This window comes from Phaeovulum vinaykumarii (genome assembly GCF_900156695.1).
Lineage (GTDB): Bacteria > Pseudomonadota > Alphaproteobacteria > Rhodobacterales > Rhodobacteraceae > Bieblia_A > Bieblia_A vinaykumarii.
Genome location: NZ_FTOM01000002.1, coordinates 502,242 through 558,071 on the forward strand (window position 1 = coordinate 502,242; position 55,830 = coordinate 558,071).

Sequence of the window (55,830 nt, forward strand, 5' to 3'; positions counted from 1 at the left end):
GCCTTCCGCCCCGGGGATTGATCCGCCGGACGGGCCGCGGTTGTCGGCCGGGCGGGGCGCTTCCGGCGGCCGGTCGGGCATCGGTCCGCGCATCTGCCGGGCGTCCGGGACGGCGCCTGGGAGGGCGGCCACGCGCATCCTGCCAAGGGCGGCCTGCGCACCTGCGGGCGGCGGTGCCGGTCTCGATTCCGCGTAACCTGGGCCCCTGTGCCTTTGGGCCCGTTTGCCCTTTGGGCCCATGTGCTTCCTGAGGCTCGTTTGTTCCCTGAGGCCCGCGTGTCTTCTGGGCTCGTGTGTCTGCGGCGATCCGCTGGGCCGCCCTGTCGCGCTGCAAAGGTCTGGGGGGGCGCTGTGGTGAATAGGCTGGGCGGGGCGGCCTCGCCTTCGTGTGCCCCGCTCTTGCCCCCGAACCTCTTGCCCCCTGAACGGGGCACGCGGCGGGCTGACACGCGACGGTGAACCGGCGCCGGGCTGTCGGCGGCCTGCGCGCGATTGCATCCCCGCGTCCGCTGGTCCATCTATCGCAGGAAGGGTCGCGGCGACAGGAGGGCTTGGCCAATGCTCAAGGTGGCAATCCAGATGGACCCGATCGGGCCCGTCGACATCGACGCGGACAGCACGTTCCGGATCGCGCTCGAGGCGCAGGCGCGCGGGCATGCGCTGTTCTATTACACCCCCGACCGGCTTTTCTTCCGCGAGGGGCGCGTGCTGGCGCGCGGCTGGCCGCTGGAATTGCGCCGCCAGCGGGGCGATCACTTCACCCTGGGCGCCGAGGCCGAGGTCGATCTGTCCACCTTCGACGTGGTCTGGCTGCGCCAGGATCCGCCCTTCGACATGGCCTATATCACCACGACCCACCTGCTTGAGCGCATCCACCCCGCGACGCTGGTCGTCAACGACCCGGCCTGGGTGCGCAACGCCCCCGAGAAGCTGTCGGTGCTGGACTTCCCCGACCTGACCCCGCCGACGCTGGTCGCGCGCGATCTCGACACGATCCGCGCCTTCCGGGCCGAACATGGCGACATCATCCTCAAGCCGCTTTACGGCAACGGCGGCGCGGGCGTGTTCCGCCTGTCGGCCACCGACCGCAACCTGGCCTCGCTGCATGAATTGTTCACCGGCTTCAGCCGCGAGCCGCTGATCGCGCAGAAGTTCATTCCGGCCGTCGAGGCCGGCGACAAGCGCATCATCTTGATCGACGGCGAACCGATCGGGGCGATCAACCGCGTTCCCGCGGCGGGCGAGACGCGCTCGAATCTGCATGTGGGCGGGCGCGCCGAGCGGGTTGACCTGACCCCGCGCGACCGCGCGATCTGCGCGGCCATCGGGCCGATGCTGCGCGATCGCGGGCTGATCTTCGTGGGCATCGACGTGATCGGCGACTGGCTGACCGAGATCAACGTGACCTCGCCCACCGGCATCCAGGAGCTGGAGCGCTTCGACGGCATCAACGTCGCCGCCCGCATCTGGGAGGTGATCGAGGCCCGCCGCGCCTGACGCGTGCCCGGCCGCACCGGTTGCACAGGCTGCGCGCCGGACCTCGTCGCTCAGATCCCGCGCTGGAAGGGGATGCGGTAGCCGATCGCCTCGGCCAGATGCGGGCGGCGCACGTCTTCCGCGCCGTCCAGATCCGCGATCGTGCGCGCCACCCGCAGGATGCGGTGATAGCCGCGCGCGCTGAGCCCGAATCGCGCATGGACCTTTTCCAGCAGCGCCGCGCCCTCGGCATCGGGGGTGGCCACGCGCTCGAGCAGCGTGCCCGCGGCCTCGGCATTGGTGCGCACGCCGGGGGCGTCGGCGTAGCGGGTGCGCTGGATCTCGCGGGCGCGCGCCACGCGGGCGGCGACCGGGGCGCTGGCCTCGCCGCGCGGCGCCTGGGCCAGGTCGGCATAGGCGACGGGCGGCACCTCGATGCGCAGATCGAACCGGTCCATCAGCGGCCCCGAGATGCGGCCCAGATAGTCCTCGCCGCAGCGGGGCGCGCGGGCGCAGGCGCGCGCGGCATCGCCCAGATGCCCGCAGCGGCAGGGGTTGGCCGCGGCCACCAGCAGGAACCGGCAGGGATAGCGCATCCGGGCGCGGGCGCGCGCCAGCACGATCTCGCCGGTCTCGAGCGGCTGGCGCAGCGCCTCGAGAACCTGCGGCGCGAATTCCGGCAATTCGTCGAGGAACAGCACCCCGTTATGCGCCAGGCTGATCTCGCCCGGCAGCGCGCCGCTGCCGCCCCCGGTCAGCGCCGCGCGCGAGGCGCTGTGGTGGGGCTGGCAGAACGGGCGCTGGCGGCTGATCGCGCCGCTCAGGCGGCCGGCGCGCGAATGCACCATCGCGGTTTCCAGCGCCTCGGCGGGGTCGAGCGGCGGCAGAAGGCCGGGCAGGCTGCGCGCCAGCATCGTCTTGCCCGCGCCGGGCGTGCCGACCAGGAACAGGTGATGGCGCCCGGCTGCGGCCACCTCGAGCGCGCGGCGCGCCCGTTCCTGGCCGCGGATCTCGGTCAGGTCGGGGTGCTCGGCCTGCGCTTCCGCCGCGCCGGGGCGGGCGGGCTCCAGCGGCCTGCGGCCGGTCAGATGCGCGATGGCCTGCGCCAGCGTCGCGGCGCCGAAGACAGCGGCCGCGCCGCTCCAGGCGGCCTCGGTCGCCGCGGCGGGGGCGCAGAGAAGCGGGCGGTCCTCGGCGGCGGCGGCCAGCGCGGCGGGCAGGGCGCCCGGCACCGGCAGGATGCGCCCGTCGAGCGACAATTCCCCCAGCGCCACCAGATCGGCCACCTGATCGGGCGGCACCAGCCCCAGCGTCGCCAGCAGCGCCAGCGCGATCGGCAGGTCGAATTGCGCGCCTTCCTTGGGCAGATCGGCCGGCGCCAGGTTCATGGTGATGCGCTGGGCCGGCAGCGCGATCGACATCGCCGCCAGCGCCGCGCGCACGCGCTCGCGGGCTTCGGACACCGCCTTGTCGGGCAGACCGACGATGGAAAAGGCCGGCAGCCCCCCGCCCAGCGCACATTGCACCTCGACCAGGCGGGCCTCGATCCCCTCGAAGGTCACGCCGCGCGTGGTGACCTGTGCGCCGTTCTCGCCCGGCATGTCCGTTCCGCCCTTGCTCGCCCTATGCGTGCAGAGTGCGGGGCAAGTGCGCCGGGCGTCAAGCCGGTGTTGCCGGGGGCGGGGAAGGGGCGCTCAGCCCTCGGGCCAGGGCCGGGTCGGCCAGTCGCGGGCATAGGCGGGCTGGTCGGGCCCCTCGGCCAGGCCGGCGCGGCGCCACGCGACGAAGGCGGGGTCGGTGATCTGGGTGCGGACATAGGCCGCCGCCTCGGGGCCGACGGGCAGCGCATGGCCCGCGATTCGCGCCGCCACCGGCGCGAAGAACGCATCCGCCGCCGACCAGCGCCCGAAGAGCCAGGGCCCCCCGGCGCCGAAATCGCGCCGCGCCAGCGCCCAGAGGCTTTCGATCCGCGCCAGATCCTTCAGCACCCCTTCGGGCGGCGCGCAATCGGCATAGGCCACGCGCAGGTTCATCGCACAATGCCCGCGCAGCGCGCCGAAGCCCGCGTGCATCTCGGCCGCCAGCCAGCGCGCCACGGCGCGGGCTTCGGGGTCGGCGGGCCAGATCCCGGCCTCGGGGTGGCGCTCGGCCAGGGTCTCGGCGATGGCCAGGGTCTCGGCGATCACCCGCCCCGAGGGCAGGCGCAGCGCAGGCACCAGCCCCGCGGGGGCGAAATCCTCCAGAAGTCTTTGGAATTCAGGGCCATACATCCGCCCCATGCGCACCGATACGGGCAGGCCCGTCTTGGTAAACAGCAGCCAGCCGCGCAGCGACCAGCTGGAATACGCGCGATCCCCGATCGCCAGGTCGTAACCCATCCGTGAACTCCTCGGGCAACTTTACGTGATCCGGCAGACAAGCCCGACCGTATCGGTCATACTATCGGAACTGAGCGCCGAAACCAGTGGGTGGGAGACCCGGGAGACTGACCATGGCACTCGATCACATGAGTGACGACAGGCTCGCCCGTCAGGCGATGCGAGCCGAACTTCTCGATGCGGAAACCGAGATCGAACTGGCGCGGGCCTGGCGCGACAGGCGCGACGAGGCGGCGTTGCACCGGCTGGTGACGGCCTACATGCGGCTGGCCATCTCGATGGCGTCCAAGTATCGCCGCTATGGCGCGCCGATGAACGACCTGATCCAGGAGGCGGGGCTGGGCCTGATGAAGGCCGCCGACCGCTTCGACCCCGACCGCGGGGTGCGGTTCTCGACCTATGCGGTGTGGTGGATCAAGGCCAGCGTGCAGGAATTCGTGATGCGCAACTGGTCGATGGTGCGCACCGGTTCGACCTCGGGGCAGAAGTCGCTGTTCTTCAACATGCGCCGCGTCCAGGCTCAACTGGAGCGCGAGGCCGCCGCCGCCGGAACCCCGCTCGACGGCCATCAGTTGCGCCAGGCGATCGCGCTCGAACTGGGCGTGACGCTGGCCGAGGTCGAGATGATGGAGGGGCGGCTGTCGGGGTCGGACCTGTCGCTGCACGCGCCGCAATCGGGCGGGGCCGAACCCGGCCGCGACTGGATCGAGACGATCGAGGACGAGGGCCCCGCCACCGCCCAGATCGTCGAGGAGGCCCATGACGCGGCCCGCCTGCGCGGCTGGCTGGGCACCGCCATGGAGGCGCTGTCCGAGCGCGAACGCTTCATCGTCTCGGAACGCAAGCTGCGCGATGTGCCCCGCACGCTCGAGGATCTGGGCGCCGAGCTGGGCCTCTCCAAGGAGCGCATCCGCCAGCTCGAGGCACAGGCCTTCGGAAAGATGCGCCGCGCCCTTGAAGACCAGAGCGACGAGGTCCATCTCCTCCTGCAATGACGCATGCTCTCGCTGTTCTCGCCCTGCTTCCGGGCCTTCTTCTCGCCGGCCCCCTCGGGGCGGGCGAGATCGGCGCGTCGGGGCTCGATGCCCCGCAAGCCGATCCCCCCTCCGCCCTGACCACGGCCCAGGTTCTCCCCCACGATCCGGGGCCGGCCGCCATCCTCGCGGCGCTGGACGGGGCCGATATCGCCATTCTGGGCGAGATCCACGACAACCCCGACCACCACGCCTTCCAGGCCGAGATGGTCGCCGCGCTCAAACCGCGCGCGCTGGTCTTCGAGATGCTGACCCCCGAACAGGCCGCCGCCGCCGATGGTCTGTCGCGCGGGGATGCCGCCGCTCTTGCCGCGGCCTTCGGCTGGGAAGACAGCGGCTGGCCCGATTTCGCGCTCTATGCGCCCATCTTCGCCGCCGCGCCCGAAGCGCGTCTCTATGGCGCTGCGCTGCCGCGCGCGGTGGTGCGCCGCGCCATGTCGGAAGACCCCGCCCAGGTTCTGGCCGAGGCGCTGCCCGGCCGCCCCGATGCCGTGGATCTGGGGCTCGACCGGCCGCTTTCGCATGGCGAATGGGAAACCCGCCTGGCCGAACAGGCTGCGGCGCATTGCGACGCGCTGCCCGACGAGATGGTGCCCGGCATGGTCAACGCCCAGCGCCTGCGCGACGCGGCCTTTGCCCGCAGCGCGCTGACTGCGCTGGATCAGACCGGGGGGCCGGTCGTCGTCATCACCGGCTCGGGCCATGCGCGCCGCGATCAGGGCATGCCCGCGGCGCTGGCCGTCTTTGCCGAAACCGTGCCCCATCCGCCGCGTGTCGTGTCGCTGGGGCAGCTCGAGCTGCCCGTGTCGGGGCCGCAGCCCTTCGACATCTGGCGCGCCACTCCGGCCACCCCGCGCCCCGACCCCTGCGCCGCCTTCAACTGACCCCGCGTCCCTGCCAAGCCCCCTTCCAGGCCCCCTGCCAAGCCTTGCCCCGCCCCGTCCCGCTTCGTAAGGATGGGCAACGGGAACGGGCGGGGGGTGCGGATGCTCGCAGGCAAGAAGATCCTTCTGGTGATTTGCGGCGGGATCGCCGCATACAAGACGCTCGAACTGATCCGCCGTCTGCGCGAGGCGGGCGCGTCCGTCACCCCGGTCATGACCCGCGCCGCGGCGCAATTCGTCACGCCGCTGTCGGTCACGGCGCTGGCCGGCACGCCCTGCCGGCAGGAGCTGTTCGACCTGGGCGACGAGGCCGAGATGGGCCATATCCAGCTCTCGCGCGCGGCCGATCTGGTGGTGGTGGCGCCGGCGACGGCCGATTTCATGGCGCGCATGGCCCATGGTCATGCCGATGACCTGCCCTCGACCCTGATGCTGGCCACCGACAAGCCGGTGCTGATCGCGCCGGCGATGAACGTGCGCATGTGGGGCCACCCCGCGACCCGACGCAACCTGGCCTGCCTGCGCGGCGACGGGATCATGGTGGTCGGCCCCGACGAAGGGGCGATGGCCTGCGGCGAATACGGGCCCGGCCGCATGGCCGAACCGGCGGCGATCCTTGCGGCCATTGCCGCCGCGCTGGGGCCCAAGCCGCTGTCGGGGCGCCATGTCATCGTGACCTCGGGGCCGACGCATGAGCCCATCGACCCGGTGCGCTATATCGCCAACCGCTCCTCGGGGGCGCAGGGCACGGCGATCGCGGCGGCGCTGGTCGATCTGGGCGCCTCGGTCAGTTTCGTCACCGGCCCGGCCAGCGTGCCGCCGCCGCCGGGCGTGCGCGTCCTGCCCGTCGAGACCGCCGCCCAGATGCGCGCGGCCGTGATGGAGGCCCTGCCCGCCGATGCCGCGGTGATGGCGGCGGCCGTGGCCGATTGGCGGGTCGAGAATGCCGCCGCGCAGAAGATGAAGAAGGACGGATCGGGCCGCGCCCCCGCGCTGAGCTTTGCCCAGAACCCCGACATCCTGGCCGAGGTCGCAGGCCTTGGCGCGGACCGCCCGCGCCTGGTCGTGGGCTTTGCCGCCGAGACCGAGAAGGTCGAGGAACACGCCCGCGACAAGCGCGCCCGCAAGGGCTGTGACTGGATCGTGGCCAATGACGTGAGTCCGGCCACCGGCATCATGGGCGGCGCCGAGAACGCCGTGATCGTGATCGACGCGGACGGCGCCGAGACCTGGCCGCGTCTGCCCAAGGACGAGGTTGCCCGCCGCCTGGCGCAGCGCATCGCGCGCGCCCTTGCCTGGAAGGAAGACGCATGATCCCCGACATCCGTGTCCTGCGCGAACCCTGGGCCGATCCGGCCATCCCGCTGCCCGCCTACGAGACGCCGGGGTCGGCCGGGGCGGATGTGCGTGCCAACCTGGCCCCCGAGGACCGCGAATGGGGCTTCACCCTCGATCCGATGCGGCGCGCGGTGGTGCCAACCGGGATCTGTGTCGAGATCCCGCCGGGCTACGAGATCCAGGTGCGGCCGCGCTCGGGGCTGGCGCTTCAGCACGGGCTGACGCTGCCCAACACGCCCGGCACCATCGACAGCGACTATCGCGGCCCGCTGGGGATCTTGATGATCAATCTCGGCCCGCATCCCTACACCATCCACCACGGCGACCGCATCGCACAGCTGATCGTGGCGCCGGTGGTGCAGGCCGCCTTCTCCGAGACCGACGCCCTGTCGGCCACGGGCCGGGGCGCGGGCGGGTTCGGCTCGACCGGGCGGGGCTGAATGCTCTGGGGGCTGGTCGCGGGGCTGGTGCTGCTGGGGATCGGGCTGCGGCTGCCCTGGCGCGGGATCGTGGGGCTGATCGCGCTGGTGTGGCTGGGGGGGATGATCGCCCATCTCAGCCTGCCGCGTGGACATGGCCTTCTGCGCGCGCTGGGGGGCGACGCGCAGATCTGGGCCATCGCGGGGTGCGTGGGCGCGCTGGGGCTGGGCTATGCGGGGCTTGTGCGGATGGCGCGCGCGCGGGCCCGTGCGCGGGCACGGCCTGCGCGCAGGGCGCCCGCGGGGGCGTTCACCGACGCCGAGCTCGAGCGCTATTCCCGCCACATCCTTCTGCGCGAGATCGGCGGGCCGGGGCAGGGCCGTCTGGCCGCGGCCAATGTGCTGGTGGTGGGCGCGGGCGGTCTGGGCGCGCCGGTGCTTCTCTATCTGGCGGCGGCCGGGGTGGGCCGGATTGCCGTCGTCGATGGCGATAAGGTCGAGAATTCCAACCTCCAGCGGCAGGTGATCCACCCCGACGCGGCGCTGGGCAGCCCCAAGGCGCTGTCGGCGGCGCGCGCGATGGTTGCGCAGAACCCCTTTGTCCGCCCCGAACCCCATGTCACGCGGCTGGAGCCCGCGAATGCCGCCGATCTGATCGCGGGGCGGGATCTGGTGCTTGATTGCACCGACAGCTACGCCACCCGCGATCTGATCAACCGGACGGCGGCGGGTTTGGGGGTGCCGGTGATCTGGGGCGGCCTCTCGCCCTGGGAGGGGATGGTGGCGCTGTCCGATCCGGCGCGCGGCGCGCCCTGCTTTGCCTGCGCCTTTCCCGAACCGCCCGCGCCGGGGCTTGCGCCCGATTGCGCCGCGGTGGGGGTGTTCTCGGCGCTGCCCGGCGTGATCGGCACGCAGATGGCCGCGGCGGCGCTGCGCCATCTGACCGGCGCCGGGGACAGCCTGGCCGGCCGGCTGATCCTGCATGACGGGCTGTCGGGCCGCACGCGCGAGATGCGCCTTGCGCGCCGCACCGGATGTCCGGTCTGCGCCGCCACGGCCCGGCCATCCGAGTAGCGCGGCGCCGGCCTGATCCGGCCGACGCCATCGGCAGGGGGCGCTATCGGGGGCGCGCCTCAGATCACGATCGGATGCAGCACCTCGGGTTCGATCACCTGCACGCCGGGCAGGCCCTGGGCCAGCGCCTCGGCCGATTGCTCGAGCAGCGGGAAGGTCCGGTAATGGCAGGGGATCACGGTCTTGAAATCGAAATACTTGCGCGCGGCAAAGGCGGCGCGGTCCATGTCCATGGTGAAATGCCCGCCCGCGGCCAGGATGCCGATATCGGGGCGGTGATATTCGCCCATCCAGGCCATGTCGGCCATGATGTCGGTATCGCCCGAGAAATAGATCGTGTGGCCCTCGCCCGCGATCATGAAGCCCGATTCGGTGCCGGCATAGACCGGGCGCCCCTCTTCCCAGAAGCACGACGAATGCGAGGCCGCCACCATCGTCACCCGCGCCCCGTTCAGATCGACCGTGCCGCCCTTGTTGAAGCCGACGACATCAAGGCCCTCGTGTTCCTGCCAATAGGTCATCAGGTCATAGATGCCCACGCAGGGGATGCCCAGCTCGCGCGTGATCGCCACCGCATCGGCCGAATGATCGCCGTGCCCGTGGCTGATGAGCACATGCGTGGCACCCGCCAGCGCCTCGGCACGGCGGGTCTCGGGGAAGGCGGGGTTGCCGCTCAGCCAGGGGTCGATGAGGAGGACCGCCCCCTCGATCTCGATGCGAAAGCCGGAATGTCCGAGCCAGGTGATCTTCATGCCTGTTCTCCTGCTTGGGCCCGCGCCGGGCGCGGGGTCACATGCGCCTATCCGGGCGCGGGGTCATGTGCGCCCCTCCGGGCGCTGGCTCACGTGCGCCCCTCCGGGCGCGGGGGGGGGGATCTCATGCGCCGACTTTAGCGTGGCCCGCGCGCAAGGAAATCCCGCAAAATCCCGCGCGCGATCTGCCGCGCAGGGGTGGCGGCGCTTGCGGGGCGCGCGGGGGGGCGCTAAACCCCCTGCCAAAGCCCCAACCCACGGGAGACAGCCCCATGTCGATCGACATCGAGACGGCCCGCAAGGTCGCGCATCTGGCGCGGATTGCCGTGCCGGACGCGCATCTGCCCGATCTCGCGCGCGAGCTTTCCGGGATCCTCACCTTCATGGAACAGCTCAATGAAGTGGATGTGACGGGGGTCGAGCCGATGACCTCGGTCACGCCGATGCGCCTCAAGCGCCGCGAGGATGTCGTCACCGACGGCGGCTATCCCGAGAAGGTGCTGTCGAATGCCCCCGATGCCCGCGAGGGCTTCTTTGCCGTGCCGAAGGTGGTGGAATGAGCCTGAACGAACTGACCATTGCCGAGGCCCGCGACGCGCTGCGCAAGGGCGACACGACCGCGGCCGAACTGACCGGGGCGTGCCTGTCGGCCATCGAGAAGGCCGGCGCGCTCAATGCCTTTGTCCATCACACGCCCGAGATCGCGCAGGAGCAGGCCGCCGCGGCCGATCAGCGCCTGAAGGCGGGCGACGCGCCCGCGCTCTGCGGCATCCCGCTGGGCATCAAGGATCTGTTCTGCACCCGCGGCGTGCCCTCGCAGGCGGCCTCGGGCATCCTTGAAGGGTTCCGCCCGGAATACGAATCCACCGTGACGCGCCAGCTGTTTGCGTCGGGTGCGGTCATGCTGGGCAAGCTCAACATGGACGAATTCGCCATGGGCTCGTCGAACGAGACCTCGGTCTATGGCAATGCCGTCAACCCCTGGAAGGTGGACGACCGGCTGCTGACGCCGGGGGGCTCGTCGGGGGGCTCGGCGGCGGCGGTGGCGGGCGATCTGTGCCTGGGCGCCACCGGCACCGACACCGGCGGCTCGATCCGCCAGCCCGCGGCCTTCACCGGCATCGTGGGGATCAAGCCGACCTACGGGCGCTGCTCGCGCTGGGGGATCGTGGCCTTTGCCTCGTCGCTCGATCAGGCCGGGCCGATGACCAAGACCGTGCGCGACGCGGCGATCATGCTTCAGGCGATGGCCGGGCATGACCCGATGGATTCGACCTCGGCCGATATTCCGGTGCCCGATTTCGAGGCCGCGCTGACCGGCGATATCCGTGGCAAGAAGATCGGCATCCCGCGCGAATACCGCATGGAGGGGATGCCCGCCGAGATCGAGAAGCTCTGGGCCGATGGCGCGGCGATGCTGCGCGATGCCGGCGCCGAGATCGTGGACATCAGCCTGCCGCACACGAAATACGCCCTGCCGGCCTATTACGTGGTGGCGCCGGCCGAGGCGTCCTCGAACCTCGCGCGCTATGACGGGGTGCGCTATGGCCACCGCGCCGCGCTGGGCAAGGGCGACGGCATCGTCGAGATGTATGAAAAGACCCGCGCCGAGGGCTTCGGCAAAGAGGTCCAGCGCCGGGTGATGATCGGCACCTATGTGCTGTCGGCGGGCTTCTATGACGCCTATTACAACCGCGCCCGCAAGGTCCGCGCCCTCATCAAGCGCGACTTCGACGAGGTCTTCGCCGCCGGGGTCGACGCGATCCTGACGCCGGCGACGCCGTCCTCGGCCTTCGGGCTGGGCGAGATGGCCTCGGCCGATCCGGTCCAGATGTATCTCAACGACGTCTTCACCGTGACGGTCAACCTGGCCGGTCTTCCGGGCATCTCGGTGCCGGCGGGGCTGGACCAGAAGGGGCTGCCGCTGGGCCTCCAGCTGATCGGCCGTCCCTGGGCCGAGGGCGACCTTCTCAACCACGCCTATGTTCTGGAACAGGCGGCGGGCTTTGCCGCCCGTCCCGCCAAATGGTGGCTGGAGGGCTGATCCGATGCGGCGTCGGGGCGGTGTGGCGGCGGGGCTCATCGGGGCGATGGCGCTGGCCGGCTGCATGACGGATGGCGGCCCGCCCGATCGGGCCGGCGGCGTGGGCTTTGGCGATTACCAGGATTACCTGGCCCGGCGCGAGGCCGCCTTGCAGGGCGGGGCCGCCGCCCCCATGCCGATGGCGCCCGACGGCACGCAACCTGCGCCGCCGGCCGCGCTGGACAGCCCGGCCTCGGGCGTGATCCCCGAGGCGGGCGAAGGCTGGGGCCAGCTGGCCACGGGCGATGATCTGAACCGGGCGGGCCGGTCCGAGGCTGCCGAGATCGGCGCTGAAACCCTCAGCGTTCTGGGGGCCGCCCCCGTTACGCCCTCCGCTGCGGCGCCTGCTCCCGCCCCTGCGCCTGCGCCCGCTGCGGCGGTGCCCAGCCACCCCGAGGCCGGGCCGAACCTGGCCGCCTATGCGCTGGCCGCGCCCAACCGTCTGGGGGAACCCGCCTACCGGCGCGGCGGCCTCAAGCTGATGAGCCACGAACGTTCCTGCGCGCGCTATGCCTCCTCGGATCAGGCGCAGCGCGATTTCCTTGAACGCGGCGGGCCTGCGCGCGATCCGCGCAACCTTGACCCCGACGGCGACGGCTTTGCCTGCGCCTGGGATCCGACGCCGTTCCAGTCGGTGCGGAACTGAGCCCGTGTTTCCCTCGCCCAATTTCACCGGGCGGCGGGGGGGGCTTGGCCCGCGTCTGATCGTTCTGCATTACACCGCGATGGCCGATGCGGCCGCAGCGCGCGCGCGGCTGTGCGACCCCGCGGCCGAGGTCTCGGCGCATTGGCTGATCGGCGCCGATGGCACGGCCGAACAACTGGTGGCCGAGGACATGCGCGCCTGGCATGCGGGGGCGGGGGCCTGGCGCGGCTGTGCGGATGTCAATTCGGCCTCGATCGGGATCGAGCTCGACAACCCCGGCGACCGCCCCTTTGCCGAGGCGCAGATGCGCGCGCTCGAGACGCTTCTGGCGGCGGTGATGGCGCGCTGGGGGATCGGCCCCGAGGGCGTGATCGGGCATTCCGACATGGCGCCGGGGCGCAAGACCGACCCCGGCCCGCGCTTCGACTGGCGCCGGCTGGCGGTGCAGGGGCTGGCGCTGTGGCCGCGGCCGGGCGCGGCCGCGATGACCGATCCGCCGCCGCTTGCGGGCAGTCTGGATGCGATCGGCTATCCGCAGGTGGCGCCCGATCTGCGGCTGGCGGCCTTTCGCGCGCGCTTTCATCCCGGCGCCCAAGGGCCCGAGACCGCGCAGGACCGCGCCCTGGCCGCCGATCTGGCCGCGCAGATGGCGCGCGCAGCCCCCATTGACCCGCGCCCCGCCGACGCGTAAGGGACGCGCGCGCAGACGGCTGGATGGCCGCGTGGGGGCCTGCCCCCCGCGAGGAAAGTCCGGACTCCATGAAGCAACGGTGCCGGGTAACGCCCGGCGGGGGCGACCCCAGGGAAAGCGCCACAGAAAACAGACCGCCCTGCATGCAGGGTAAGGGTGAAACGGTGGGGTAAGAGCCCACCGCGGGCCTGGCAACAGGACCGGCACGGCAAGCCCCACCGGGAGCAATGCCGAATAGGGACCTCGCGCGGGGCAGGTCGGGCAACCGGGACCGCCGCAGGGATGCTTCGACCCGAGAGGTCCGGGTTGGCAGCTTGATCCCGCAGGTAACTGCGGGGCCAGAGGAATGGTCATCCAGGGGGGCCTCGGTCCCCCGGACAGAATCCGGCTTACAGGCCGTCTGCGCAGATCTCCCCCTGTCTGGCTCTCGTGTGTTTGGCTCGCGTGTGTCTGGCTCTCGGGCCGGCCGTCTCGGCTGTTGCATGGATGTGCGGGGCGGGGTCTATACTTGCCCCCAAGCTGTATGGGGAGGTGAATCGCATGTCTTTCATGAAAACGCTGGCCACCGTCGCCGTGGGGTTCGCCGCGGCCAAGGGCGCGCAGAAGTTCAAGGAAATGGGCGGGATCGAGGGCATGAAGACCGCCCTGGCCGGCATGGGCGAAAAGGGGGGCCTGGCCGATCAGATGGGCGCCATGGCCGAGAAGATGGGGGTGCCGGGCGGGGCCGATGCGATGCGCAACCTCATGGCGGGCTTCGGGCAGCAGGCCGCCGGCGCGACCGAGGGCGCGCAGTCGCAGATGGAAGGGCTGATGGCGAAGATGACCGGCGCCACCGCCGCCGGTGCCGGCGGGGTCGCGGCGCTTCTGGCCGCGATGTCGGAAGGCACGCCCGTCGCCCAGACCGGCGAGGAAACCGCCAAGCTGATGATCCGCGCCATGATCCAGGCCGCGCGTGCCGATGGCGTGATCGACGCGCAGGAACGCGCCACGCTGATCGAGCGGCTGAAGGATGCCGAGCCCGAGGAGATGGCCTTTGTCGAGGCGCAGCTGGTCGCCCCGGTCGATCCGGCCGCGCTGGCTGCCGACACGCCGCCCGCCGCGGCCGCCCAGGTCTATGCCTCGGCGCTGATGGCGGTGCGCGTGGACAGCGACGCCGAGCGCGCCTTCCTGCACGCGCTGGCCACGGGGCTGAACCTCGATGCGACCACGCTGGCGATGCTGCACGCCACCCATGGCGTGCCCACGGCCTGATCCGGGCGGATCCGGGCGACAGGCGCGGTTTTTCCGGCGCGCGCGTGGCTTTGGCTGTTGACTCTGCCCCGCGCGCGTCTAAAAGGCAGGCTTCAAGGATTTCCGTGGGCGAGCGTTCGCCCGCCTGAGGGAGAACGACGATGGCGAAGCCGACGACGATCAAGATCCGCCTGAACTCGACGGCGGGAACCGGCCACTTCTATGTGACCAAGAAAAACGCGCGCACGATGACCGAAAAGATGACCGTCAACAAGTACGATCCGGTCGCGCGCAAGCACGTCGAATACAAGGAAGGCAAGATCAAGTAAGATCTGGCCTTTGGCCCCCTTGCGGGGCTGACTTGCGAACAGGGGCTGCGGCGCAGGCTGCGGCCCCTTTCCCATTTCTGTCTCTCCTTTCTGCCCCCCGCCCGCCGCGACAGATGCGCGCGCAGGATGCCTTGATCTGAATCATGGCGTCGCAGGCGGTTGAGCAGGATTGTTGCGCGGCTTCTGCAAGCCTCGGGAGAACTGAGATGCAAGGACCGAAGACCCTCAATTGCCACGCTGCCCTCGTCAACCGGATGGGGCGGACGCTGGGGATCGACATGTCGGACCAGATCCGCAGCGGGCGGCTGACGCCGGATCAATGGTGCGGGGTGGTGCTGCGCTGCACCGAATGCTCCGATCCCAAGGATTGCGCGTCCTGGCTGGCGCAGAACGAGGGTCAGGAACTGGCCGCTCCGCCCGAATATTGCACCAACCGCAACCTGATGATGCGACTGCACGACGAGGTCGTCGAGGCCCGCGCCCTCAAGGATGACGCAGCATGATCATGGGCTTCAGTCAGGATGCCGATCTGCCATATTGGATCGCCCGCGGCATGGCGCGCCGGATGGGCGTCAACCTGACCGAGGCGCTGCGCGACGGCGTGATCAGCCGCGATGACCTGGCCGCCATGGTCGGGCATTGCCGGGAATGTCCGCGCATGCGCCAATGCATCGGTTTCCTGTCCGAGACGCAGGGCGAGGTCCAGCCCGCGGGCTGCCGCAACGCCCCGCTGCTGCGCGCGCTCTACGCGGTTCACTGACGCCACCAAACGTGGCGTCGCGCGGGAAAGGCCGCCATGCAGCCGGTCTTTGATGGACATAACGACCTTCTGCTGCATCTGTGGCAGGCCAATCAGGCCGCGGGCGAGGGCTTCTTTGCGGGTCGCCCGGCCGGGCAGATCGACCTGGACCGCGCGCGTCAGGGCGGCTTTGCCGGGGGGCTGTTTGCCTGTTTCGTGCCGAACCCGCCCGGCACCCACCCCGACCCGCAGGCGATCCACCGCGCCTTTGACCCGATCGACCCGGACATGGCCGCGCAGGCCGTGCGCGCGCAACTGGGCATTGCGCGGGCCATGGCCGCGGCCCGGCCGCAGGATTTCGCGCTGTGTCAGGATGTGGCCGCGGTAACGGCGGCACAGGCGCGCGGCGCGGTGGCGGCGGTCCTGCATGTCGAGGGCGCCGAAGGGATCGGCCCCGATCTGGCCGAGCTGCACCATTGGCACGCGCTGGGGCTGCGCAGCCTGGGGCCCACCTGGTCGCGGCCCAACATCTTCGGCCATGGGGTGCCGTTTGCCTTTCCATCCTCTCCCGATCTGGGGCCGGGGCTGACCGATGCCGGGCGGCGGCTGGTGCGGGCCTGCGATGCGCTGGGGATCGCGCTTGATGTCAGCCACCTCAACGAGGCGGGGTTCTGGGATCTGATGGCGGCCAGCACGCGCCCCGTGATGGCGTCGCATGCCGCATCGCATGCCATGGTGCCGGCCTCGCGCAACCTGACCGACCGGCAGCTGGCCGCGCTGGCCGAACGCGGCGGCATCGTCGGGCTGAACTTCAGCGTCAACACGCTGCGTGCCGACGGGCTGCGCAACCCGGCGCTGGAGGTCGAGGTTCTGGCCCGCCATCTCGAGCACCTGCTGGGGGTCATGGGCGAGGGCGGCGTGGGCTTCGGGTCGGATTTCGACGGGACGGTGACGCCGTGGTTCCTGCGCTCGGTGGCGGATCTGCCGCAGCTTCTCGGGGCGCTGGCGCGGCTGGGCTTTGGGCGGGCGCTGATCGCCCGCATCGCCTGGCAGAACTGGCTGGCCTATCTGGGCCGTGTCCTGCCCGCGCCCGCGCTCCAGACGCGCGTTGAGAGCGGCGCCTAACGGGCCGAGCGGCGCGACTTGCCGTCCACCCCCGAGACCTTGAGGTCGGGCATCATCCAGCGCCACAGCTTCTGGTCGGGCAGCGGCAGCACCATGAACCAATGTTCCAGCAGCGCCAGCAGCGTCAGCGCCGCCAGCAGCGCAAAGCCCACCTCGCGGCCGGGGGTGTCGGCGCTGACCACGCGTTCAAGCCAGCACGACCCGGCAAAGGTCAGCGCCGTGATCGAGATGGGAAAGAGCGCATTCATCGAGGCATGCCGGAAATGGCTGGGCAGGTGTTCCAGCGGGCGGGGGATGAATTCGGTGTTGATCTTGGGCACGCCGAAAAACAGGTTCAGCTTGGCCGAGATGCGCGCGAAGAACAGAACGGCATAGGTCCAGAAGCCGAAGATGTTCTCGTCGCCGCGGGTGGTCAGGAACAGCGCGCCAAGCCCGATCAGAAGCGCGATCTCGTGCCAGGCGATGGTGCCCACGGCACGCACGAAACGTTGCGCCATGGGCGTCCAGGCGGGGCAGGGGGCACGGTTGGGCCCGGTGATGACGCCCGACAGGAACGCCAGCTCGATCCAGGCCCAGATCGCCAGCGCCGACAGGAAGGCCCCATAGGCGCCGGTCACGCTCATGTCGTCGGCGGTGATGTGGATACCGATGATCCCGGTGAACAGGAGCGGCAGCGCATAGAGCACCGAAAACAGATGGTGATGCGCCCCCGAATTATCCGCATGCCGCACCCGCCACAGCAGGATGCCGGTGGAAAACCACCAGAAGAACAGGGCAATCAGTGCGGCAACCCAGGGGTTATGCATTACCGGGCCTCGGGACGTGGACGCGGGGCGCGTGACCGCCCGCGCGCGAATGTTCTGGGGCCCGGCCCGCCGATGTCGCCATCAGTAGCAAGGTTCAAGCCGCACCTTCTGGGGAAGCGTATTGCGCTTCACGGGGATCGTGTAAAGCGAAACGAACGCCAAAGCGGCCGCGCCGCCCGCAAGACCGCGTGAGATCATCCCGCCCAGGCCCGTCTTCTGCCGCGCGGCATCCATCGCCACGAAGGCGCGGTTCATCGCATCGAGGCCCCGGCGCCAGCGCGGGTGGTCGATGTCCAGCTCGATCGGGAAGACCTGCCGCGCGATATGGGAGGTCTTGCGGAACACCTCCATGTCATAGGCGTCGATCTCGACCCCCAGCGCCTCGTGGAAGGCCGGGCGGGCATGGTCGCGCACCCACATCGTGGAATAGACTGCCGTCAGGAAGAAGCGGATCCACAGCACATTCAGCCCCGAGACCAGCTTGGGATCGGCCCGCATGATCAGCGCGAAGGCTTCGCCGTGGCGGAACTCGTCGTTGCACCATTCGCGGAACCACTTGAAGATCGGGTGGAAGCGGTGCTCGGGATGCGCCTCGAGATGGCGGAAGATGGTGATATAGCGCGCGTAGCCGATCTTTTCCGACAGGTAGGTGGCGTAATAGATGAACTTGGGCCGGAAGTAGGTGTAATGCTTGGTCTTCGTCAGAAAGCCCAGGTTCACCCCCACGCCGGCCTCGCGCAGCGCATCGTTGATGAAGCCGGCATGGCGGGCCTCGTCACGGCTCATGTAGGAAAAGAGCGCGCAGATCTCGGGGTTGGTGCCGCGGCGCTTCATCTCCTTGTAAAGCACGCAGCCCGAGAATTCCGCGGTGCAGGACGACACCAGGAAGTCGATGAATTCCGCCCGCAGCACCGGGTCCATGCCGGCCCAGTCGATGTGCTCCCATTCCTCGGTCTTGCGGAAATGGCCGCGGTTGGGGTCGGCTTTCATCTCGGCCAGCAGCGCGTCCCATTCGTCGCGCACGCGGTCCACGTCCACGCGGTCCAGCACCTCGAAATCGGTGGTGTAGAAGCGCGGATTGAGGATGTGGCTTTCCGTCGCCATCGCCGTGGTGTCGGGCACGTCGGACGGAGCGGAAGCAGGGGGGGGGGGAAGGGGCGTCTCGGGGCCTTCGGCGGCACGCGCGTCGAAGGTCATGGCCGGACCGCGTCGGAGAAGGAAAATTCACACAATTCCATCGCGCCCAGATCGCCGGTGGCGCGCGTCCAGGCCCGTTTCAGCGCCGAGGCCCGGCGGATGGTGGCCTGCCGGCTTTCGGTGACCACCTTGCCGAAGGGCGCCGAGACCGGGGCGCCGGCGACGATCACCTCGTCGCCCGGATGGATGATGGCGCCATTGTCGAAGCGCAGATGCGCATGCAGGCTCTCGAAGCGGTGCGAGACCTCTATGGTGCAGGGCACCGTCTCGCTTGAGCTGGTGAATAGACCCATCCCGTATCTCCCTGGTAGGATGTCATTCCGGCAGCAACCTCTCGAACGTGTTCTTGTTCTCCCCAAAGGACGTCAGTTCCACGCTCCAGCCGGTTTCGGGGTCGCGCACCACAAGCCGGCCATTCCCGTAACGCTCCAGACGGATCGGCAGATCCATCGGCAGACGCGCGACATGGCGAACCTGTGAAAGCCCCGAATAGATCACGGCGATGAAACCGCCGTTCTCCATTTCCGCGATGAGGTCTCCCTTCTCATCGCGGAGCGTGACAGCCCTGCCGTCGGGGCTGTCCACGCTGAGCATCCGTGACGCCACCACATTCGAGGGCGCAGGCTGCGCCATCGGCTCGCGGTCGGTCACCACGGCATAGCTGGTGATGGCCAGGGCCGAAAGGACCAGCGCGCCCATCGCATAAAGCAGCTTGGGCGGGATCAGGTCGACTTCCTTGCCGTGGCGGAACTTGGGGTTATTGCTTTGATCGGACATAATGCCCCCCGGAGGTCTGTCGGTCAGATAGGTGAGACGGCCGCCCCGGCAAGAGGCGGGCACGCGTCTGTTACTGCGCCGGAACGGAGGTTCCGGACGCATCGGCGTCGTCGCGCCGGGTCACCTCGGGGCGGCTGAGGCGGCTCTCGGCGGCCTGGGCCAGGATCTGGGAAATCTTCTGCGCCTCCGGGATGCAGCGCAGCGCGGGCTGCGGATGCTTCATGAACCAGGGGCGGCAATGCGGCCACAGGACCAGATAGGCCAGCCGCGTGTTGCCCTTGAGCTCGAGCGCGATCGTGCCGACGCCGGACTTGCGCAGCCCCAGCGTGGCATTCTCGATCTGCTTGAAGGGCAGGTTCAGCGTCACCGGAAGGGCGGCGCCGATGCGCATCACCACGCGGGCGGTGGTGATGGTGTAGACCGTGGTGCGGGCCTGGGCATAGGCAATGCCCAGGATCACCGCGGCCCCGATCAGACCGAGCCCCGCATAGAGGACACCGGTCGCCACGACCGCCCCGACCTGCTGTCCGGGTTCGGCCGCGGTCCATGCCACCGACATGCGCCAGATGACGACGAAGGCGAAATAGACCGCGAACCACCCCAGAGCATAGGCCTCACGCGCGAGCGCCCAGAGTTGCGGGCGCCCCTGCCACAGCAGGGTTTCACCTTTGGGCGGCTGTTCGGGGAGCCCCGGAACCGGCTCGAAGGCGAAATCGTCGTGATCGGACATCGTGCTTGCCTCTTGTTGCGTCAGACCAGTTTCGGACGCTTGTCGGCGCAGTAGAGCGTCCCGCCCGCGTAGTAGGCGCTGACCTTCTCTTCTTCAAGCATGGTGATTTCCGAATCGGACTTGATGGCCGGGACGCCCTTGAAGGCTTCCGACGACAGCGACTGGATGATCACGGCATGTTTGCGCACCAGAGCCATCGGCATCGGCGCGAGCACCTTCTGACCCGACTCGAGTTGGATTTCGAGATAGCGGATCATGTGTTCGGCGTTGTCGATCCACAGATCGACGACCTTGCCGACGGTGGTCATGTCGCAGGCGATGACCGGCAGACCGCGCGGATCGGTGCCCGCCGAAACGAAGAACGTGTCGGCTTTCGAGATCGGGACGATCTTCGGCGCGCCGTGGCCGTTCAGTTCCGGGATGTCACGACGCGGCGCCCACGAGGCCGGACCGACGCCATCGGCCATCGGGTTGCCGGTCGGCGCATGCGGGAAGCCGTCCGAGACCGCGGTGCGGGCCAGGGCCACGTCGCGGGCTTCCTTGGCCATGTTCGGCACGGTCACTTCGCCACGGCCGAAGGGCAGCTTGAAGGTCTTGGGCGACGGCACCGGGAACGGACCCTGGTTGGCCGCCGGCTCACCGTCCTCGGTTTCGAGCGGATAGCCTTCGCGCATGTTTTCGGTCTGCAGATAATACACGAGATAGGCGAAGAAGAGCCAGAAGCTCCAGATCGCGAGGCTCGCGAGATCGAAGTCTCCGAAGAAGTTGACGCCAACCATTTAAGTGTCCTCCGTGGTTAGGCAGGGTCAGGTGGGAAAGTCGGCGATGCCGATCTTGCGAGGCCCACCCTGGGGTTCAGAAGGAAGAATCGCGGTCCGCACCAGCGGGCCGAGAGCGACGAGCGTTGCAAAGAGCAGCGCGATTTCGAGCTGGTAAACGACCGAATAGCCGAAGGCGGGGGTTTCGAAGGCAACCCCGCCCGCGCCGGACATGGCCCAGCCACCGGCCAGATCACGCAGACCGCCCCCCAGCGCCACCGACAGGCCCTGGGCGGTCGCCTGTGCCGCGCCCCAGGCGCCCAGCACAAGTCCCCGACCGGCGATGCCCTTGCCCGGCATCGCCATGGCCGATGTCAGCGTGGCCACCGAGAACAGCCCGCCGCCAAGCCCGATCCCGAAGGCGCCCGCAAAGAACAGCACCGTCGAGCCGGTGGGCGCGGAAAACACCACGGCCGTGAAGGCCGCGATCCCCAGAAGGATGCCGCGCGCCGCCATCCGCCAGGGGTCGATGCCACGCGCCAGCCAGCGCGCGGACAAGGCAAAACCGATCAGCGCGCCGGTGGCCCACATCGCCGTCAGCGAGGTGGTGGCCGCGACCGAAAGGTTCAGGATCTGGCCGCCGTAAGGTTCCAGCAGCACATCCTGCATGTTGAAGCCGAAGGTGCCCAGCACCACCACCGCCATCAGTCGCACGATCGGCCCCGAGGCCTTCATGTCGGCCCAGGCTTCGGCGAAACGGGGGCGGGGGGCGTTGAGCTCCGCATCCGACGGGGTGCGGATCCCTTCCTGTTTCCAAAGCGCGATCAGGTTCAGCACCACGGTGGCCGAGGCGCAGCCCTGGATCACGCGGATCAGGCGTTCGGGCGTGAAATTTTCCAGCAGGGCGCCCACGATCAGCGCCGACACCCCCATGCCGATCAGGAAGGCGACATAGAGCAGCGCCACGACGCGCGGGCGGGTTTCCTCGGACGCGCGGTCCGAGGCCAGCGCCAGCCCCGCGGTCTGGGTCATGTGGATGCCAAGGCCCGTCATCAGGAAGGCCAGCGCCGCCAGCGCCTCGCCGGCCCATTCGGGCCCGATGGCCTGTTCGCCCGACAGCACGATCAGCGCAAAGGGCATGATCGCCAGACCGCCCATCTGCCACAGCGAGCCGAACCACAGGTAGGGCACCCGTTTCCAGCCCAGCGACGAGCGGTGCGTGTCCGACCGGAAGCCCAGAAGCGCGCGGAAGGGGGCGATCAGCACCGGCAGCGCGATCATCGCCGCGACCACCGCCGCCGCGACCCCCAGCTCCACGATCATGACGCGGTTGAGCGTGCCGACGAGAAGCGTGGTCGCCATCCCCACCGACACCTGGAACAGCGACAGCCGCAGAAGCTGGCCCATGGGCAAGCCTTCCGAGGCCGCATCCGCGAAGGGCAGCATCGAGGGACTGAACCGCATGGGCCGGCGTTCGCTCATGGCCGAAGCTCCAGCGCAAGACTGATATAGAAGCCGCGGCGAATCTCCGCGACCTCGGTCAGGGTCGGCGTCATCCCCGCAGCCTCAAGCGCAGCCAGGATATCCGCCCGCGAATGCGGGATGATCTCGGGGCTACGATCGGAACGCGGAAAGAGTTTGCCGACCATGTGCATGACTTGCAGCATGGGCGTTTTTGGCGCCAGCGTGAAGATGACAGCGTGCCGCGTCCGCGCGGCCAGTTTCACCAGCGCCGCGGCAATGTCGGGGGCGGTGTAATGGATCAGGCTGTCCATCGACATGACGTAGTCGAATTCGCCCAGGTCAGGCGACAGCATGTCCCCGGCGATGAAGGTCACGCGCGCGGCATGTTCGGGCGACAGCCGCTTCTTCGCCACCTCCAGAAGCTGGGGCGAGATATCGATCGCCACCACCTCGGCGCCGCGCGCCGCCAGTTCCTGCGTCATCGGTCCCGCGCCGCAGCCGGCATCCAGCACGCGCAGCCCGGTCATGTCCTCGGGCAGGCGCGCCATCATCGAGGCCCGCATCTTGTCGCGGCCCTCGCGCACGGTCTGGCGAATCCCCGAAACCGGCGCATCCGAGGTCAGCCGTTCCCAGGTCCGGGCGGCGGTGCGGTCGAAGTAATGCTCCAGGCGCTCGCGCGTCCGGTCGTAGCTGTTCATCAGTCAAATCCCAGAAGTTCGAAGATCTCGCGGTCGACCAGGGGTTCGGGGTTCAGCGGCTCGATCCCGTCCCACAGGCTTTGCGCCAGGCGCAGATATTCCGCGCGCGCATGCAGAACGTCTTCCTCCTCGGGCATCTCGAAGAGGGTCTTCTTCTTGAGCCGCGAGCGGCGAATCGCGTCGAGGTCGGGCATATGCGCCAGGCGCTTGAAGCCCGCGCGCTCGCAGTAGCGGTCCACCTCGTCGGTCGCGCGCGAACGGTTGGCGACGCAGCCCGCCAGGCGCACCTTGTAGTTCTTGGACTTGGCCTGCACCGCGGCAATGATCCGGTTCATCGCGTAGATCGAATCGAAATCGTTGGCCGTCACGACCACGGCGCGGTCGGCATGCTGGAGGGGGGCGGCGAAGCCACCGCAGACCACATCGCCCAGCACGTCGAAGATCACCACGTCGGTGTCATCCAGAAGATGGTGCTGCTTGAGCAGCTTGACCGTCTGGCCCACGACATAGCCGCCGCAGCCCGTGCCCGCGGGCGGGCCGCCGGCCTCGACGCAGCGCACGCCGTTGAAGCCGTCGAACACGAAATCCTCGGGGCGCAGCTCCTCGGCGTGGAAGTTCACGTCCTTGAGGATGTCGATGACGGTGGGCACCAGGCTGCCCGTCAGGGTGAAGGTCGAATCATGCTTGGGGTCGCAGCCGATCTGGAGCACGCGCTTGCCCAGCATCGAGAAGGCGGCCGACAGGTTCGACGAGGTCGTCGACTTGCCGATCCCGCCCTTGCCGTAGACCGCAAAGACCTTGGCGCCCGTGATCTGATCGGTTTCGTCCAGGTGCACCTGCACCGAACCTTCGCCATCGAGGCCCATGTCGTCGGGGGTGTCGTCTCTTGGGCTCATCGGCAGGGTCTTTCCTCGCTAGTCGTCACTTCAATGACCGGGCGTGCCGGCGCTCACGGCCAAGGGCCCGTGCGGAGGAACCGCCGGGCCGTCGGCCTCATCATAGCCGCGGCACTGCCGATTTGGCGTGGGCATAAGCGCGCAGGGGCGCCGTGTTTTCCCAGCCTCGGCAGGGGCTTGCCCGGCCCCGCCCGGCGCGCTTGCGCAAGCGGCGGGGCCGGGCGGTGGTTCATTCCGCCGCGATCCCCTCGAGCCGGTCTTCCAGCTCGTCGGCGGCCCCTTGCAGGGCGGCCAGCGTCTCGGCATCGGGCTGCCAGTATTCGCGCTCGGACGCCTCGATCAGGCGCCCGGCCAGACGGGCGCTGGCCTCGGGGTTCAGTTCCGACAGGCGCTTGCGCATCTCGGGGTCCAGCACGAAGGTCTCGGTCAGGCGCTGATAGACCCAAGGGTCCACCGCCTGCGTCGTGGCCGACCAGCCCAGCGTGTTGGTCACCGCGGCCTCGATCTGACGCACGCCTTCGGCGCCGTGCTTGAGCATCCCCTCATAGTATTTGGGGTTGAGATTGCGCGAGCGCGTCTCGAGCGCGATCTGGTCCTTGAGCGTGCGCACCTTGCCCGCGCCGCGGGTCTGGTCGCCGATGTAGACCGGGGTTTCCTGACCGCCGCGGGCGCGTTTGACCGCGCGCGCGATGCCGCCCAGCGTGTCGAAGTAATGGTCGACCGTGGTCACGCCCAGCTCGACCGATTCGAGGTTCTGATAGGCCAGATCGACGTTCTTGAGCGACTTTTGCAGCAGCGCCGCGTTCTGCACCGGCTTGCCGGTGCGGCCATAGGCAAAGGACTTGCGGGCCTCGTAGGCGTCGGCCAGCTCGTCCTCGTCGCCGAAGGCCGAACTGTCGACCAGCGCGTTCACGTTCGAGCCATAGGCGCCTTCGGCATTCGAGAAGACGCGCAGCGAGGCGGTCTCCATGTCCACGTTCATCTGCTCGGCATAGGCCAGGGCATTGGCGCGCACGAAGTTCTGCGACAGCGGTTCGTCTTCGGCAGTGGCGGCCAGCCAGGCGGCCTCGGCCAGCATCCGGGTCTGGAGCGGCAGCAGATCGCGGAAGATGCCCGACAGCGTCATCACCACGTCGATGCGCGGACGGCCCAGTTCCGACAGCGGGATCAGCGCAGCCCCGCAGAGCCGGCCATAGCTGTCGAAGCGCGGCCGCGCGCCCATCAGCGCCAGCGCCTGGCCGATGGGGCCGCCGTCGGACTTGATGTTGTCCGACCCCCACAGGACCAGCGCCACCGACCGCGGCACGGTGTCATGCGCCTCGATCAGCCGCGTGGCCTGCGCCGCCCCTTCGCGCAGGGCGAATTCGGTCGGCATGCGGAACGGGTCGAAGGCGTGGATGTTGCGGCCCGTGGGCAGGATCTCGGGGGCGCGGATCAGGTCGCCGCCCGGCACCGGCGCGATATAGCGCCCGCCCAGCGCCCGCAGCAGCGCGGGGATCTCGGTTTCCTCGGCCAGAAGTTTCTCGACCCGGGCGCGGGTCTCGTCGTCGGCCAGCTCCATCATGCCCAGATATTCCTGACGCTGGGCGTCGGACATCGGGCGCCCGACGACATGCAGACCGTCGGGGATCAGCGCATCTTCGGTTTCCAGAAGCTTCAGCCACAGCTGGTCGGGCGTGGCGCCGGCCAGATCGACCGCCTCGGCCTGCTGGGCGATCAGCAGTTCCAGCTCCTCGCGCTCGGGGGCGTCGGGGGCGGTGTTGCGCCAGCGGGTCAGGCTGTCCTTCAGCTCCTGCAAACCCTTGTAGAGCCCCGATTGCGCCAGCGGCGGCGTCAGGTGCGTGACCGTGATCGCATTGGCGCGGCGCTTGGCCAGCGTCGCCTCGGAGGGGTTGTTGGCGGCATAGAGATAGACATTGGGCAGGTTGCCGATCAGCCGATCCGGCCAGCAATTGCCCGACACGCCCGCCTGCTTGCCCGGCATGAATTCCAGCGCGCCATGCATGCCGAAATGCAACAGGACATCGGCGCGGAAATCCTCGCGCAGCCAGCGATAGAAGGTCGAGAAGGCATGCGTGGGGGCAAAGCCGCGCTCGAAGAGAAGGCGCATCGGGTCGCCCTCGTAGCCGAAGACCGGCTGGATGCCCACGAAGACCTTGCCGAAGTGACGCCCCAGGATGAAGACGCCGCGGCCATCCGATTGCTGGCGGCCCGGCGCCGGGCCCCAGGCCTGTTCCACGTCCTTGAGCCAGGGCGTGTCCGACACGATGCGGTCGGCGGGCACATGGGCCGCGACATGCGCCGACTGGCCCATGGAATTGTCCAGAACCATCTTGCGCAGATCCTCGACGCTGTCGGGAACCTCGATGTCATAGCCTTCGGCCTTCATCGCGTTCATGGTGTTGAACAGGCTTTCGAAGACCGACAGATAGGCGGCGGTGCCGACGGCGCCGGCATTGGGCGGGAAGCCATAGAGCACGACGCCCACGCGCCGTTCGGCCACCTGCGAGCGGCGCAGGAGCGCCAGGCGCACGATCTTGTCGGCCAGCACCGTCACCCGCTCCGAGCAGGGCACCATCGACTTGCCCTCGGTCTTGGGCCGGCACGAACGGCCGCAGCCGTCGCAGCCTTCGAGCGAATGGCGGCCGGCAAAGACGGTGGGGTTGGTGGCGCCGTCGATCTCGGGCAGCGCGATCAGCATCGTGGTCTCGACCGGGCTCAGCCCGCCATTGGCCGCGGCCCATTGGCCCAGCGTCTGGAATTCGAGCGGATGCGCCGCGACATAGGGCACGTCAAGCTTCTGAAGGGCCTCGACCGCGGCGGCGCTGTCGTTGTAGGCCGGCCCGCCGACCAGCGAGAAGCCGGTCAGCGACACCATCGCGTCGATGCGCGGGCCATGCGGGCCGTGGAAGAAGCCGTCGATCGCCGGGCGCCCGTCGAGCCCGCCGGCAAAGGCCGGGATCACGGCGATGCCCTGGCTTTCCAGTTCCTCGATGACCGCGTCGTAATGGGCGGTGTCCGAGGCCAGGATATACGAGCGCAGGAGCAGCACGCCGACGGTCGCACGCGCGTTTTCCGGGCGCGGCAGATCCGCCAGATCGGTGGTGATGTGATGGCCGGGAAGGCGCGGGTGATAGAGGCCGACCTCCGGATAGTCGATCGGGGCCCTGGATTCGGTGCCGCGCCATTCGCGGTGGCTGGCGTAATTCGAGATCAGATAGCGGATCATCTGCTCGATGTTGTCATCCGAGCCGCCCAGCCAGTATTGCATGCACAGGAACCAGCCGCGCAGATCCTGGGCCTTGCCGGGGATGAACTTCAGGATCTTGGGCAGGCGGCGCAGCATCGACATCTGCTTTTCGCCGGCATTGGCCTGCGCGCCCGACTTGTTGCCGCGCAGCTTCTTCATGATCGCCATCATGCCCGAGGCGGGCTTGGACATGTCCAGATCGCCCATCTTCGTGAGATTGACGATCTGGGGATCGGCGATCATGCCGACGAAGGCATCGACCCGGTCGCGGGCGGCGCGCAGGTTGGGCAGCACCGCCTGGATGTGCTCGTCGATGAAGAGCAGGTTGCAGATCAGGATATGCGCGTCGTCGATGGCGGCGCGGGCGCGGGCCAGCGCCTGCGGGTTCTCGGCCCATTCGGCGGCGGCATGAACGGTGACGTTCATGCCCGGGAAATCGGCGTGCAGCCGCGGCGAGATGCGCGCCGCAGGGCCTGCGGCGTGCTGATCGAGCGTGACGATCACTACATTGTAGCGGGTGTCTTGGGAGAGGGGATCAGCGCGCATAATGAGCCTTGGCCTCGTAGAGTGTTTCGATGCTGATCTGGGTCAGGCCCTTTTCAGCGGCGAATTTCTCGGTATTCCGGCGCGCCTTGCCGCGCACGAAGAAGGGGATCTTCTTCAGCTCGTTCTCGGCATCCGACAGCCACACGACCGCCCCGGGGTCGGCGCGGGTCGCGGCGGGGGCCACGCTGTCCGGGGAGCCCCCCTGCGCTGCACCGGCGGGAGCGGTCTCGGCGGGCATCGAACCCGCCTCGGCCGCGCCGGCCTGCGCCGGGGTGCCCATCTCGGGCCGCGCAACCGCTGCCCCGCCGTGATGCGAGGCGCCGGCGGCGTCGTGGAACTCGAAATCCTCCCGGAACATATGCAGGAGGTGTTCCTCGAGCCCCATCACAAGCGGGTGAACCCATGCGTCAAAGATGACATTCGCCCCTTCGAAGCCCATCTGGGGCGAGAAACGGGCAGGGAAGTCCTGAACGTGGACGGGCGCCGAGATCACCGCGCAGGGGATGCCCAGGCGCTTGCCGATATGGCGTTCCATCTGCGTGCCGAGAATCAGCTCGGGCGCGAGGTTCGAGATGGCCTCCTCGACCTCGAGGTAATCGTCGGTGATCAGCGCCTCGAGGCCCATCTCGCGCGCCAGCGCCCGCATCGGCCGGGCGAATTCGCGGTTGTAGCAGCCGATGCCCACGACCTCGAAGCCGACTTCCTCGCGGGCGATGCGGGCGGCGGCCATGGCGTGGGTGGCGTCGCCGAAGATGAAGACGCGCTTGCCGGTCAGATAGGTCGAATCGACCGAGGCCGACCACCAGGGCAGGTTCAGCCGGCTTTCATCGACCTGGGCCGGCACGCCGGCCAGCCTGGCCACCTCGGCGATGAAGTCGCGCGTGGCGCCGACGCCGATCGGCACGGTGCGGGTATAGGGCTGCTTGAGCACCCGTTCGAGATGCCGCGCCGCCGATTCGCCGGTTTCGGGATAGAGCAGCACGTTGAAATGCGCCGCCCCCATGCGGGTGATGTCGACCGGCGTCGCGCCCATCGGGGCGACCACGTTCACCTTCACGCCCATCTCGGTCAGAAGGCGGGTGATCTCGATCACGTCGTCGCGGTGACGGAAGCCCAGCGCCGTGGGCCCCAGGATGTTGCAGCTGACCTCGGCGGTGCGCTCGCAGGGTTTGGCCAACCCCTTGACCAGCTGGAAGAAGGTCTCGTCGGCGCCGAAATTCTCCTTGCGCTGATAGGAGGGCAGCTCCAGCGGAATGACCGGGATCGACAGCCCCATCGAGGCGGCAAGACCGCCCGGATCGTCCTGGATCAGCTCGGCCGTGCACGAGGCGCCGACGATCATCGCCTGGGGCTTGAACCGTTCGGCCGCGGCCGTGCAGGCATCCTTGAACAGCGTCGCCGTGTCCGAGCCCAGATCGCGCGCCTGGAAGGTGGTGTAGGTGACCGGCGGGCGGGCATTGCGCCGCTCGATCATCGTGAACAGCAGGTCGGCATAGGTGTCGCCCTGGGGCGCATGCAGCACGTAATGCAGCCCCTTCATCCCGGTGGCGACGCGCATCGCGCCGACATGGGGCGGCCCCTCATAGGTCCACAGCGTCAGTTTCATGCCGTCACCCCCCGGTCTTCGGCCCGTGCACCGCCCCCGGTGCCACGCCCCGTCGTTCGTCTCATTCCGCGGCCTCCAGCTTCAGAAGCCGCTTGCGGTTCAGCGGCCGCGCGAACAGCGATGCCAGATCGCCGGCCTGTTCGTAGAAATGCACCGGGCTGAAGACCAGCTCGATCGCCCATTTGGTGGTCAGCCCCTCGGCCTCGAGCGGGTTGGCCAGCCCCAGCCCGCAGACCGTCAGGTCCGGGCGCGCCGCGCGCACGCGGTCGAGCTGGCGGTCCACGTCCTGGCCCTCGGACAGGACCGGCCCTTCGGCCAGAAGGTCCAGATCGGGGCCCATGATCCCGCGGTGCAGGAAGGGCGTGCCCACCTCGACCGCGGTCATGCCGCATTCGCGGGTCAGGAACCGCGCCAGCGCCGGTTCGAGCTGGCTGTCGGGCAGGAAGAAGATCGACTTGCCGCGCAGATCCTCGGCATGGGCGGCCACGGCCTTGCGGGCGCGGGCGCGCGGCGCGGCGGTGACCTTCTCGAACAGGTCGTCCGGAACGCCGAATTCATCGGCGATGGCGCGCAGCCAGCGGGTCGTGCCTTCCTCGCCGAAGGGGAAGGGCGCCGCGATATGGCGCGCCCCGCGGCGGATCAGCTGGCCATGCGTCTCGCCCAGGAAGGGCTGGGTCAGCGCAAAGACCGTGTTCGGCCCGATCGCGGGCATGTCCTCGAGACGCCGGGCCGGCAACGAACGCACCGGGCCGATCCCCATCGCGTTCAGCAGCGCCAGCGCCTGATCCTCGACCACGTCGGGCAGCGCACCCACCAGCACCAGCTCGCGCGCGTCGGTCTTGTCCAGCTCGGGCACGAGGGCGGCCAGACAGGTGTCCTCGCCCTGGGTGAAGGTGGTGTCGGTGCCCGCCCCGGTATAGGAGGCCACGCGCACCTTGGGCGCATGGCGCGTGTTCAGCCGCTCGGCCGCGCGTTCGAGGTCCAGCTTGATGACTTCGGACGGGCACGAGCCCACCAGGAACAGCTGCCGGATGTCGGGCCGGCGCGCAAGCAGGCGATCGACCTCGCGGTCCAGCTCGGCATTGGCGTCGGCAAGACCCGCCAGATCCTTTTCCTCAAGCAGCGCGGTGCCGAAGCGCGGCTCGGCGAAGATCATCACCCCGGCGGCCGATTGCAGCAGATGCGCACAGGTGCGCGAGCCCACCACCAGGAAGAAGGCATCCTGCATCTTGCGGTGCAGCCAGATGATCCCGGTCAGGCCGCAGAACACCTCGCGCTGGCCGAATTCGCGCAGCACCGGTGCCTCGCGGCAGCCTTTGACGGGGGGCGGGGGCAGGTCGGTCATGCCGCAACCTCATCTTTCGTCGCTGCGGCCAGCTTCTCGTCCAGACGGGCCATGCGCAGCTTCCACAGGAACTGGACGGCATTCACCACATAGGTGGCATAGGCCGCCAGCGCGATCAGCATCTGTCCCTGCGGCGATACGTCGCCCGAGAGAAGCGCATAGACATACCAGGTGTGCAGCGCGATCACCCCGAAGGAGAAGACATCCTCCCAGAAGAAGGCGGGCGCAAAGAGATACTGGCCGAAGACGATCTTCTCCCAGATCGCGCCGGTCACCATGATCGTATAGAGGATCGCGGTCTTGATCAGGATCGAGACCGTGGCCGCGGTATAGCCGTCGCCGGTGACGAGATAACGCAGCACCAGCACCAGCGAGATGGCGAACACCAGGAACTGGAGGGGGGCGAGAATCGCCTGAACCGTCGTCCAGTAGGTCGAGTCGCGGCGGGCGCGCTGTTCGTCCGTATAAAGCCGACGGTTGGGCCGATTTTCGGGAGAGGCTTGCGACATAAGAGAATTTCCCGATCAGGGGCGAGCGGCCGGAGCGTAGACCTGCCCGCCAGAAAGTGTCAATTCAAACTTACAGGCCGTGGCAGGTCTGTCCAGTCCCCGGCACAGCCGCGACGATTTGTGCCGCCCTGCTGAAAAGCCTTGTTTTTGCGTGGGAATTTCTTGCAATTCGGGGGCGCCCTTTGCAGGCTTGCGACAAGGTGTCAATTTTCTTTGACATTCAAGGGGTCGTGAACAACTATTTCCCGAGGGGCTGTGGCCCCCGATATCGAGACGACAGAGGCCAGCCCGGACTGGCCGGAGGACGGATGACGCGCCCGGAGCAATCAGCGCCCGCGCCCGGCGGGGCGGGGCAGGAGGTCGATCAGGTTGCGGCGCAGGTCGTGGCCCTGCTGTCGCTGCGCGTGGCGCGCTTCGAGGGGCGCCCGCGCGAGGATCTGGTCGCGCGCCTGATCGAGGCGGTGCTGGCCCCGGATCTGGCGCCGCTGGCCCGGTTTCTCGACGCGCTGCGCGCCGAACGCATCCCGGCCGCGGCGCTGGCCGATCTCTATATCCCCGAGGCCGCGCGGCGGATGGGGCATGGCTGGGACGATGACACCTTGTCCTTTGTCGATGTCACCGTGGGGGTGGCCCGGCTCCAGGCGCTCCTGCGCGAGATCGGATCGGCCTGGGAGGCCGAACAGATCCGCGAGGGCGTGCGCGGCACGGTGCTGATGCTGGTGCCGCAGGAGGAACAGCACACGCTGGGCGCGCTGGTCGCGGCCAACCAGTTGCGGCGCATGGGCGTGTCGGTCTGCGTGCGGCTGGGCGAGGATACCGCCAGCCTGCGCGCGCTGATCGCCGAGCGGGGTTTTGACGCGATCATGATCTCGGCCGGCGCGCGCGAGCGGGTGCGCTTCCTGCGCGATCTCGTGGCGGCGCTGCGTGCGGTGGCCGCGCCGGGCACGCGCTTTCTGCTGGGCGGGCCGATCGCGGGCATGGAGGCCGAGATCTTGGACCGGATCGGCGCCGATTTCGTGACCGGCAACATGTTCGAGGCGTTGGATTTCTGCGGCCTGAGCGCCGAACCCGCCGCGCGGCGCCCGACATGAGCGCCGCGCGGCATACCCGTCGCGCCCTTGGCGCGCCCGCCCTGTTTTGTCGCGCAAAGGGGGCGCCTGCCTTGCTGTATTGCGCCGGGGGCGTGCCCGCCCTGCCGGGGCCCGTGGCCTCTGCGGTGCGTCCCGCCCGCCGGGGCTGGCCCGCGCGTCCGACCGCTTGCGCGCGTCTCGCCCCCTTTCCTGCGGCCCGCCGCCGCCCCGCCCGCCCGTTCCGCGACGGTTTGCCCGCCGCCCCCGCAAGACCGTGAGCGCCGTGAACACCGATACGCCCAAGCCCCTGCACGAAGGGTCCGTGCCCCTGATCTCGTCCGATCTGCTGGCCGAGATCCTGGTCACGGCGTCGGATTTCGCGCTGATCCTGTCGGCCGAGGACCGGATCCTGTCGGTGCTGGTCAACCCCCATCACCGGACCTTCGGGCGGCTGAAGCATTGGGAACGCCAGCATGTGCATGACGTGCTGACCTCGGAAAGCCGGCCCAAGCTGGATCGCCGGCTCGAGGCCTTGCGCGAGACGGGCGTGTCGCAATCGGTCGAGCTGAGCCACGCCGAACAGGCGATCTGGGATTTCCCGGTGCGCTATTCGCTGCATCGTCTGTCGCCCGACAATACTGCGCTGATGCTGGGGCGGGATCTGCGGCCCATCGCCGAGATGCAGCAGAAGCTGGTTCAGGCGCAGATGGCGCTTGAGCGCGACTATGAAAGCCAGCGCGAGTTCGACACGCGTTATCGCGTCCTGATGGAGACCACCAGCGATCCGATCGTGCTGATCTCGCTGACCACGGGGCGAATCGTCGATCTGAACGCGACGGCGGCGCAGGTGATGGGGGCCGGGCGCGGCGAGATCGCGGGCGCGCCGCTGGCGCAGGAATTCGACGCGCGCCGCCGGGGGGCGGTGGCCGAGGCGCTGGATACCGAGGCCGCCGCCGAGACGCCCGCGCCGGTCGAGATGACCTTGCGGCGCAGCGGGGCGCGCGTGCGCCTGCATCTGGTGCCGTTCCGGGCGGCGGGCGAACGTCTGGTGATGTGCCGGCTGGAAAACGGCGCCCATCCCGGCGCCGTGCTGGCCGGGGTGCCGGTGCTGGCGGGGGTCATCGACGATCTGGGCGAGAGCCTGGGTCGGCTGTTCCACGACGGGGCGGATGCGATTGCCTTCTGCGATGCCGACGGGGTCATTCGCTGTGTCAACGAATCGTTCCTGAACATGACCGATGCGGCGTCGGCGGCGGCGGTGCGGGGCCGGTCGATGGCCGATTTCCTGATGCGCGGGTCGGTCGATCTGCGCGTGCTGCTGGAAAACGCGCGCCGCACCGGGCAGATGCGGCTTTATCCGACGCGCCTGCTGACCGCCTATGACGGCCAGGTGTCGGTCGATATCGCGGCCAGCTGGCTTGATGCGCGGGCCAATCCGACGCTGGCGCTGGTGATCCGCGACACCTCGCGCACCGAAAGCCTGCGGCGCAGCCCGGCCACCACCAATCACCTGGCCAATGGCGCGGCCAGCGTCATGGATCTGGTGGGCACGGCTACCTTGCGCGACATCGTGTCGGAAACGACCGAGGTCGTCGAGAAGATGTGCATCGAGACGGCGGTGGAGCTGACGCGCAACAATCGCGTGGCCGCGGCCGAGATGCTGGGGCTGTCGCGCCAGTCGCTCTACGTCAAGCTGCGCAAATACGGCCTGGTCAACAAGGACGAGGACAAGGACAAGGACGACGACGGCTGAGGTTGGCCGAGGGGCGCCGCGATCGGGGCGCCCTTGGCCGCCGGTCGTGCCTGGTCCTGTCTTCCTGCCTGTCTCTCTTTTCATATGCGGCACGGTCGAGAACGGGGGGGCGGAGCCACGCGGGCATCGAGCCCGCCGTGTCTCCGGCGCCGCGCGCCCCCTCGATGGGGGCGCGCGGCGCTCCTCTCCCGTCCCATCGGCGGCGCCATATGGCCAGGGGGGCTTTGCGCCGGTGGCCGGTGGCGCCGCCGCCCCCCTTCCTCACCCGCAGGCCAGGGCGCCCCGCTCACGCGGCTCTCACGCCAATGTGACGGCCCATGATTCCCGCGCCGCGTCCGCCTGTGGCCCCGCCTTTCCCGCGACGGATGGCCGAAAATCCTGCGGCTTTTCCTAAGGATTGCTGATTTCACCTTGTTTGACAGGCCCTTGTGTGGCGCGTTGACGCGCGGCGGAAGCGCGACCCTATGGACCGTGCACGCCCCCGCGAGGCTTGATATGTGTCAAGGTGAGTTGACGAAAGCTATGTCAGGGAACGCTGACACGACAGGAGGCCCACTTATGCGTATCGTCTTCGTACATCCCAATTACCACTCCGGCGGGGCCGAGATCGCCGGCAACTGGCCGCCGGCCTGGGTTGCCTATCTGGCTGGCGCGCTGAAGACCGCGGGCTTCACCGATGTTCATTTCATCGATGCGATGACCCATCACATCGACCACGAACAGCTGCGCGCGCGGCTGATCGAGCTGAAACCCGATGTGGTCGCCACAACCGCCATCACCCCGGCCATCTACACCGCCGAGGAGACCCTCAAGGTCGCCGAGGAAGCCGTGCCGAATGCGCTGCGCGTCCTGGGCGGCATCCACGCCACCTTCATGTATCGTCAGGTTCTCTCCGAGGCGCCGTGGGTCGACGTCATCGTCCGGGGCGAGGGCGAGGAAATCATGGTGGCGCTGATGGAATGCCTGCGCGACGGCAAATGGCCGAGCGCGCGCGACAAGGTGAAGGGCATCGCCTATACCGAGGGCACCGAGATCGTCGCCACCCCGGCCGCGCCCACCATCAAGGATCTTGATGCGATCGAACCCGACTGGTCGATCCTCGAGTGGGAAAAATACATCTACGAACCGCTGAACTGCCGTGTGGCCATTCCGAACATGGCGCGGGGCTGCCCGTTCACCTGTTCGTTCTGTTCGCAGTGGAAGTTCTGGCGCGACTACCGCGTCCGCGACCCCAAGAAGGTGGTCGACGAGATCGAGAAGCTGGTGATCGAGCACGGCGTGGAATTCTTCATCCTGGCCGACGAGGAACCGACCATCAACAAGCGGAAGTTCGTCGAATTCTGCCAGGAGATGATCGACCGCGGCCTGAACGAGAAGGTCAAGTGGGGCATCAACACCCGCGTGACCGACATCTACCGCGACCGCGACCTGCTGGGCTTCTACCGCAAGGCCGGCCTCGTGCACATCTCGCTGGGCACCGAAGCTGCCGCGCAGCTCAAGCTTGACGTCTTCAACAAGGAGACGACGGTCGCGCAGAACAAGGAAGCCATCAAGCTTCTGCGCGATGCCGACATCTTCACCGAAGCGCAGTTCATCGTGGGTCTCGACAACGAGACCAAGGAAACGCTGGAAGAAACCTATCGCATGGCGTGGGACTGGCAGCCGGACCTGGCGAACTGGGCCATGTATACGCCCTGGCCGTTCACGCCGCTCTTCCAGGAGTTGCGCGACAAGGTCGAGGTCTTCGACTTCTCGAAATACAACTTCGTGACCCCGATCATGAAGCCCGAGGCGCTGACCCGCGGCGAGCTTCTGGACGGCGTGATGAAGAACTATCGCCGCTTCTACATGCAAAAGGCGCTGTTCCACTATCCGTGGCGCGGCACCGGCTTCCGCCGCCGCTATCTGCTGGGCTGCCTCAAGGCGTTCCTCAAGGCGGGTGTGGGGCGAACCTTCTACGACCTCGGCAAGGCCGGTTACTGGGGCCCGCAGTCGAAGAACAAGGTGGACTTCCACTTCGACGACAGCCGCAAGATCGCCGATGCGCAGATGGCCGACTGGGAGGCTTCGGCCGACCGCGCCAAGCGGGCGTCCGAGCGCCGCGAGGCCGTGAAGGCGCAGGTCAAGGCCCGTGCCGAGGAGCGCGCCGCGCAGAAACCCGAAGCGCCGAACCTGCCCGACGACGATCCCTTCGGGCTGGCGCCGATGTCGTCCGAGGAAGAAGCCGCCCGCGCGATGGCCTGTGGCGGTGGCACCAAGCAGATGACCGACGCGGCGGAATAAGACCATGTCCGATCATGGTGCAACGGATGCGGGCGGCGATGTCGCCCGCATTGGTCCGAATGCCATCCTGCAACTGATCCCGGTCCTGGACGATGTCCTGGGCCGGGCCGGGCGCGATGCCCTTTTCGCGGCGGCCGATGTGCCCGTGCCGGGGCCGGATTCGGGGATGCTGCCGCAGGACCAGATTGCGCGCCTGCACGTTCAGGTGCGCCGCGATCATCCCGCGCAGGCCCCCGAGATGATGCGCCGCGCGGGCCTGGCCACGGGCGATTATATCCTGGCCAACCGCATTCCCGGCTTCGCCCAGACGATCATCAAGCTTTTGCCGCCTGCGCTGGGCGCGCGGGTGCTGTCGGCGGCCATCGCCAAGCATTCGTGGACCTTCGCCGGCTCGGGCGTCTTCACGATCGTCGCGCGCGCGCCGCTGACCTTCTCCATCGCCGCCAATCCGGTGGTGGCCCTCGACCGCGCCGCGGCACCGATCTGCGACTGGCATGCCGCGGTGTTCGAGTGTCTCTTCACCACGCTGGTGTGGCGCCAGGGCGTCGAGGTGACCGAAACCGCCTGTTGCGCGGCCGGTGCCCCGGCCTGCATCTTCGAACTGCGGCCCCGCGCCGCAACCCGCCCACAGGGCTGAGCCCGCCCTTGTCCGTCAATGCAACGTGGTGTGTAGTCCAGCAATGTCCGTGAGCCCCAGCCTGCCCCAGTCCCGCCTGCCTCAGCCCCGCGCCATGCTGGAGCTGATCAAACCCGTCACCTGGTTCCCGCCGATGTGGGCCTATCTCTGCGGGGTCGTCTCGGCAGGGGTGCCGCTCTCGGGCCATTACTTCGTGGTGGCGCTGGGCGTCGTCCTGGCCGGCCCGATCGTCTGCGGCATGAGCCAGGCGGCCAACGACTGGTGCGACCGCCATGTCGACGCGATCAACGAACCCTATCGCCCGATCCCCTCGGGGCGCATTCCCGGCCGCTGGGGGCTCTATATCGCCCTGGTGATGAGCGCGCTTGCGCTCCTTGTCGGCTGGCAGCTGGGCCCCTGGGGCTTTGGCGCCACCGTCATCGGCGTGCTGGCGGCCTGGGCCTATTCGGCCGAGCCGGTGCGGCTCAAGAAATCGGGCTGGTGGGGGCCGGGTCTGGTGGGCCTGTCCTACGAGGGCCTGCCCTGGTTCACCGGCGCGGCCGTCCTGTCGGCCGGTGCGCCGCGCATCGAGATCACCATGGTCGCCGTGCTCTATGCGCTGGGTGCCCACGGGATCATGACGCTCAATGATTTCAAGGCGCTCGAGGGTGACCGCCAGACCGGGGTGCGCTCGCTTCCCGTGGTGCTGGGCCCCGAGGTCGCGGCCAAGCTGGCCTGCATCGTCATGTCGCTGCCGCAGGCGCTGGTCATCACGCTGCTGGTGATCTGGGGCAAGCCGATCCATGCCGGCATCATCACCGTGTCGCTGCTGGCGCAATTCTGGGCGATGAGCGTCCTTCTGACCGACCCCAAGGGTCGCGCGCCCTGGTACAACGGCACCGGCGTCACGCTCTATGTGCTGGGCATGATGGTGGCCGCGCACGCGCTGCGCTCGCTCGGGACGTTCTGACATGTCCGCGGGCACCCTGTCCTGGCTGTCGATCGTCCGGCTTGGCCTCGTGCAGATGTGCCTGGGCTCGATCGTGGTGCTGACGACCTCGACGCTGAACCGGCTGATGGTGGTCGAGCTGGCGCTGGCCGCTGCCATTCCCGGCGCGCTGGTGGCGCTGCATTACGCCATCCAGATGATGCGCCCGAAATGGGGCTATACCTCGGACACCGGGGGCAAGCGCACGCGCTGGATCATCGGCGGCATGGCGATCCTGGCAACGGGGGCGCTGATGGCGGCCTCGGCGGTGGTGCTGATGCACACGACCTTCTGGCCGGGGATGATCCTGTCGGTGCTGGCCTATGCCGTGATCGGCGTGGGCGTGGGCGCGGCGGGCACGTCGCTTCTGGCGCTGCTGGCCTCGGCCACCGCGCCCGAGCGGCGCGCCGCGGCGGCCACGATCACCTGGCTGATGATGATCGCCGGGATCGCGGTGACCGCCTCGACCGTGGGGATCTTTCTCGACCCCTATTCCAGCACGCGCCTGATGCAGGTGGTGGCCATCGTCACCGGCGGCGCCGTGGCGCTGACCGCGCTGGCCGTGGCCGGCATCGAGAAGCGCGCCCATACCGCGCATCGCGCCGAGACCGACGCCGCCCCCTTCTGGGAGGGGCTGAAGGAGGTCTGGTCCGAGAAACGCGCCCGCGTCTTCACCATCTTCGTCTTCCTGTCGATGGTGTCCTATTTCATGCAGGAGCTGATCCTCGAACCCTATGCCGGCATGGTCTTCGGGTTCACGCCGGGCCAGTCCACCGGGCTTTCGGGCGCGCAGCACATGGGCGTCTTTGCCGGCATGATCACCGTGGGCATCGCCTCGACCGGACTTGGCATCGGCTCGCTTCGGACTTGGGTCGTGGCCGGCTGCATCGGCTCGGCCGCCAGCCTTGCCGCCGTGGCGGCCCTGGGCCAGGTCGGGCAATGGCTGACCCCGGCCGTGGTGGCGATGGGCTATTTCAACGGCATGTTCGCCGTGGCCACGATCGGCGCCATGATGATGCTGGCCGGCGAGGGCCGCAAGGACCGCGAGGGCACGCGCGTCGGCCTGTGGGGCGCGTCCCAGGCGATCGCGGCGGGCTTTGGCGGGCTGACCGGCGCGGCCGCGGCCGACCTCATGCGGATCTCGCTTCCCGTTCCCGAAGCCTTCGGCACGGTCTTCTTGGCCGAGGCCGTCCTTTTCATCATTTCGGCGGCGATGGCCTTCGTCATCCTTGACCGGGGCCGTCCGGTCCCGGCCGCCGGCTTCGTCGCAGGAGAATGAACATGAGCTATGATGTCGTTGTGGTGGGCGGCGGCCCGGCAGGGGGCACCGCGGCCTGGGATCTGGCGAAAGCCGGGCACAAGGTGGCGCTTCTGGACCGTGCGGGGCGCATCAAACCCTGTGGCGGCGCGATCCCGCCGCGCATGATCCGCGATTTCGATATCCCGGATGAGCAGATCGTGGCCAAGATCACCACCGCGCGGATGATCTCGCCCACGGGCCGCAAGGTCGACATTCCCGTCGGCAATGGCTTTGTCGGCATGGTCGACCGCGAGCATTTCGACGAATTCCTGCGCGTGCGCGCTGCCGGCGCCGGGGCGGAACGCTTCACCGGCACCTTCGTGCGCATCGAGCGTGACGAGGAAGGCACCAAGGTCATCTACCGCTCGCGCGAGGGCAAGGAAGAGACGCTGGTGACCAGGTTCGTCATCGGCGCCGACGGCGCGAAATCCTCGGTCGGCCGCGCCGAGGTGCCCGGCGCGATGGATATCCCCTTCGTGATCGCCTATCACGAGATCATCGAACCGCCGAAGGCCGGTGAAGCCGATTACGACCCCAACCGCTGCGACGTCATCTATGACGGCCGCGTCTCGCCCGACTTCTATGGCTGGATCTTCCCGCACGGCAAGACGGCCTCGGTCGGCATGGGCACCGGGCTCGATGATGTCGATCTGAAGAAATGCACCCATGACCTGCGCGTGCAGGCCGGGCTGACCGAATGCGAGACCATCCGCAAGGAAGGCGCGCCGATCCCGCTCGAGCCGCTCAAGAAATGGGACAACGGCCGCGACGTGCTGCTGGCGGGTGACGCCGCCGGCGTGGTGGCGCCGTCCTCGGGCGAGGGGATCTATTACGCCATGCTGGGCGGGCGTCTGGCCGCGACCGCGGTGCAATCGGCGCTGAAGACCGGGCGGGCCTCGGATCTGGGCATGGCGCGCGAGATCTTCATGAAGGACAACAAGAACACCTTCCGCGCGCTGCGTTCGATGCAGGACGCCTATTACAAGTCCGACGAGCGCCGCGAACGTTTCGTCAGCCTGTGCCACGACCCCGACGTGCAGCGCCTGACCTTCGAGGCCTACATGAACAAGAAGCTGGTCGGCGCCAATGTCATGGCCCATCTCAAGATCGGCGTGAAGAACGTGGCGCATCTGGCCGGCGTGGTGAAACCCACCTGGACGGGCATGGGCGCATGAGCGAGATGATCCCGGCCTGGGTGGACGGTCTGCTGACCCCGGTCGAAAAGCTCGAGGTGCATCAGCGCGGGCTGCGCCATCAGGCGATCTCGGTCTTCGTGATGGCGGGGGACAAGGTGCTGATCCAGCAGCGTGCCCTGAGCAAGTATCACACGCCGGGGCTCTGGGCGAACACCTGCTGCACCCATCCGCATTGGGGCGAGAGCGCGCGCGACTGCGCCACCCGCCGCCTGCGCGAGGAGCTGGGGATCACCGGGCTGGATCTGCGGCTGGCCGAACAGGTCGAATACCGCGCCGACGTGGGCGGCGGTCTGATCGAGCACGAGGTCGTGGATATCTTCCTGGCCGAGGCTGCCGAGGATCTGCGTCAGGATCTGAACCCCGACGAGGTGGCCGCGACCGAATGGGTCGCGCTTGACGATCTGGCCGAGCGCACCCGCGCCGAGCCCGAGAAATATACGCCCTGGCTCAAGATCTATCTGGCCGAGCATCATCAGGCGATCTTCGGCGCCCCGGCCTGAGGGCCGCGCGCGCGGCGCATCAACAGCGACCGGCCGCCCCCAGGGGCGGCCGTTTGCGTTTCGGGGGGGGGGGATCAGGGCGCGAGCGTCTCGCGCAGATACTCCTCGATCAGGCCCGCGACGCGCTCGGGGATTTCCTCGTGCGCCAGATGGCCATAGCCCGCCAGCTCGATCAGCCGCGCGTTCGGCATCGCCCTGGCCGCGCGCCGGCCCACCTCGGGCTTCACCGCGCCGTCCTGGTCGCCCACAAGGAACAGCGCGGGCAGCGTGATCCCCGGCAGCGACGCCAGCAGCGGCTCGAGCTTCCAGTTGGCCATCATCGCCAGCGCCCCGTCGACATGGGCGGGATCCTGGATCAGCCGCATGTAGAGCGCGCGCCCCTCGTCATCGAGGGTCGATCCGGTCGAGGAGAGCAGCTCGCGCACGCGCGACGGGTTCCCGGCAATGCGCGAAAAGGCCCAAGGGACAATCGGCGCCAGCGCCAGCGCCTTGGCGATGGCCGGAAAGAGCCAGCCCGCCACGCCGTCGAAATTTTCCAGCGCGGCATTGATGCAGACCAGCGCGCGGGGCGGCTGCGGCATGATCTGGGTCATGCGCAGCGCGATGGCGCCGCCTGCCGAATGGCCGATGATGGCGGCGGGCGCCCAGCCTTCCTGCTGGCAGAGCCGCGTCAGGTCTTCGGCCATCGGGTCCAGCCCCATCCGCATGCGCGCCCGCAGCCGGGTGAAGCCGTGGCCGGGCAGGTCGGGGGCGATGACGTGATAATGCCGCGCCAGAAGCGGCATCAGCGCGCGGAAGGAATGCGTCGACGCCCCCGCGCCATGCAGCATCAGAAGCGTGGGGCCCGCGCCCATCTCCTGCACATGCCACATGTAGGGCCGGCAGGAGATGCGGCGCGAATGCTGCGCGTGGGGCCAACCCGGCGGGGGCACGGGGCGGCGGGTCATCGCGCTAGTCCCCCAGCGCGCCCGAGATGGCCGCCGACAGCCGGTGGGCATCAGCCCGCGGCAGGGCCACATAGGGCGCGGCCATCTCGGCCGCCAGGGCCTGAAGCCCGCGCTGCGGCCGGTTGGCGGTGTCGATCATGATCGCCGGGGTTCCGGTGGCCAGGACCACATGCGCCATGCGCCTGGCCTCGGCCTCGGCGGTGGGGCGATCGGCGGTCCCGTCCAGCGCGATATTGGCGCGCCCGTCGGTCAGCACGACGATCGTGGGCGTCATGCCATGCCCGCGCGACATGTCCGCCACCTCGAGCGCCATCCGCAGCCCCGCGGCCAGCGGCGTGCCGCCCCCGCCGGGAAGGGCCGCAAGCCGGCGCTTGGTCTGCACCAGCGACCGTGTCGGCGGCAGCAGCAATTCGGCGCCCGTCCCGCGGAAGGCCACCAGGGCCACGTTGTCACGCCGCGCATAGGCCTCGGCCAGCAGCAATTCGACCGCGCCCTTGGCCTCGGCCAGCCGCGCCATCGCCGAGGAGCCCGAGGCATCCACGGTGAAGATCAGCACGCGGTCGGATTTCTCCTGATAGCGCTTGAGGCGGATGTCCGACTGGCGGATCTGCACCACCACATCCTCGCGCGGGGTCTGCTCGCGGCGGATGCGCTGCCAGGGCGCGGCCGCGCGCAGCGTGCCGACCAGGTCGATCCGCGCGCCGCTGTCCAGATGGCCCGCACGCGAAGGCAGCGGGCTGCCCCGGCGGTTGCCCTTGCGCGCCGCGCCGGTCCCCGAGGCGCCCTTGGCCGCGCGCGCGGCCCGGCCCGCCGCCAGACGGCCCAGCAGATCGGCCGGCAGCGCCGCCTTGACAGCCTCAAGAAGAAGCTCGTCGGGAATGGTCATTTCCTCGGGGCGGGCGCTTTCCTCTTCGGGCGGCTCCTCGGGTTGCTCGTTCTCGGGGGGCGGCGGCGGCGGGGCCTCCTGCTCGTCCTCCTCGGGGGGGGCTTCCTCGGGGAAACGCGTCGCGCGATGGGCAAAGACCATCTCGGCGGCGCGCTGGATGTCTTCGTCGGCCACCGCTTCGGCGCCGCGCAGCGCCGCTAAGGCCCGCGCCGCAGCCAGCGCCAGAAGCGGCGCGCGCAGCGAGGAAATGCCAAGGACCATGCCCATCCGCGCCAGCTGCGCGGGCACATCGGCGGGGACGTGGATGCCGGGCAGACGGTCGCGGGCGGCCTGAAGCGCGGCCGCGTCCATCTGAATTGGCTGGGTCTCGGACCAGACCACCTCGTCGAGATCGACGAACAGCGCCAGCCGGTCGGCCAGCGCAGGCAGCAGGGTTTCCTCGGGGCCCGCGCCCTCGTCGAGCGCGATCAGGCAGGGCCCGTCGCCGTCAAGCGCGCCGCCCAGACGCGCGGCAAGGCCCGACGGGGCGCGTTCGGCCATGGCCAGGACCACGGCGACCGGCTCGGCCAGGATGCCCTTGCCGCGGACCGGACGGCCCGCGGCCAGCGTCGCGGCCAGATCAAGCCCGCCATAGAGCGCGTCATCGCCGATGAAGGGGTGGATGCGCCGCTGGGGCAGGGGGATGGCGGCAAGGGCCTCGGTCACGCGGTCGCGCACCGCACCGGCGCGCGCACGCAGCCACAGGCCCTTGAGCCCCGTCGGGTCGACCGCCAGAAGCGCCACCGCCGTGGCGGCGCGCGCCCAGGCGTCGAGCGGCTCTCGTGCTTTCTCGGTCAGGGCAGCACCTCGGCAATCGTGCGCTCGACACGGGTGGTCGAGCCCGCCTCGTCCAGGGGATCGCGGCGCAGACGGTGGCGCAGCGCGGACGGCGCCACGCGCTTCAGGTGGTCGCGCGTCACGGTGTCGGCGCCTTCGAAGGCGGCCAGCGCGCGCGCGGTGCGCAACAGCGTCAGCTCGCCCCGCAGACCGTCCGAGCCCAGCGCGATGCACAGCGAGGCGCAATCGTGCAGCACGGTGTTCGGGGTCTTGAGCTTGGGCAGCAAGTCGCGCGCGGCCAGCAGCCGTTCGCGCAGCGCGTCATCCTGCGGACCCCATTCGGCCATGAAGGCTTCGCGGTCGTTTTCATAGGCGTCGCGGCGGGCGACCACCTCGACGCGGGTTTCCACGTCCCTGGGCGAGGTCACCTCGACCGACAGCCCGAAGCGGTCCAGCAGCTGCGGGCGCAGCTCGCCTTCCTCGGGGTTGCCGGAACCGACCAGCACGAACCGCGCGGGGTGGCGGATCGACAGCCCCTCGCGTTCGACGACGTTCTCGCCCGACTGGGCCACGTCCAGAAGAAGGTCGACGATGTGATCCTCGAGGAGGTTCACCTCGTCGATATAGAGATACCCGCGGTTGGCGCGGGCCAGAAGACCGGGTTCAAAGGCCTTTTCCCCCCGCGTCAGGGCGCGCTCGATATCAAGCGCACCGACGACGCGGTCCTCGGTCACGCCCAGCGGCAGGTCGACGACCGGCGTCGGACGGGTCACGATCTCGGTCGAGGTGACCTGCGCCCATTCGGGACAATCCTCGGGCCGGACCGAGTTCACCGGGCATCCCTCCACCGCCTGGATCGGCGGCAGAAGCGCCGCCAGAGCCCGCACGATGGTGGATTTGCCGGTGCCGCGATCCCCGAAGACAAGCACCCCGCCGATGCCGGGGTCGATGGCCGTGAGGGCCATCGCCTGTTTCATCTCGTCCTGACCGACGATCGCGGTGAAGGGAAAAGGCTTCTTCATCAGGCGTCCTTAGTTGGTCTTCTTCGCCGAGCGCGCGGCGGATTTGGCGGCCGGCTTGGCCGGCGCGGCCTTGGCTTTCGGCGCCGGGGTCGGAGCCGGGGTCGGCTTGGGCGCAGGCGCGGGTGCGGCCGCGGCGGGCTTGGGTTCAGGCTTGGGCGCGGGCGCAGCCGGAGCGGCGGCGGCCGGCTTGGCCGGGATCAGATCGGCAACCGGATTGACGCCGTTCCAGGTGCCCACGGCATCCAGCACGCGCAGACGCGCATACATGTCTTCCACGAACCACTTGTCGTCATAGGCCGAGCGGATCGCCTGACCGTGGGGGGTCTCGCCGCGGGCGAAGGCATCCATGGTCTTGCGGTCCGGCCAGATCGAGAAGGTCATCTGGAAGAACAGCGGCGTTTCGCCGAGGCCCAGCTTGAAGATCACGTTCTTGTCGGCGCCGATCATCTTGTCGATCACCGGCACGCGCTGCCAGAAATCGGCGGCGTGACGGAACTTGACCTGCGCGCGCGTCCAGGCGGCCAGCGGCCCCTGCGAGGCATCATCGCCCTCGACCGGCTTGAACGCGACCTTGCCGCCCCATTTGCCGCGCGCCGCGATCGGACGCATGTAGAAGGTGATGCTCTCGTTGGCGTGCGAGCGCCAGTTGTTGAACAGGAAATCGCCCTCGATGTGCTTGCGCGCGGTTTCCTCGTCGGGCCAGACCGTGACGATCCCCCAGACTTTGGTGTTGGGCGTGGGCTTGAAGCCTTCGCCGGTCCCCGAGCCCATCAGCTTCCAGAAGCTCAGGTCGGGAGTGCTCATCAGCGTGAAGCGCGAGAGAGCCATCTGGAAAATCACCCAGACCCGGTCGAAGACCGAGTCAACGCGGAACAGGCTCAGGCAGACGGTTTGCATGGTCAGACCTCCGGTGGCATGTGTAAACCCAATCTGACAGGTTTGCACAAGGGAAGAAAGCACGCGCGCGGCCCTCTGGCTGCGGCATGTTGGAACGCCCTCCTGTGTAAACTATGTCTGACAGAATGCCACCGGGCAATAAGGCGCAGGGGCCGTTCTTGTAGCTGCGGCAGGATGGATTATTGTAACGTCGACTAGACAGGATAAAAGGCGCGCCATGCCGAACGACATGTCCAACACCCCCGCCGAATCCGACACTGAAAACGTCGGGAATTCCGTATCTTCCGCGATCGTCATCGGCGCGGGCCTGGGCGGTCTGTCCGCGGCCATGCGCCTGGGAGCCAAGGGCTACCGAGTCACGGTCCTCGACCGGCTCGACCTGCCCGGCGGGCGCGGCAGCTCGATCACCAGGGGCGGGCACCGCTTCGACCTGGGGCCGACCATCGTGACGGTGCCGCAGGAGCTGCGGTCGCTGTGGAAGGTCTGCGGGCGCGATTTCGACAAGGACGTCGATCTGCGCGAGATCAACCCCTTCTACGAGATCCGCTGGCCCGACGGCTCGAAGTTCACCGTCACCGGCTCGACCGAGGAAATGCGCGCCGAGGTGGCCCGCCTGTCGCCCGGCGATGTGGCCGGCTATGACAAGTTCCTCAAGGACAGCGAGAAACGCTACTGGTTCGGCTTCGAGAACCTGGGCCGGCGCTCGATGCACGAGCTGTGGGAACTGATCAAGGTGCTGCCCACCTTCGGGATGCTGCGCGCCGACAAGTCGGTCGTGGCCCATGCCCGTTCGCGCGTGCGCGATCCGCGGCTCCAGATGGCGCTGTCGTTCCACCCGCTGTTCATCGGCGGCGACCCGATGAATGTCACCTCGATGTATATCCTCGTCTCGTATCTCGAGAAGGAATACGGCGTCCATTACGCCATGGGTGGCGTTGCCGCGATCGCCAAGGCGATGGCGAATGTGGTCGAGGATCAGGGCGGGTCGGTCCGCCTGGGCACCGAGGTCGACGAGATCCTGGTCGAGAACGGCCGCGCCGCGGGCGTGCGCATGGCCGACGGCGAGGTGCTGAAGGCCGATCTGGTGGTGTCGAACTCGGATCCGGGCTTCACCTATGACCACCTGCTGCGCAACCACCGCCGCAAGCGCTGGACCACGCAGAAGCTGAAGAAGTCGCGCTGGTCTATGGGGCTGTTCGTGTGGTATTTTGGCACCAAGGGCACCCGCAGCATGTGGAAGGACGTGCCCCAGCACACGATCCTGTCGGGGCCGCGCTACGAGGGGCTTCTGAACGACATCTTCATCAAGGGCAAGCTGGCCGACGACATGAGCCTTTATGTCCACCGCCCCTCGCTGATCGACCCGAGCTGCGCCCCCGAGGGCGACGACACCTTCTATGCGCTGTCGCCGGTGCCGCACCTGGGCCACGACAACGGCGTGAACTGGGCCGAGATGGCACAGAGCTATCGTCAGAAGGTGCTCGAGAATCTCGAGGAACATCTGCTGCCGGGGCTGGGCGAGCATCTGACCGAAGAGGTGATCTTCACCCCCGAGACCTTCCGGTCGCGCTATCTCAGCCCGCTGGGGGCCGGTTTCTCGGTCGAGCCGCGGATCTTCCAGTCGGCCTGGTTCCGCCCGCACAACGTCTCCGAGGAGGTCGAGGGCCTCTATCTCGTGGGCGCGGGCACGCATCCCGGCGCCGGGGTTCCCGGTGTCATCTCGACCGCGCTGGTCATGGATACGCTGGTGCCGCCCGCACCGCGTCCCATGCCGGCCAGCTAAGACAGGGCGCGACCCGATGATCGCAGCTGCCGATCTGGAACATTGCCGGGAAGCGATCCGCACAGGGTCGCTTTCGTTCCACGCTGCAAGCCGGGTCTTGCCCGATGCAGTCCGTGACCCCGCGCTGGCGCTCTATGCCTTCTGCCGTGTTGCCGATGACGCCGTCGACGAGGGCGACGACAAGACCCACGAGGTGCTGGGCCTGCGCGACCGTCTCGACCGGGTCTATTCCGGCCGCCCGATGGATGCGCCGGCCGACCGTGCCTTTGCCGCCGTGGTCGAGGAATTCGACATGCCGCGCGAATTGCCCGAGGCGCTGCTGGAAGGCTTTGCCTGGGATGCGATGGGCCGGCGCTATGACACGCTGTCGGGGGTGATGGATTATTCCGCGCGGGTCGCGGCGGTCATCGGGGCGATGATGTGCGTGCTGATGCGCGTGCGCGATCCCGACACGCTGGCGCGGGCCTGCGACATGGGTCTTGCCATGCAGCTGACCAACATCGCCCGCGACGTGGGCGAGGACGCGCGCGCCGGGCGGCTGTTCCTGCCGCTCGAATGGTTCGACGAGGCCGGCCTCAAGGTCGAGGACTTCATGGCCAAGCCCGGACCCGACCCGCGCGTGCTGGCGATGGTGGCCCGGCTCCTGCGCGAAGCCGACCGGCTTTACACCCGCGCCGCCGCCGGTGTGCCGCGCCTGCCGCTGATCTGCCGGCCGGGCATGTATGCCGCCGGAACCATCTATCGCGGCATCGGTCTCGAGATCGCGCGGCTGGGGCATGACTCTGTGTCGCAGCGCGCCCACACCGGTCCTTGGCGCAAGCTGTGGTGGCTCAGCACTTCGGTGATGCGGGCGGGCGTCTCCGCGATCACGCCGCAGGAGGCAACGCTCTTTGCCGCCCCCGAACCCGAGGTGGCCTTCCTGGTCGAAGCGGCGGCGCATCCGCGCCACGATTACAGCCGCTCGGATGCGCTTCTGGCCGCGCTCGCGCAGCTCGAGGCGAAAGACCAACGGGTAAGGCAACAACGAAGAATGCGGGTGCGCCAGGCATAAGCGCCATCAGCGTGCCCAAGGGACATAGACGGAGGCACGCGAAAAGATGGCAATCAACACGGACTGGCTCAGCTTTGACTGGGTGAATCTCGACTGGCTCAACCTTGACTTCATGGACCCGGCGGCGCTCAATGCGCGGCTCTCCGGGCTCGATACGGCGTTCGGGGTGGACCTCAGCTTCCTGGGCATCAACTGGCTGCTGTTCCTGACCTTCCTGGCGGGCTGCGCGGGCGTGGCCTGGACCGGGGCGGCGTTCAAGCCCGGCGAATGGTACAAGTCGCTGGCCAAGCCGCTGTGGACGCCCGGCAACTGGGTCTTCCCGGTGGTGTGGTTCGTTCTCTACATCCTGATGTCCTATGCCGCCATGCGCGTGGCGCAGCTGCCCGAATCGGGGCAGGCGCTGGCGCTGTTCACCGTCCAGACCGCCTTTGCGGCGCTGTGGACGCCCATGTTCTTCGGCAAGCGGCGCCTGTTTGGCGGGCTGATCGTCGTGGTCATCCTGTGGCTTGCGGTCGCAGCCACCACGCTTGAATTCATGCGTCTGGACCAGACTGCGGGTCTGCTGATGGTGCCCTATGTGATCTGGGCGACGCTGGCGGCGCTGCTGAACCTTCAGGTCTGGCTGATGAACATGACCGGCCCGCGCGGCGAGAAGGTCGCCATGCAGCGCGCCAAGAAGGCCGAGAAGGCCAAGGCCCGCGCCGAACGCGAAGCTGTCCGCGCCAAGGCCCACAAGGAGAAGGTTCTGGCCGAGAAAGCCGCCAAGGAAGCCGCTGCCAAGGCGGCGGCCGAGAAGGCTGCGGCCGACAAGGCGGCCAAGGAAGCCGCCGAGAAGGAGGCTGCCCAGAAGGCGGCCGCCGAGACCCCGGCCGCCGAGACCCCGGCCGACGACACCAAGCCCGAAGGCACGCCCGCCGCAAGCTGAGCCGCGCGGTGCATGATTTCGTGAAAGGGCGGTCTTGGGGCCGCCCTTTTTCGCGCCGCTCCCCAAAAGCCGAACAAAACAGTTTGGTTTTGCCTTGAGGTCGTCCGGGCCGCGCGCTAGAAAAAAGCCACGCTCACTATTCGGACGTGCCCATGACTGTTCAATCCAGCCTTGCGCCGCCCGCGGCCGATATGTCGCTCGGCGTTCTTCTTCACGATGCCACGCGGTTGATGCGGCGGCGCTTCGAGGCGCGGACCGCGCATCTGGGGCTCAGCTCGTCTCAATGGCGGCTTCTGGTCCTGTTGATCGAGGGCGGGCGCATGTCGCAGGCCCGCCTGGCCGAGGCGCTGGAGGTCGAGCCGATCTCGGTCTCGCGCATCGTCAACCGGATGGCGGCGGGCGGCTGGGTCAAGCGCGAGCCCGATCCCCGCGATGCCCGCGCCCGGCTGGTCTCGGCCACGCCCAAGGCGCTCGAGGCGCAGGAAAAGGCCCGCGAGATCGCCTATGCGCTCTATGAGGAATCCCTCGAGGGGCTGCCGGCGGAATATGTCTCGGTGCTTTATCGTGCCCTGGGGCAGGTGGTGGCAAACCTCTCCAACGGGCCCGTTCTGGACGGCTCGTCCGACCGCTGACCGCGCACCGCCTTTCCCATCATCTGTCCTGACCCCGATCGGCGCGGCCTCTGGCTGCGCCGTTTGCATGTGGCCGCCCCCCCCCCCCCCCTCGCACGCGGGCGGCCGCGCGGTGCAGCCGGGGACGGGGAAAGGAAGGGCCTTCAGGGACGCCGGGGAAGGGGCTGGGCAAAAGGAAAGGGCCGGCGCGAACGCCGACCCTTCGTGTTCAGGATCGCAGGCGATCTCAGCTGTGATAGGCGCTTTCGCCGTGCGAGGTGAGATCCAGACCCTGACGCTCGCTTTCGGTGTCGACGCGCAGGCCCATCACCATGTCCACCAGCTTGTAGAGGACGAACGAGGCGATACCGCACCACAGGATGGTCACGCCCACGGCTTTCGCCTGGATGAACACCTGGCTGGCGATCGAGAAGGCATCGCCATCCGGGCCACCGGTGCCGCCCAGGGCCGGCGAGGTGAAGATGCCGGTGCCGATGGCGCCGATGATGCCACCCACGCCGTGGATGCCGAACACGTCCAGGCTGTCGTCATAGCCGGCCTTGATCTTCACGACCGCCACGAAGAAGTAGCAGACCGCCGAGGCGACGGCGCCCAGCACGATCGCGCCCACCGGGCCGACCGTACCCGCAGCCGGGGTGACGGCGACCAGACCGGCGACCAGACCCGAGGCAGCGCCCAGCATCGAGGCCTTGCCGCGCAGGATGCCTTCCAGCAGCGACCAGGCCAGGATGGCGCCGGCGGTGGCGGTGAAGGTGTTGATCATGGCCAGACCGGCGCCGCCGTTGGCTTCGAGGTTGGAACCGGCGTTGAAGCCGAACCAGCCGAACCACAGGATCGCGGCACCGACCAGCGTCAGCGTCATCGAGTGGGGGGCCATCATGTCCTTGCCGTAGCCGATACGCGGCCCGATCACGAGAGCACCGACCAGAGCGGCCACACCGGCGTTGATGTGCACAACGGTGCCGCCGGCGAAGTCAAGCGCGCCCCAGTTGAAGATCAGGCCCGCGCCATCCCAGACCATGTGGGCGATCGGGAAATAGACCACGGTGACCCACAGCGCGATGAACACGAGGACCGACGAGAATTTCGCGCGTTCGACGAACGACCCGATGATCAGCGCGGCGGTGAGCGCGGCGAAGGTCATCTGGAACGAGATGAACACGAATTCCGGGATCACGACCCCGTCGGTAAAGGTCGCGGCCATGCTGTCCATGGTGACGCCGGCCAGGAACATCTTGCTCAGGCCGCCCCAGAACGGCGAGGTGCTGCCGCCGAAGGACATCGAATAGCCCCAGAGCACCCAGATCACCATCACCAGCGCGGCGATCAGCGTGGTCTGCATCAGGACCGACAGCATGTTCTTGGAGCGCACGAGGCCGCCGTAGAACAGCGCAATGCCGGGAATGATCATGAAGAAGACCAGAAGCGTCGAGGTCATCATCCATGACACGTCGCCCTTGTCCATGATGGGGGCGGCTTCCGCCGCCGCTTCGGTCACGGCTTCGGTGGCGTCCTGGGCCCAGGCCGGCAGCGCGGTCAACGCGCCCAGCGACGCGAGCCCCGCGATTTTGTTGAAATGTTTCATCTGTTCGTCTCTTCCCTGATCCGTTGTCGCGTCAGAGCGCATCGTCGTTGGTTTCGCCGGTGCGCACGCGAACCGCCTGCGCCACGTCCAGCACGAAGATCTTGCCGTCGCCGATCTTGTCGGTCTTGGCGGATTTCAGGATGGTCTCGACCACCTCGTCGGCCAGCTGGGCGGGCACGACGATCTCGAGCTTGACCTTCGGCACGAAGTTCACGGCATATTCGGCGCCGCGATAGATTTCGGTATGACCCGACTGCGAGCCGAACCCCTTGATTTCGGTGACCATCATGCCGCGCACGCCGATGGCGGTGAGCGCCTCGCGCACCTCCTCCAGCTTGAACGGTTTGATCGCTGCAATGATCAGTTTCACGTCTTGTCCCTTCCCTTGTCAGCACGACTTCCGATGCCGGCTGGGGCATCCGATGCCGCCAGAAGGCGCCTTCGCACGCGGCTGCACAAGAAAAGGGCAGGGGGGCAGGGGGGCGAAAACATGCCGGTATGCACAATTTTTGCACAAAGCGCGCTTTGTGCTTAAATATTGCGCTTCACGAAAACCGAATCGCAGGGCAAACCGGCTCCACATCGTCCCGCGGGGCGTGTAATCTGGCCGGCAAAAGAACGGCCGGAAGGGGCGAGGGCACAGGCATGGCACAACGGGGTGGACGCAAGCCGCCGCTGGTGGCCGAACGGCGGTATCCGGCAGGATCGGCGGGCGGAAAATCGGCACGCGGCGCCGCTTCGGGCGGCAACGGCGGCAAGACACCGCGCAAGCGCACCCGCAAGACGCGCAGCGCGCCGCGCCGGGTGCGGCGGGGGCCCCTGGGCTGGCTCGTGTCGCTGGTCAGCGGCCTCGTGCGGCTGATCCTGCGCCTGAGCTGGGCGGTGGGCTGGCGCGTGGGCGCGGTCACCGCGCTGATCGTCGGTCTGACCAGCTTCTACTTCTACACCCAGCTTCCGCAGGTCACTGCGCTTCTGGATGGCCGCCACCGCGGGTCGGTCACGCTTCTGGACCGCGAGGGCAAGGTCTATGCCTGGCGCGGCGAGACCTTCGGCGGCCAGATCACCGCCGCCAATGTCTCGAAGCATCTCAAGAATGCGGTCATCGCCACCGAGGACCGGCGCTTCTACAACCATTTCGGGGTCAGCCCGCGCGGCATCGCCTCGGCCATCCGCATCAACCTGGCCGAGGGGCGCGGCCCGCTCGAGGGGAACGGCGGCTCGACCATCACCCAGCAGGTGGCCAAGCTGTTGTGCCTGGGCGTGCCCTACGACCCCAAGCAGTGGAAGACCGAGGCCGCCTACGAGGATGACTGCCGTTCGGGCGGGCTCTGGCGCAAGATCAAGGAGATCCCCTTCGCCATCGCCATGGAGGCGAAATATTCCAAGGACGATATCCTGACGATCTATCTCAACCGCGCCTACATGGGCGCGGGCGCGCGCGGCTTCGAGGCCGCCTCGCAGCGCTATTTCGGCAAGTCGGCGGCCAATCTGAACCCGTCCGAGGCGGCGATGCTGGCAGGCCTGCTCAAGGCGCCGTCGCGCTATGCGCCGACGACCAACCTCAAGCGCAGCCAGGACCGCGCGGCGATGGTGCTGAAGCTGATGTCCGATCAGGGCTTCCTGAATGCGGCGCAATATGCCGATGCCCGCGCCCATCCCGCCACGCTGAGCCAGGCCGCGCAGGCCCGCGCAGGCGGTTATTTCGCCGATTGGGTCATGGCTTCGGGGCCGGATTTCCTGACCACCGACACGACCGAGGATGTGGTGATCCGCACCACGCTTGACCAGCGGCTCCAGAAGGCGGCCGAGGACGCGCTGACCGAGATCTTCGAGACCAAGGTCCGCGAGGGCTCGAAGGCCGAGGCCGCCGTGCTGGTGATGTCGGCCGATGGCGCCGTGCGGGCGATGGTCGGCGGGCGTGCCACCCGCGTTTCGGGGGCGTTCAACCGCGCCACCATGGCGCGCCGGCAGACTGGATCGACCTTCAAGCCCTTTGTCTATGCCGCAGCCCTCGACATGGGGATGACGCCCGACAGCGTGGTCGAGGATGCGCCGCTCACGATCAACGTGCGCGGCTCGGGGCCCTGGTCGCCGCAGAACTATTCGAAGACCTATCTGGGCATGACCACCCTGACCGAGGCGCTGGTGCATTCGGCCAATACGGCCACCGTGCGTCTGTCCGAGCGCGTGGGCCGCACCGCGGTGCGCCAGGTCGCGCAGGATTTCGGCTTTGCCTCGGATCTGGCCGACGGGCCGGCGGTGGCGCTGGGGGTGTCGGAATCGACCCTGCTCGAGATGACGGGCGCCTATGCCGGCATCCTCAACGGCGGCTCGTCGGTCCGGCCCTATGGGCTGATCGAATTGCGCATCAAGGGCGATGATCAGCCGCTGATCGGTCAGGCCGGCGGCATGGGCGAGCGGGTGATCTCGGAAAAGGCCGCGCGCGAGCTGATCTACATGATGAACCAGGTGGTCGAACGCGGCACCGGCGGGCGGGCGCGGCTGCCCTCGGGGCGGCCCGCGGCGGGCAAGACCGGCACCACGCAGGCCTCGCGCGATGCCTGGTTCATCGGGTTCACCGCCGATTACGTGACCGGCGTCTGGATGGGCTATGACGACAACACCCCGCTGACCGGCGTCACCGGCGGCGGCTTGCCCGCCGAGATCTGGCGCGAGGTGATGGCGCGGGTCAGCGACGGGCTGCCGATCCGGCCCTTGCCGATGGCCGACCCGTCGGAATGGCGCCGCGTGACGCCCCAGCAGATGGGCTCCGATCCCTTTGGCGCGCCCCGCTACGAGGGGCAGACCTTCTCGTCTGGGGGGGCGCCCGTGCCGCCCGGCCAGGAAGGCGTCGTGTCGCCCGAGGCGGTGGTCCCGCAGGACGAGGAAGCCCTGGCCGACCGCATCCTGCGCGAGGTTCTGGGCACGCTGGGCGCGAACTGACCGCCCGCGGGGCCATGCCCCGCGCCAAGCAGACATGAAAACGCCCGCCGGAAGGCGGGCGTCCTGCATTCTGGGGGGGGCGTTCTGGACGGATCGGGGCGCGGGGGCTCAGACGCGGCCCAGATCGGCGATCAGCGCATCAAGGTTGCCGCGGTTGCGGTCCAGCATCGCGCCGATCTCGGTGCGTTCGGCCGCCAGCATGTTCACGCCCTCGACGATGATGTTGAAGAACAGGTAGCGCCCCGAGCGGTCCGAGACATGCCAGCGCACCTCGAAGGGGGCCTCGCCGCGCAGATGCGCGATGCTCGACACCTCGTAGAAGCTCTTGACCGGGCGAGCGCCCGTGACTTCGAAGCGCGAGCCGATGAACTCGCGGAAGCGCCGGCCGTATTTGTGCGAGATATAGGCGCGGAAGGCCGGGGTGAAGGCGTCGAGCTGCGCGCGCGTGGCCGAGCGCGCCGCCACCCCCAGCGCCGAGCGCGCGATGGTCGGCACATCGGCATAGCGCGAGAAGATGCGCTCGAAGGCCTGATACATCTGCGCTTCCGACCGGCTTGCGGAGATGGCCGCGTTCACCTCGGACAGCGCCGAGTCGATCAGGCGGCGGGCCTCGTTCTCGTTCAGCGCGAGGGCGGGCGCCGGCACGATCAGCGCCGCAGCCGAGGCGGCAAGGATCTGGCGGCGGGTCAGGTTACTGGGCATAGGGATCCTCGTAGGGGTCGATCGCGGCGGCATCCGCGGCCGCCTTGTCCCCGATTTCATGGCGCCGGTTCTGGAGATAGAGCAGCCGCGTCTGCGCATAGCTGTCGGCGCTGTCATAGAGCAGGCCGTCGACCGTCGCGGTGAAGCGATAGCGCGCGTTCAGCTTGTCGGCCACCTTGACCGCCAGAATGCGCCCGGTGTTGGGGGCCTCGGCCACGCGGCCGACGGGGTCCAGCGCCAGGTCGACCACCTTGCCGACGGCGCCGCGCATCGTGGTCGGGCCCAGGACCGGCAGTTCGAGATACGAGCCCTCGCCCGCACCCCAGACGGCCAGCGTCTCGCCGAAATCGGTGTCCGAGGCGGGCAGACCGAAATCCTGGCCGGCGTCGATCAGACCGCCCAGCCCGAACAGCGTGTTGACCGCAAAGCGCAGCGTGGCCCGGCCCGCGGCGTCCAGGTCGCCCTGAAGCAGCCGGTTGACCGCATTGCCCGGGTTGCGCAGGTTCTGCGCCAGGTTCGAGACCGCGATCCGCCCCGGCTCGGGCGTCACCGTGCCATAGATCTGCGCGGCCGGCCGGACCGCGGCGCGATCGAGATGCGTGTTGAACGCATGCATCGTGCGGTTGGTGGGTTCGAGCGGGTCGTCGATCCCCGCGGCCATGTTCGCCGCCCGCGTCGCCGGATCGGCGGCACAGCCGGCCAGGGCCGTGCCCAGGGCCAGCGCGGCCACGGCGGCGCGCAGGGGGTGCCCGGCGGGTTGCAGGGCGGAGGGGCTTGTGCTTTTCACGCGTCTGTCCGGGTCTTGCTGGTGTCGGATGCGCGGCGGACGTGACACGCCGCCTGCGTTGGGCCATATCATGACCGCAACCCGAAGGTAAGGGGGCCTGCCTGCCCAAGACAAGGGCGCCGGGGCGAACTTTCCGCAGGAACGGGCTGCAAACGAGCGAAAGCGGCAGGGGGAAAGGCATCATGCGCAATCCGCAGACAGCGGCGGGACGGGCCGAGCTTGCCGGCGCGCGCAAGGGCATGACCGGCGCGCTGATCGCCGTGGGGGTGTTCTCGGCCGGCGTGAACCTGCTGATGCTGACCGGGCCGATGTTCATGCTTCAGGTCTATGACCGGGTGCTGGGCAGCCAATCGCGCGAGACGCTGGCC

Annotated in this window: 54 protein-coding genes and 1 other RNA gene (2 of these 55 running past the window's edge); 31 read left to right on the forward strand and 24 right to left on the reverse strand. The window is 68.8% G+C overall.

Annotated elements, in window-relative coordinates; genetic code table 11:
- Together BW949_RS06695 and gshB are read left to right on the forward strand one after the other, a co-directional pair.
- Positions 1–21, forward strand: the 3' end of a protein-coding gene (locus BW949_RS06695) for a YraN family protein (protein WP_076364296.1). Its footprint begins 345 nt before the window's first position; the window shows 21 of its 366 coding nt (coding positions 346–366); the start codon falls outside the window, past its left edge; the stop codon is at positions 19–21.
- A 537-nt stretch (positions 22–558) separates the two neighbouring features.
- Positions 559–1,497 carry a glutathione synthase gene (gshB, locus tag BW949_RS06700; RefSeq protein ID WP_076364298.1) on the forward strand — a complete coding sequence of 313 codons (939 nt, stop codon included), beginning with the start codon at positions 559–561 and terminating at the stop codon, positions 1,495–1,497.
- A gap of 50 nt (positions 1,498–1,547) precedes the next feature.
- Here the strand turns inward: gshB and BW949_RS06705 are convergent, their stop codons facing one another.
- Both BW949_RS06705 and BW949_RS06710 read right to left on the reverse strand, forming a co-directional pair.
- Positions 1,548–3,077 (reverse strand): YifB family Mg chelatase-like AAA ATPase, encoded by a 1,530-nt coding sequence (locus BW949_RS06705; RefSeq protein WP_076364300.1) that lies wholly within the window; start codon positions 3,075–3,077, stop codon positions 1,548–1,550.
- Positions 3,078–3,170: 93 nt separating this feature from the next.
- Positions 3,171–3,854 (reverse strand): glutathione S-transferase, encoded by a 684-nt coding sequence (locus BW949_RS06710; protein ID WP_076364302.1) that lies wholly within the window; start codon positions 3,852–3,854, stop codon positions 3,171–3,173.
- A gap of 113 nt (positions 3,855–3,967) precedes the next feature.
- On the opposite strand from BW949_RS06710, the gene BW949_RS06715 reads away from it, so the two are divergent.
- From BW949_RS06715 to BW949_RS06735, 5 genes are all read left to right on the forward strand, one after another.
- Positions 3,968–4,849, forward strand: a complete 882-nt coding sequence (locus BW949_RS06715; RefSeq protein WP_076364304.1) for an RNA polymerase factor sigma-32 — start codon at positions 3,968–3,970, stop codon at positions 4,847–4,849.
- Entirely contained in the window at positions 4,846–5,772 is a 927-nt protein-coding gene (locus tag BW949_RS06720) for a ChaN family lipoprotein (protein WP_083947622.1), read from the forward strand. The genes BW949_RS06715 and BW949_RS06720 overlap by 4 nt, the downstream gene beginning before the upstream one ends.
- 102 nt (positions 5,773–5,874) lie before the next feature.
- A complete protein-coding gene (gene coaBC / locus BW949_RS06725; protein ID WP_076364306.1) occupies positions 5,875–7,086 on the forward strand; it encodes a bifunctional phosphopantothenoylcysteine decarboxylase/phosphopantothenate--cysteine ligase CoaBC in 1,212 nt (403 codons plus the stop codon).
- A complete protein-coding gene (gene dut, locus BW949_RS06730; protein ID WP_076364308.1) occupies positions 7,083–7,550 on the forward strand; it encodes a dUTP diphosphatase in 468 nt (155 codons plus the stop codon). Before coaBC ends, dut begins: the two co-directional genes overlap by 4 nt.
- Positions 7,551–8,603 (forward strand): HesA/MoeB/ThiF family protein, encoded by a 1,053-nt coding sequence (locus BW949_RS06735; protein ID WP_076364310.1) that lies wholly within the window; start codon positions 7,551–7,553, stop codon positions 8,601–8,603.
- Positions 8,604–8,662: 59 nt separating this feature from the next.
- Here the strand turns inward: BW949_RS06735 and BW949_RS06740 are convergent, their stop codons facing one another.
- Entirely contained in the window at positions 8,663–9,355 is a 693-nt protein-coding gene (locus tag BW949_RS06740; protein WP_076364312.1) for a metal-dependent hydrolase, read from the reverse strand.
- A 272-nt stretch (positions 9,356–9,627) separates the two neighbouring features.
- Between BW949_RS06740 and gatC the strand changes: the two genes are divergently transcribed.
- The 10 genes from gatC (at position 9,628) to BW949_RS06790 (ending at position 16,198) form a co-directional block, all read left to right on the forward strand.
- The gene (gatC, locus tag BW949_RS06745; RefSeq protein WP_076364314.1) at positions 9,628–9,915 is read left to right on the forward strand and encodes an Asp-tRNA(Asn)/Glu-tRNA(Gln) amidotransferase subunit GatC; all 288 of its coding nucleotides are present in this window, start codon (positions 9,628–9,630) and stop codon (positions 9,913–9,915) included.
- Complete coding sequence (gatA, locus tag BW949_RS06750) at positions 9,912–11,399, forward strand: Asp-tRNA(Asn)/Glu-tRNA(Gln) amidotransferase subunit GatA (RefSeq protein WP_076364316.1); 1,488 nt, start codon at positions 9,912–9,914, stop codon at positions 11,397–11,399. Before gatC ends, gatA begins: the two co-directional genes overlap by 4 nt.
- A 4-nt stretch (positions 11,400–11,403) precedes the next feature.
- The gene (locus BW949_RS17310; RefSeq protein WP_076364318.1) at positions 11,404–12,084 is read left to right on the forward strand and encodes a hypothetical protein; all 681 of its coding nucleotides are present in this window, start codon (positions 11,404–11,406) and stop codon (positions 12,082–12,084) included.
- Between the two features lie 4 nt (positions 12,085–12,088).
- Entirely contained in the window at positions 12,089–12,775 is a 687-nt protein-coding gene (locus BW949_RS06760; RefSeq protein WP_076364320.1) for an N-acetylmuramoyl-L-alanine amidase, read from the forward strand.
- Between the two features lie 11 nt (positions 12,776–12,786).
- An RNA gene (rnpB, locus tag BW949_RS06765) (RNase P RNA component class A) lies at positions 12,787–13,183 on the forward strand.
- Positions 13,184–13,315: 132 nt separating this feature from the next.
- The gene (locus tag BW949_RS06770; protein WP_076364322.1) at positions 13,316–14,026 is read left to right on the forward strand and encodes a DUF533 domain-containing protein; all 711 of its coding nucleotides are present in this window, start codon (positions 13,316–13,318) and stop codon (positions 14,024–14,026) included.
- A gap of 140 nt (positions 14,027–14,166) precedes the next feature.
- Positions 14,167–14,334: a 50S ribosomal protein L33 gene (gene rpmG, locus BW949_RS06775; protein WP_036638206.1), complete on the forward strand. Its 168-nt coding sequence runs from the start codon at positions 14,167–14,169 to the stop codon at positions 14,332–14,334.
- Between the two features lie 206 nt (positions 14,335–14,540).
- Positions 14,541–14,837 (forward strand): DUF6455 family protein, encoded by a 297-nt coding sequence (locus BW949_RS06780; protein WP_076364324.1) that lies wholly within the window; start codon positions 14,541–14,543, stop codon positions 14,835–14,837.
- Positions 14,834–15,094, forward strand: a complete 261-nt coding sequence (locus BW949_RS06785; RefSeq protein ID WP_083947625.1) for a DUF6455 family protein — start codon at positions 14,834–14,836, stop codon at positions 15,092–15,094. Before BW949_RS06780 ends, BW949_RS06785 begins: the two co-directional genes overlap by 4 nt.
- 36 nt (positions 15,095–15,130) lie before the next feature.
- Positions 15,131–16,198, forward strand: coding sequence for a dipeptidase (locus BW949_RS06790; RefSeq protein ID WP_076364326.1), 1,068 nt, complete (start codon positions 15,131–15,133; stop codon positions 16,196–16,198).
- Here BW949_RS06790 and puhE read toward each other — a convergent pair.
- From puhE to bchF, 13 genes are all read right to left on the reverse strand, one after another.
- A complete protein-coding gene (puhE, locus tag BW949_RS06795; protein ID WP_076364328.1) occupies positions 16,195–17,004 on the reverse strand; it encodes a putative photosynthetic complex assembly protein PuhE in 810 nt (269 codons plus the stop codon). The genes BW949_RS06790 and puhE overlap by 4 nt on opposite strands.
- An 81-nt stretch (positions 17,005–17,085) precedes the next feature.
- Positions 17,086–18,108: a magnesium-protoporphyrin IX monomethyl ester (oxidative) cyclase gene (gene acsF / locus BW949_RS06800; protein ID WP_235816242.1), complete on the reverse strand. Its 1,023-nt coding sequence runs from the start codon at positions 18,106–18,108 to the stop codon at positions 17,086–17,088.
- Between the two features lie 89 nt (positions 18,109–18,197).
- Positions 18,198–18,494 carry a hypothetical protein gene (locus BW949_RS06805; RefSeq protein WP_076364332.1) on the reverse strand — a complete coding sequence of 99 codons (297 nt, stop codon included), beginning with the start codon at positions 18,492–18,494 and terminating at the stop codon, positions 18,198–18,200.
- Positions 18,495–18,516: 22 nt separating this feature from the next.
- The gene (gene puhC, locus BW949_RS06810) at positions 18,517–18,978 is read right to left on the reverse strand and encodes a photosynthetic complex assembly protein PuhC (RefSeq protein ID WP_076364334.1); all 462 of its coding nucleotides are present in this window, start codon (positions 18,976–18,978) and stop codon (positions 18,517–18,519) included.
- Between the two features lie 70 nt (positions 18,979–19,048).
- Entirely contained in the window at positions 19,049–19,708 is a 660-nt protein-coding gene (gene puhB / locus BW949_RS06815) for a photosynthetic complex putative assembly protein PuhB (protein ID WP_076364336.1), read from the reverse strand.
- A gap of 20 nt (positions 19,709–19,728) precedes the next feature.
- The gene (puhA, locus tag BW949_RS06820) at positions 19,729–20,487 is read right to left on the reverse strand and encodes a photosynthetic reaction center subunit H (RefSeq protein WP_076364338.1); all 759 of its coding nucleotides are present in this window, start codon (positions 20,485–20,487) and stop codon (positions 19,729–19,731) included.
- Between the two features lie 27 nt (positions 20,488–20,514).
- Positions 20,515–21,930, reverse strand: a complete 1,416-nt coding sequence (locus BW949_RS06825) for a PucC family protein (RefSeq protein ID WP_235816221.1) — start codon at positions 21,928–21,930, stop codon at positions 20,515–20,517.
- A 14-nt stretch (positions 21,931–21,944) separates the two neighbouring features.
- A complete protein-coding gene (gene bchM / locus BW949_RS06830) occupies positions 21,945–22,628 on the reverse strand; it encodes a magnesium protoporphyrin IX methyltransferase (RefSeq protein WP_076364342.1) in 684 nt (227 codons plus the stop codon).
- A complete protein-coding gene (gene bchL, locus BW949_RS06835) occupies positions 22,628–23,524 on the reverse strand; it encodes a ferredoxin:protochlorophyllide reductase (ATP-dependent) iron-sulfur ATP-binding protein (RefSeq protein ID WP_076364344.1) in 897 nt (298 codons plus the stop codon). Before bchL ends, bchM begins: the two co-directional genes overlap by 1 nt.
- A gap of 229 nt (positions 23,525–23,753) precedes the next feature.
- A complete protein-coding gene (locus tag BW949_RS06840) occupies positions 23,754–27,320 on the reverse strand; it encodes a magnesium chelatase subunit H (RefSeq protein WP_076364346.1) in 3,567 nt (1,188 codons plus the stop codon).
- A complete protein-coding gene (gene bchB, locus BW949_RS06845; RefSeq protein ID WP_076364348.1) occupies positions 27,310–28,926 on the reverse strand; it encodes a ferredoxin:protochlorophyllide reductase (ATP-dependent) subunit B in 1,617 nt (538 codons plus the stop codon). Before bchB ends, BW949_RS06840 begins: the two co-directional genes overlap by 11 nt.
- Positions 28,927–28,987: 61 nt before the next feature.
- Positions 28,988–30,271 carry a ferredoxin:protochlorophyllide reductase (ATP-dependent) subunit N gene (locus tag BW949_RS06850; protein WP_076364350.1) on the reverse strand — a complete coding sequence of 428 codons (1,284 nt, stop codon included), beginning with the start codon at positions 30,269–30,271 and terminating at the stop codon, positions 28,988–28,990.
- Positions 30,268–30,780 (reverse strand): 2-vinyl bacteriochlorophyllide hydratase, encoded by a 513-nt coding sequence (bchF, locus tag BW949_RS06855; RefSeq protein ID WP_076364352.1) that lies wholly within the window; start codon positions 30,778–30,780, stop codon positions 30,268–30,270. Before bchF ends, BW949_RS06850 begins: the two co-directional genes overlap by 4 nt.
- 308 nt (positions 30,781–31,088) lie before the next feature.
- On the opposite strand from bchF, the gene BW949_RS06860 reads away from it, so the two are divergent.
- The 8 genes from BW949_RS06860 (at position 31,089) to idi (ending at position 40,486) form a co-directional block, all read left to right on the forward strand.
- The gene (locus BW949_RS06860; protein WP_076364354.1) at positions 31,089–31,871 is read left to right on the forward strand and encodes a cobalamin B12-binding domain-containing protein; all 783 of its coding nucleotides are present in this window, start codon (positions 31,089–31,091) and stop codon (positions 31,869–31,871) included.
- Positions 31,872–32,133: 262 nt separating this feature from the next.
- Positions 32,134–33,603 carry a transcriptional regulator PpsR gene (gene ppsR, locus BW949_RS06865; protein WP_076364356.1) on the forward strand — a complete coding sequence of 490 codons (1,470 nt, stop codon included), beginning with the start codon at positions 32,134–32,136 and terminating at the stop codon, positions 33,601–33,603.
- Between the two features lie 558 nt (positions 33,604–34,161).
- Positions 34,162–35,886, forward strand: coding sequence for a magnesium-protoporphyrin IX monomethyl ester anaerobic oxidative cyclase (gene bchE, locus BW949_RS06870; RefSeq protein ID WP_076364358.1), 1,725 nt, complete (start codon positions 34,162–34,164; stop codon positions 35,884–35,886).
- Positions 35,887–35,890: 4 nt separating this feature from the next.
- Positions 35,891–36,523: a bacteriochlorophyll 4-vinyl reductase gene (gene bchJ / locus BW949_RS06875; RefSeq protein ID WP_076364360.1), complete on the forward strand. Its 633-nt coding sequence runs from the start codon at positions 35,891–35,893 to the stop codon at positions 36,521–36,523.
- Positions 36,524–36,566: 43 nt separating this feature from the next.
- Positions 36,567–37,472: a chlorophyll synthase ChlG gene (chlG, locus tag BW949_RS06880; protein WP_076364362.1), complete on the forward strand. Its 906-nt coding sequence runs from the start codon at positions 36,567–36,569 to the stop codon at positions 37,470–37,472.
- Between the two features lies 1 nt (position 37,473).
- Positions 37,474–38,769 carry a BCD family MFS transporter gene (locus BW949_RS06885; protein WP_076364364.1) on the forward strand — a complete coding sequence of 432 codons (1,296 nt, stop codon included), beginning with the start codon at positions 37,474–37,476 and terminating at the stop codon, positions 38,767–38,769.
- 2 nt (positions 38,770–38,771) lie between these two features.
- The gene (locus tag BW949_RS06890) at positions 38,772–39,965 is read left to right on the forward strand and encodes a geranylgeranyl diphosphate reductase (protein WP_076364366.1); all 1,194 of its coding nucleotides are present in this window, start codon (positions 38,772–38,774) and stop codon (positions 39,963–39,965) included.
- Positions 39,962–40,486, forward strand: coding sequence for an isopentenyl-diphosphate Delta-isomerase (idi, locus tag BW949_RS06895; protein ID WP_097176984.1), 525 nt, complete (start codon positions 39,962–39,964; stop codon positions 40,484–40,486). Before BW949_RS06890 ends, idi begins: the two co-directional genes overlap by 4 nt.
- A 74-nt stretch (positions 40,487–40,560) precedes the next feature.
- Here idi and bchO read toward each other — a convergent pair whose 3' ends face one another.
- The 4 genes from bchO to crtA are packed head-to-tail and all read right to left on the reverse strand — an operon-like array spanning position 40,561 to position 45,054.
- The gene (gene bchO / locus BW949_RS06900; RefSeq protein ID WP_076364368.1) at positions 40,561–41,433 is read right to left on the reverse strand and encodes an alpha/beta fold hydrolase BchO; all 873 of its coding nucleotides are present in this window, start codon (positions 41,431–41,433) and stop codon (positions 40,561–40,563) included.
- Between the two features lie 4 nt (positions 41,434–41,437).
- Positions 41,438–43,156, reverse strand: a complete 1,719-nt coding sequence (locus BW949_RS06905) for a magnesium chelatase subunit D (RefSeq protein WP_076364890.1) — start codon at positions 43,154–43,156, stop codon at positions 41,438–41,440.
- The gene (gene bchI / locus BW949_RS06910) at positions 43,153–44,157 is read right to left on the reverse strand and encodes a magnesium chelatase ATPase subunit I (protein ID WP_076364370.1); all 1,005 of its coding nucleotides are present in this window, start codon (positions 44,155–44,157) and stop codon (positions 43,153–43,155) included. The genes BW949_RS06905 and bchI overlap by 4 nt, the downstream gene beginning before the upstream one ends.
- A gap of 9 nt (positions 44,158–44,166) precedes the next feature.
- Positions 44,167–45,054 (reverse strand): spheroidene monooxygenase, encoded by an 888-nt coding sequence (gene crtA / locus BW949_RS06915; protein WP_076364372.1) that lies wholly within the window; start codon positions 45,052–45,054, stop codon positions 44,167–44,169.
- Between the two features lie 229 nt (positions 45,055–45,283).
- Between crtA and BW949_RS06920 the strand changes: the two genes are divergently transcribed.
- The 4 genes from BW949_RS06920 to BW949_RS06935 all read left to right on the forward strand — a co-directional run bounded on the left by BW949_RS06920 (position 45,284) and on the right by BW949_RS06935 (position 49,445).
- The gene (locus BW949_RS06920) at positions 45,284–46,837 is read left to right on the forward strand and encodes a phytoene desaturase (protein ID WP_076364891.1); all 1,554 of its coding nucleotides are present in this window, start codon (positions 45,284–45,286) and stop codon (positions 46,835–46,837) included.
- Between the two features lie 16 nt (positions 46,838–46,853).
- The gene (gene crtB / locus BW949_RS06925) at positions 46,854–47,888 is read left to right on the forward strand and encodes a 15-cis-phytoene synthase (RefSeq protein WP_076364374.1); all 1,035 of its coding nucleotides are present in this window, start codon (positions 46,854–46,856) and stop codon (positions 47,886–47,888) included.
- Positions 47,889–47,934: 46 nt separating this feature from the next.
- On the forward strand, positions 47,935–48,813 hold the full coding sequence (gene tspO / locus BW949_RS17640; protein WP_076364376.1) for a tryptophan-rich sensory protein TspO: 879 nt from the start codon (positions 47,935–47,937) through the stop codon (positions 48,811–48,813).
- Between the two features lie 152 nt (positions 48,814–48,965).
- Entirely contained in the window at positions 48,966–49,445 is a 480-nt protein-coding gene (locus tag BW949_RS06935) for a MarR family winged helix-turn-helix transcriptional regulator (RefSeq protein WP_235816223.1), read from the forward strand.
- Between the two features lie 226 nt (positions 49,446–49,671).
- Here the strand turns inward: BW949_RS06935 and BW949_RS06940 are convergent, their stop codons facing one another.
- Both BW949_RS06940 and BW949_RS06945 read right to left on the reverse strand, forming a co-directional pair.
- Positions 49,672–51,030 carry an ammonium transporter gene (locus BW949_RS06940; protein WP_076364378.1) on the reverse strand — a complete coding sequence of 453 codons (1,359 nt, stop codon included), beginning with the start codon at positions 51,028–51,030 and terminating at the stop codon, positions 49,672–49,674.
- A gap of 31 nt (positions 51,031–51,061) precedes the next feature.
- Complete coding sequence (locus tag BW949_RS06945; RefSeq protein ID WP_076364380.1) at positions 51,062–51,400, reverse strand: P-II family nitrogen regulator; 339 nt, start codon at positions 51,398–51,400, stop codon at positions 51,062–51,064.
- 275 nt (positions 51,401–51,675) lie between these two features.
- Here BW949_RS06945 and BW949_RS06950 point away from each other — a divergent pair, with 275 nt between their 5' ends.
- The gene (locus BW949_RS06950) at positions 51,676–53,973 is read left to right on the forward strand and encodes a transglycosylase domain-containing protein (protein ID WP_076364382.1); all 2,298 of its coding nucleotides are present in this window, start codon (positions 51,676–51,678) and stop codon (positions 53,971–53,973) included.
- 108 nt (positions 53,974–54,081) lie between these two features.
- Here the strand turns inward: BW949_RS06950 and BW949_RS06955 are convergent, their stop codons facing one another.
- Positions 54,082–54,675 carry an MlaC/ttg2D family ABC transporter substrate-binding protein gene (locus BW949_RS06955; protein ID WP_076364384.1) on the reverse strand — a complete coding sequence of 198 codons (594 nt, stop codon included), beginning with the start codon at positions 54,673–54,675 and terminating at the stop codon, positions 54,082–54,084.
- Positions 54,665–55,462, reverse strand: a complete 798-nt coding sequence (locus BW949_RS06960; RefSeq protein WP_235816224.1) for an MlaA family lipoprotein — start codon at positions 55,460–55,462, stop codon at positions 54,665–54,667. Before BW949_RS06960 ends, BW949_RS06955 begins: the two co-directional genes overlap by 11 nt.
- A 182-nt stretch (positions 55,463–55,644) precedes the next feature.
- On the opposite strand from BW949_RS06960, the gene BW949_RS06965 reads away from it, so the two are divergent.
- Positions 55,645–55,830: the beginning of a type I secretion system permease/ATPase gene (locus tag BW949_RS06965; protein WP_076364385.1), read on the forward strand. It continues 1,551 nt past the right edge of the window; only the first 186 of its 1,737 coding nucleotides appear in the window; it begins with the start codon at positions 55,645–55,647; its stop codon lies off the right edge, out of view.

Excerpts from the sequence above, each read along its gene's own strand:
- BW949_RS06890 (WP_076364366.1), top strand. The coding sequence starts at position 38,772 with ATGAGCTATGATGTCGTTGTGGTGGGCGGCGGCCCGGCAGGGGGCACC.
- BW949_RS06825 (WP_235816221.1), bottom strand. The coding sequence starts at position 21,930 with ATGCGGTTCAGTCCCTCGATGCTGCCCTTCGCGGATGCGGCCTCGGAA.
- BW949_RS06710 (WP_076364302.1), bottom strand. The coding sequence starts at position 3,854 with ATGGGTTACGACCTGGCGATCGGGGATCGCGCGTATTCCAGCTGGTCG.
- rpmG (WP_036638206.1), top strand. The coding sequence starts at position 14,167 with ATGGCGAAGCCGACGACGATCAAGATCCGCCTGAACTCGACGGCGGGA.
- BW949_RS06790 (WP_076364326.1), top strand. The coding sequence starts at position 15,131 with ATGCAGCCGGTCTTTGATGGACATAACGACCTTCTGCTGCATCTGTGG.
- bchB (WP_076364348.1), bottom strand. The coding sequence starts at position 28,926 with ATGAAACTGACGCTGTGGACCTATGAGGGGCCGCCCCATGTCGGCGCG.
- gatA (WP_076364316.1), top strand. The coding sequence starts at position 9,912 with ATGAGCCTGAACGAACTGACCATTGCCGAGGCCCGCGACGCGCTGCGC.
- chlG (WP_076364362.1), top strand. The coding sequence starts at position 36,567 with ATGTCCGTGAGCCCCAGCCTGCCCCAGTCCCGCCTGCCTCAGCCCCGC.
- BW949_RS06715 (WP_076364304.1), top strand. The coding sequence starts at position 3,968 with ATGGCACTCGATCACATGAGTGACGACAGGCTCGCCCGTCAGGCGATG.
- dut (WP_076364308.1), top strand. The coding sequence starts at position 7,083 with ATGATCCCCGACATCCGTGTCCTGCGCGAACCCTGGGCCGATCCGGCC.
- bchI (WP_076364370.1), bottom strand. The coding sequence starts at position 44,157 with ATGAAGAAGCCTTTTCCCTTCACCGCGATCGTCGGTCAGGACGAGATG.
- gatC (WP_076364314.1), top strand. The coding sequence starts at position 9,628 with ATGTCGATCGACATCGAGACGGCCCGCAAGGTCGCGCATCTGGCGCGG.
- bchO (WP_076364368.1), bottom strand. The coding sequence starts at position 41,433 with ATGACCCGCCGCCCCGTGCCCCCGCCGGGTTGGCCCCACGCGCAGCAT.
- puhE (WP_076364328.1), bottom strand. The coding sequence starts at position 17,004 with ATGCATAACCCCTGGGTTGCCGCACTGATTGCCCTGTTCTTCTGGTGG.
- idi (WP_097176984.1), top strand. The coding sequence starts at position 39,962 with ATGAGCGAGATGATCCCGGCCTGGGTGGACGGTCTGCTGACCCCGGTC.
- BW949_RS06860 (WP_076364354.1), top strand. The coding sequence starts at position 31,089 with ATGACGCGCCCGGAGCAATCAGCGCCCGCGCCCGGCGGGGCGGGGCAG.
- crtA (WP_076364372.1), bottom strand. The coding sequence starts at position 45,054 with ATGCAAACCGTCTGCCTGAGCCTGTTCCGCGTTGACTCGGTCTTCGAC.
- BW949_RS06720 (WP_083947622.1), top strand. The coding sequence starts at position 4,846 with ATGACGCATGCTCTCGCTGTTCTCGCCCTGCTTCCGGGCCTTCTTCTC.
- tspO (WP_076364376.1), top strand. The coding sequence starts at position 47,935 with ATGGCAATCAACACGGACTGGCTCAGCTTTGACTGGGTGAATCTCGAC.
- BW949_RS06935 (WP_235816223.1), top strand. The coding sequence starts at position 48,966 with ATGACTGTTCAATCCAGCCTTGCGCCGCCCGCGGCCGATATGTCGCTC.
- BW949_RS06850 (WP_076364350.1), bottom strand. The coding sequence starts at position 30,271 with ATGACCGACCTGCCCCCGCCCCCCGTCAAAGGCTGCCGCGAGGCACCG.
- BW949_RS06735 (WP_076364310.1), top strand. The coding sequence starts at position 7,551 with ATGCTCTGGGGGCTGGTCGCGGGGCTGGTGCTGCTGGGGATCGGGCTG.
- BW949_RS06770 (WP_076364322.1), top strand. The coding sequence starts at position 13,316 with ATGTCTTTCATGAAAACGCTGGCCACCGTCGCCGTGGGGTTCGCCGCG.
- BW949_RS06885 (WP_076364364.1), top strand. The coding sequence starts at position 37,474 with ATGTCCGCGGGCACCCTGTCCTGGCTGTCGATCGTCCGGCTTGGCCTC.
- bchJ (WP_076364360.1), top strand. The coding sequence starts at position 35,891 with ATGTCCGATCATGGTGCAACGGATGCGGGCGGCGATGTCGCCCGCATT.
- BW949_RS06950 (WP_076364382.1), top strand. The coding sequence starts at position 51,676 with ATGGCACAACGGGGTGGACGCAAGCCGCCGCTGGTGGCCGAACGGCGG.
- acsF (WP_235816242.1), bottom strand. The coding sequence starts at position 18,108 with ATGGCGACGGAAAGCCACATCCTCAATCCGCGCTTCTACACCACCGAT.
- BW949_RS06920 (WP_076364891.1), top strand. The coding sequence starts at position 45,284 with ATGTCCAACACCCCCGCCGAATCCGACACTGAAAACGTCGGGAATTCC.
- puhB (WP_076364336.1), bottom strand. The coding sequence starts at position 19,708 with ATGTCCGATCACGACGATTTCGCCTTCGAGCCGGTTCCGGGGCTCCCC.
- BW949_RS06785 (WP_083947625.1), top strand. The coding sequence starts at position 14,834 with ATGATCATGGGCTTCAGTCAGGATGCCGATCTGCCATATTGGATCGCC.
- BW949_RS06780 (WP_076364324.1), top strand. The coding sequence starts at position 14,541 with ATGCAAGGACCGAAGACCCTCAATTGCCACGCTGCCCTCGTCAACCGG.
- BW949_RS06740 (WP_076364312.1), bottom strand. The coding sequence starts at position 9,355 with ATGAAGATCACCTGGCTCGGACATTCCGGCTTTCGCATCGAGATCGAG.
- coaBC (WP_076364306.1), top strand. The coding sequence starts at position 5,875 with ATGCTCGCAGGCAAGAAGATCCTTCTGGTGATTTGCGGCGGGATCGCC.
- BW949_RS06940 (WP_076364378.1), bottom strand. The coding sequence starts at position 51,030 with ATGAAACATTTCAACAAAATCGCGGGGCTCGCGTCGCTGGGCGCGTTG.
- bchL (WP_076364344.1), bottom strand. The coding sequence starts at position 23,524 with ATGAGCCCAAGAGACGACACCCCCGACGACATGGGCCTCGATGGCGAA.
- gshB (WP_076364298.1), top strand. The coding sequence starts at position 559 with ATGCTCAAGGTGGCAATCCAGATGGACCCGATCGGGCCCGTCGACATC.
- bchE (WP_076364358.1), top strand. The coding sequence starts at position 34,162 with ATGCGTATCGTCTTCGTACATCCCAATTACCACTCCGGCGGGGCCGAG.
- BW949_RS06840 (WP_076364346.1), bottom strand. The coding sequence starts at position 27,320 with ATGCGCGCTGATCCCCTCTCCCAAGACACCCGCTACAATGTAGTGATC.
- BW949_RS17310 (WP_076364318.1), top strand. The coding sequence starts at position 11,404 with ATGCGGCGTCGGGGCGGTGTGGCGGCGGGGCTCATCGGGGCGATGGCG.
- BW949_RS06805 (WP_076364332.1), bottom strand. The coding sequence starts at position 18,494 with ATGGGTCTATTCACCAGCTCAAGCGAGACGGTGCCCTGCACCATAGAG.
- puhA (WP_076364338.1), bottom strand. The coding sequence starts at position 20,487 with ATGGTTGGCGTCAACTTCTTCGGAGACTTCGATCTCGCGAGCCTCGCG.
- crtB (WP_076364374.1), top strand. The coding sequence starts at position 46,854 with ATGATCGCAGCTGCCGATCTGGAACATTGCCGGGAAGCGATCCGCACA.
- BW949_RS06705 (WP_076364300.1), bottom strand. The coding sequence starts at position 3,077 with ATGCCGGGCGAGAACGGCGCACAGGTCACCACGCGCGGCGTGACCTTC.
- puhC (WP_076364334.1), bottom strand. The coding sequence starts at position 18,978 with ATGTCCGATCAAAGCAATAACCCCAAGTTCCGCCACGGCAAGGAAGTC.
- bchF (WP_076364352.1), bottom strand. The coding sequence starts at position 30,780 with ATGTCGCAAGCCTCTCCCGAAAATCGGCCCAACCGTCGGCTTTATACG.
- BW949_RS06955 (WP_076364384.1), bottom strand. The coding sequence starts at position 54,675 with ATGCCCAGTAACCTGACCCGCCGCCAGATCCTTGCCGCCTCGGCTGCG.
- bchM (WP_076364342.1), bottom strand. The coding sequence starts at position 22,628 with ATGAACAGCTACGACCGGACGCGCGAGCGCCTGGAGCATTACTTCGAC.